This is a genomic window from Armatimonadota bacterium (genome assembly GCA_039679645.1).
GTDB lineage: Bacteria > Armatimonadota > UBA5829 > UBA5829 > UBA5829 > UBA5829.
Window position 1 is genome coordinate 1 of the sequence record JBDKUO010000014.1, and the last position, 57,671, is coordinate 57,671.

The 57,671-nt window shown below is 51.4% G+C and carries 53 protein-coding genes, 3 tRNA genes and 1 riboswitch (1 of these 57 running past the window's edge); of the genes, 20 read left to right on the forward strand and 36 right to left on the reverse strand.

All coding sequences use genetic code 11. The annotated features are described in order from the left end of the window. The 7 genes from ABFD83_02915 to def all read right to left on the reverse strand — a co-directional run. Positions 1 to 103 (reverse strand): GTP-binding protein (locus ABFD83_02915; GenBank protein MEN6356019.1); only part of this gene is annotated, 103 nt, incomplete at its 3' end. A 170-nt stretch (positions 104 to 273) separates the two neighbouring features. Continuing rightward, positions 274 to 348: transfer RNA gene (locus tag ABFD83_02920), tRNA-Thr, on the reverse strand. A gap of 58 nt (positions 349 to 406) precedes the next feature. Next, positions 407 to 491: transfer RNA gene (locus tag ABFD83_02925), tRNA-Tyr, on the reverse strand. Between the two features lie 45 nt (positions 492 to 536). Further along, positions 537 to 612 (reverse strand) — tRNA-Thr (locus ABFD83_02930). Beyond that, complete coding sequence (gene sigH, locus ABFD83_02935) at positions 613 to 1,260, reverse strand: RNA polymerase sporulation sigma factor SigH (GenBank protein MEN6356020.1); 648 nt, start codon at positions 1,258 to 1,260, stop codon at positions 613 to 615. It lies immediately after the preceding tRNA gene. A gap of 181 nt (positions 1,261 to 1,441) precedes the next feature. Further along, positions 1,442 to 2,398: a methionyl-tRNA formyltransferase gene (gene fmt / locus ABFD83_02940; GenBank protein MEN6356021.1), complete on the reverse strand. Its 957-nt coding sequence runs from the start codon at positions 2,396 to 2,398 to the stop codon at positions 1,442 to 1,444. A 75-nt stretch (positions 2,399 to 2,473) separates the two neighbouring features. Further along, positions 2,474 to 2,965 carry a peptide deformylase gene (gene def, locus ABFD83_02945; GenBank protein MEN6356022.1) on the reverse strand — a complete coding sequence of 164 codons (492 nt, stop codon included), beginning with the start codon at positions 2,963 to 2,965 and terminating at the stop codon, positions 2,474 to 2,476. A 219-nt stretch (positions 2,966 to 3,184) separates the two neighbouring features. On the opposite strand from def, the gene ABFD83_02950 reads away from it, so the two are divergent. After that, entirely contained in the window at positions 3,185 to 3,949 is a 765-nt protein-coding gene (locus ABFD83_02950; GenBank protein ID MEN6356023.1) for a PEP-CTERM sorting domain-containing protein, read from the forward strand. Positions 3,950 to 4,022: 73 nt separating this feature from the next. On the opposite strand, the gene ABFD83_02955 is transcribed toward ABFD83_02950, so the two are convergent. Beyond that, positions 4,023 to 5,072 carry a Gfo/Idh/MocA family oxidoreductase gene (locus ABFD83_02955; protein ID MEN6356024.1) on the reverse strand — a complete coding sequence of 350 codons (1,050 nt, stop codon included), beginning with the start codon at positions 5,070 to 5,072 and terminating at the stop codon, positions 4,023 to 4,025. 310 nt (positions 5,073 to 5,382) lie between these two features. Here ABFD83_02955 and ABFD83_02960 point away from each other — a divergent pair, with 310 nt between their 5' ends. Then, positions 5,383 to 7,530 (forward strand): 3'-5' exonuclease, encoded by a 2,148-nt coding sequence (locus tag ABFD83_02960; GenBank protein ID MEN6356025.1) that lies wholly within the window; start codon positions 5,383 to 5,385, stop codon positions 7,528 to 7,530. A 121-nt stretch (positions 7,531 to 7,651) separates the two neighbouring features. Here the strand turns inward: ABFD83_02960 and ABFD83_02965 are convergent, their stop codons facing one another. Continuing rightward, a complete protein-coding gene (locus tag ABFD83_02965; GenBank protein MEN6356026.1) occupies positions 7,652 to 7,978 on the reverse strand; it encodes a hypothetical protein in 327 nt (108 codons plus the stop codon). Between the two features lie 197 nt (positions 7,979 to 8,175). Between ABFD83_02965 and hpnJ the strand changes: the two genes are divergently transcribed. The 3 genes from hpnJ to ABFD83_02980 are packed head-to-tail and all read left to right on the forward strand — an operon-like array spanning position 8,176 to position 11,453. Continuing rightward, entirely contained in the window at positions 8,176 to 10,662 is a 2,487-nt protein-coding gene (hpnJ, locus tag ABFD83_02970) for a hopanoid biosynthesis associated radical SAM protein HpnJ (GenBank protein MEN6356027.1), read from the forward strand. Beyond that, the gene (locus tag ABFD83_02975) at positions 10,644 to 11,078 is read left to right on the forward strand and encodes an EamA family transporter (GenBank protein MEN6356028.1); all 435 of its coding nucleotides are present in this window, start codon (positions 10,644 to 10,646) and stop codon (positions 11,076 to 11,078) included. The genes hpnJ and ABFD83_02975 overlap by 19 nt, the downstream gene beginning before the upstream one ends. After that, positions 11,079 to 11,453 (forward strand): EamA family transporter, encoded by a 375-nt coding sequence (locus ABFD83_02980; protein MEN6356029.1) that lies wholly within the window; start codon positions 11,079 to 11,081, stop codon positions 11,451 to 11,453. It abuts the gene before it with no gap. 38 nt (positions 11,454 to 11,491) lie between these two features. Here ABFD83_02980 and ABFD83_02985 read toward each other — a convergent pair whose 3' ends face one another. The 6 genes from ABFD83_02985 to ABFD83_03010 all read right to left on the reverse strand — a co-directional run bounded on the left by ABFD83_02985 (position 11,492) and on the right by ABFD83_03010 (position 16,824). Next, positions 11,492 to 12,355 (reverse strand): DNA glycosylase, encoded by an 864-nt coding sequence (locus tag ABFD83_02985; protein ID MEN6356030.1) that lies wholly within the window; start codon positions 12,353 to 12,355, stop codon positions 11,492 to 11,494. Positions 12,356 to 12,385: 30 nt separating this feature from the next. After that, the gene (locus tag ABFD83_02990) at positions 12,386 to 12,790 is read right to left on the reverse strand and encodes a type II toxin-antitoxin system HicB family antitoxin (GenBank protein ID MEN6356031.1); all 405 of its coding nucleotides are present in this window, start codon (positions 12,788 to 12,790) and stop codon (positions 12,386 to 12,388) included. A gap of 33 nt (positions 12,791 to 12,823) precedes the next feature. Continuing rightward, complete coding sequence (locus ABFD83_02995; protein ID MEN6356032.1) at positions 12,824 to 13,018, reverse strand: type II toxin-antitoxin system HicA family toxin; 195 nt, start codon at positions 13,016 to 13,018, stop codon at positions 12,824 to 12,826. 144 nt (positions 13,019 to 13,162) lie between these two features. Next, positions 13,163 to 14,473 (reverse strand): TldD/PmbA family protein, encoded by a 1,311-nt coding sequence (locus ABFD83_03000; protein MEN6356033.1) that lies wholly within the window; start codon positions 14,471 to 14,473, stop codon positions 13,163 to 13,165. Next, positions 14,470 to 15,930, reverse strand: coding sequence for a TldD/PmbA family protein (locus tag ABFD83_03005; GenBank protein ID MEN6356034.1), 1,461 nt, complete (start codon positions 15,928 to 15,930; stop codon positions 14,470 to 14,472). Before ABFD83_03005 ends, ABFD83_03000 begins: the two co-directional genes overlap by 4 nt. Positions 15,931 to 16,065: 135 nt before the next feature. After that, complete coding sequence (locus tag ABFD83_03010) at positions 16,066 to 16,824, reverse strand: MBL fold metallo-hydrolase (protein MEN6356035.1); 759 nt, start codon at positions 16,822 to 16,824, stop codon at positions 16,066 to 16,068. Positions 16,825 to 16,924: 100 nt separating this feature from the next. Then, positions 16,925 to 17,033, forward strand: a riboswitch (TPP riboswitch). A 60-nt stretch (positions 17,034 to 17,093) separates the two neighbouring features. Here ABFD83_03010 and thiE point away from each other — a divergent pair. From thiE to tsaB, 8 genes are all read left to right on the forward strand, one after another. Continuing rightward, a complete protein-coding gene (gene thiE, locus ABFD83_03015; protein ID MEN6356036.1) occupies positions 17,094 to 17,732 on the forward strand; it encodes a thiamine phosphate synthase in 639 nt (212 codons plus the stop codon). A gap of 100 nt (positions 17,733 to 17,832) precedes the next feature. Next, positions 17,833 to 19,119, forward strand: a complete 1,287-nt coding sequence (thiC, locus tag ABFD83_03020; protein MEN6356037.1) for a phosphomethylpyrimidine synthase ThiC — start codon at positions 17,833 to 17,835, stop codon at positions 19,117 to 19,119. Between the two features lie 330 nt (positions 19,120 to 19,449). After that, entirely contained in the window at positions 19,450 to 19,662 is a 213-nt protein-coding gene (locus ABFD83_03025; protein ID MEN6356038.1) for a hypothetical protein, read from the forward strand. A 17-nt stretch (positions 19,663 to 19,679) separates the two neighbouring features. After that, positions 19,680 to 20,519 (forward strand): hypothetical protein, encoded by an 840-nt coding sequence (locus ABFD83_03030; GenBank protein MEN6356039.1) that lies wholly within the window; start codon positions 19,680 to 19,682, stop codon positions 20,517 to 20,519. A gap of 178 nt (positions 20,520 to 20,697) precedes the next feature. Then, on the forward strand, positions 20,698 to 21,696 hold the full coding sequence (gene thiL, locus ABFD83_03035; protein ID MEN6356040.1) for a thiamine-phosphate kinase: 999 nt from the start codon (positions 20,698 to 20,700) through the stop codon (positions 21,694 to 21,696). A 64-nt stretch (positions 21,697 to 21,760) separates the two neighbouring features. Beyond that, positions 21,761 to 22,645, forward strand: coding sequence for a glycoside hydrolase family 43 protein (locus ABFD83_03040; GenBank protein MEN6356041.1), 885 nt, complete (start codon positions 21,761 to 21,763; stop codon positions 22,643 to 22,645). Between the two features lie 17 nt (positions 22,646 to 22,662). Further along, a complete protein-coding gene (gene tsaE / locus ABFD83_03045) occupies positions 22,663 to 23,127 on the forward strand; it encodes a tRNA (adenosine(37)-N6)-threonylcarbamoyltransferase complex ATPase subunit type 1 TsaE (GenBank protein MEN6356042.1) in 465 nt (154 codons plus the stop codon). Next, complete coding sequence (gene tsaB, locus ABFD83_03050) at positions 23,121 to 23,828, forward strand: tRNA (adenosine(37)-N6)-threonylcarbamoyltransferase complex dimerization subunit type 1 TsaB (GenBank protein MEN6356043.1); 708 nt, start codon at positions 23,121 to 23,123, stop codon at positions 23,826 to 23,828. Before tsaE ends, tsaB begins: the two co-directional genes overlap by 7 nt. Before the next feature lie 188 nt (positions 23,829 to 24,016). Here tsaB and ftsZ read toward each other — a convergent pair whose 3' ends face one another. The 20 genes from ftsZ to ABFD83_03150 all read right to left on the reverse strand — a co-directional run bounded on the left by ftsZ (position 24,017) and on the right by ABFD83_03150 (position 47,668). Next, a complete protein-coding gene (gene ftsZ, locus ABFD83_03055; GenBank protein MEN6356044.1) occupies positions 24,017 to 25,108 on the reverse strand; it encodes a cell division protein FtsZ in 1,092 nt (363 codons plus the stop codon). A 71-nt stretch (positions 25,109 to 25,179) separates the two neighbouring features. Continuing rightward, positions 25,180 to 26,415: a cell division protein FtsA gene (gene ftsA / locus ABFD83_03060; protein ID MEN6356045.1), complete on the reverse strand. Its 1,236-nt coding sequence runs from the start codon at positions 26,413 to 26,415 to the stop codon at positions 25,180 to 25,182. 77 nt (positions 26,416 to 26,492) lie between these two features. Continuing rightward, complete coding sequence (locus ABFD83_03065; protein MEN6356046.1) at positions 26,493 to 26,849, reverse strand: small basic family protein; 357 nt, start codon at positions 26,847 to 26,849, stop codon at positions 26,493 to 26,495. Beyond that, complete coding sequence (locus ABFD83_03070) at positions 26,846 to 27,613, reverse strand: DUF881 domain-containing protein (protein ID MEN6356047.1); 768 nt, start codon at positions 27,611 to 27,613, stop codon at positions 26,846 to 26,848. Before ABFD83_03070 ends, ABFD83_03065 begins: the two co-directional genes overlap by 4 nt. Before the next feature lie 24 nt (positions 27,614 to 27,637). Continuing rightward, the gene (locus ABFD83_03075) at positions 27,638 to 28,441 is read right to left on the reverse strand and encodes an FtsQ-type POTRA domain-containing protein (GenBank protein MEN6356048.1); all 804 of its coding nucleotides are present in this window, start codon (positions 28,439 to 28,441) and stop codon (positions 27,638 to 27,640) included. Positions 28,442 to 28,531: 90 nt separating this feature from the next. Further along, on the reverse strand, positions 28,532 to 29,590 hold the full coding sequence (locus ABFD83_03080) for a D-alanine--D-alanine ligase (GenBank protein MEN6356049.1): 1,059 nt from the start codon (positions 29,588 to 29,590) through the stop codon (positions 28,532 to 28,534). Continuing rightward, a complete protein-coding gene (gene murB, locus ABFD83_03085) occupies positions 29,584 to 30,486 on the reverse strand; it encodes a UDP-N-acetylmuramate dehydrogenase (GenBank protein MEN6356050.1) in 903 nt (300 codons plus the stop codon). Before murB ends, ABFD83_03080 begins: the two co-directional genes overlap by 7 nt. Continuing rightward, a complete protein-coding gene (murC, locus tag ABFD83_03090; protein MEN6356051.1) occupies positions 30,483 to 31,865 on the reverse strand; it encodes a UDP-N-acetylmuramate--L-alanine ligase in 1,383 nt (460 codons plus the stop codon). Before murC ends, murB begins: the two co-directional genes overlap by 4 nt. A 283-nt stretch (positions 31,866 to 32,148) precedes the next feature. Next, a complete protein-coding gene (murG, locus tag ABFD83_03095; protein ID MEN6356052.1) occupies positions 32,149 to 33,222 on the reverse strand; it encodes an undecaprenyldiphospho-muramoylpentapeptide beta-N-acetylglucosaminyltransferase in 1,074 nt (357 codons plus the stop codon). Further along, on the reverse strand, positions 33,110 to 34,354 hold the full coding sequence (gene ftsW, locus ABFD83_03100; protein MEN6356053.1) for a putative lipid II flippase FtsW: 1,245 nt from the start codon (positions 34,352 to 34,354) through the stop codon (positions 33,110 to 33,112). The genes murG and ftsW overlap by 113 nt, the downstream gene beginning before the upstream one ends. 290 nt (positions 34,355 to 34,644) lie before the next feature. Continuing rightward, a complete protein-coding gene (murD, locus tag ABFD83_03105; protein ID MEN6356054.1) occupies positions 34,645 to 36,030 on the reverse strand; it encodes a UDP-N-acetylmuramoyl-L-alanine--D-glutamate ligase in 1,386 nt (461 codons plus the stop codon). A 92-nt stretch (positions 36,031 to 36,122) separates the two neighbouring features. Further along, positions 36,123 to 37,082, reverse strand: coding sequence for a phospho-N-acetylmuramoyl-pentapeptide-transferase (gene mraY / locus ABFD83_03110; GenBank protein ID MEN6356055.1), 960 nt, complete (start codon positions 37,080 to 37,082; stop codon positions 36,123 to 36,125). Beyond that, positions 37,075 to 38,445: a UDP-N-acetylmuramoyl-tripeptide--D-alanyl-D-alanine ligase gene (gene murF / locus ABFD83_03115; protein MEN6356056.1), complete on the reverse strand. Its 1,371-nt coding sequence runs from the start codon at positions 38,443 to 38,445 to the stop codon at positions 37,075 to 37,077. Before murF ends, mraY begins: the two co-directional genes overlap by 8 nt. A 392-nt stretch (positions 38,446 to 38,837) precedes the next feature. After that, the gene (locus tag ABFD83_03120) at positions 38,838 to 40,331 is read right to left on the reverse strand and encodes a UDP-N-acetylmuramoyl-L-alanyl-D-glutamate--2,6-diaminopimelate ligase (GenBank protein ID MEN6356057.1); all 1,494 of its coding nucleotides are present in this window, start codon (positions 40,329 to 40,331) and stop codon (positions 38,838 to 38,840) included. Between the two features lie 515 nt (positions 40,332 to 40,846). Continuing rightward, positions 40,847 to 42,652 carry a penicillin-binding protein 2 gene (locus ABFD83_03125; GenBank protein MEN6356058.1) on the reverse strand — a complete coding sequence of 602 codons (1,806 nt, stop codon included), beginning with the start codon at positions 42,650 to 42,652 and terminating at the stop codon, positions 40,847 to 40,849. Positions 42,653 to 42,728: 76 nt separating this feature from the next. After that, the gene (locus ABFD83_03130; GenBank protein ID MEN6356059.1) at positions 42,729 to 43,103 is read right to left on the reverse strand and encodes a hypothetical protein; all 375 of its coding nucleotides are present in this window, start codon (positions 43,101 to 43,103) and stop codon (positions 42,729 to 42,731) included. A 47-nt stretch (positions 43,104 to 43,150) separates the two neighbouring features. Beyond that, positions 43,151 to 44,095 carry a 16S rRNA (cytosine(1402)-N(4))-methyltransferase RsmH gene (gene rsmH / locus ABFD83_03135; GenBank protein MEN6356060.1) on the reverse strand — a complete coding sequence of 315 codons (945 nt, stop codon included), beginning with the start codon at positions 44,093 to 44,095 and terminating at the stop codon, positions 43,151 to 43,153. Then, entirely contained in the window at positions 44,064 to 44,564 is a 501-nt protein-coding gene (locus ABFD83_03140) for a division/cell wall cluster transcriptional repressor MraZ (GenBank protein ID MEN6356061.1), read from the reverse strand. The genes rsmH and ABFD83_03140 overlap by 32 nt, the downstream gene beginning before the upstream one ends. A 656-nt stretch (positions 44,565 to 45,220) precedes the next feature. Next, a complete protein-coding gene (locus ABFD83_03145; protein MEN6356062.1) occupies positions 45,221 to 46,423 on the reverse strand; it encodes a glycoside hydrolase family 172 protein in 1,203 nt (400 codons plus the stop codon). A 30-nt stretch (positions 46,424 to 46,453) separates the two neighbouring features. Then, a complete protein-coding gene (locus ABFD83_03150) occupies positions 46,454 to 47,668 on the reverse strand; it encodes a glycoside hydrolase family 172 protein (protein ID MEN6356063.1) in 1,215 nt (404 codons plus the stop codon). 300 nt (positions 47,669 to 47,968) lie between these two features. Between ABFD83_03150 and ABFD83_03155 the strand changes: the two genes are divergently transcribed. Further along, positions 47,969 to 48,181, forward strand: a complete 213-nt coding sequence (locus tag ABFD83_03155) for a hypothetical protein (protein MEN6356064.1) — start codon at positions 47,969 to 47,971, stop codon at positions 48,179 to 48,181. A gap of 342 nt (positions 48,182 to 48,523) precedes the next feature. On the opposite strand, the gene ABFD83_03160 is transcribed toward ABFD83_03155, so the two are convergent. Next, on the reverse strand, positions 48,524 to 51,325 hold the full coding sequence (locus tag ABFD83_03160) for a UPF0182 family protein (GenBank protein ID MEN6356065.1): 2,802 nt from the start codon (positions 51,323 to 51,325) through the stop codon (positions 48,524 to 48,526). A 170-nt stretch (positions 51,326 to 51,495) separates the two neighbouring features. On the opposite strand from ABFD83_03160, the gene ABFD83_03165 reads away from it, so the two are divergent. From ABFD83_03165 to ABFD83_03190, 6 genes are all read left to right on the forward strand, one after another. Continuing rightward, on the forward strand, positions 51,496 to 52,980 hold the full coding sequence (locus ABFD83_03165) for a sodium/solute symporter (GenBank protein MEN6356066.1): 1,485 nt from the start codon (positions 51,496 to 51,498) through the stop codon (positions 52,978 to 52,980). Between the two features lie 237 nt (positions 52,981 to 53,217). After that, on the forward strand, positions 53,218 to 53,553 hold the full coding sequence (locus tag ABFD83_03170) for an STAS domain-containing protein (GenBank protein ID MEN6356067.1): 336 nt from the start codon (positions 53,218 to 53,220) through the stop codon (positions 53,551 to 53,553). 92 nt (positions 53,554 to 53,645) lie between these two features. Further along, the gene (locus ABFD83_03175) at positions 53,646 to 54,401 is read left to right on the forward strand and encodes a methyltransferase domain-containing protein (GenBank protein ID MEN6356068.1); all 756 of its coding nucleotides are present in this window, start codon (positions 53,646 to 53,648) and stop codon (positions 54,399 to 54,401) included. 97 nt (positions 54,402 to 54,498) lie between these two features. Then, positions 54,499 to 54,786 (forward strand): MTH1187 family thiamine-binding protein, encoded by a 288-nt coding sequence (locus ABFD83_03180; GenBank protein MEN6356069.1) that lies wholly within the window; start codon positions 54,499 to 54,501, stop codon positions 54,784 to 54,786. 4 nt (positions 54,787 to 54,790) lie between these two features. After that, entirely contained in the window at positions 54,791 to 55,741 is a 951-nt protein-coding gene (locus tag ABFD83_03185; protein MEN6356070.1) for a hypothetical protein, read from the forward strand. A gap of 342 nt (positions 55,742 to 56,083) precedes the next feature. Beyond that, positions 56,084 to 57,671: the 5' portion of a chloride channel protein gene (locus ABFD83_03190; GenBank protein ID MEN6356071.1), read on the forward strand. Its footprint extends 563 nt past the window's final position; only the first 1,588 of its 2,151 coding nucleotides appear in the window; its start codon is at positions 56,084 to 56,086; its stop codon lies beyond the right edge, outside the window.

Sequence of the window (57,671 nt, forward strand, 5' to 3'; positions counted from 1 at the left end):
CCGCAGTGATCGCGGCAGTCAACGTTGTCTTGCCATGGTCCACGTGACCTATCGTTCCAATGTTCACGTGCGGCTTCGTCCTCTCAAACCGCTGCTTTGCCATATTATTTGCCTCCAAGAATAAGCTGATATACTAAATTACTATTTTGGTGTTTCGAGAACTTGTTCCCGAAACTTTACATCGTATCGGGAATAAATTCCCGATACACCGATTGCAGATTATCAGCAACCATCAACCGACAACCGTTAACTGATAACCGTTTTTCTAATTTATGGAGCCCACAATGGGATTCGGACCCATGACCTCCTCTTTACCAAAGAGGTGCGCTACCCCTGCGCCATGTGGGCACACGACACTAAAAATCCGGCTGCCAAGCCCTAGCTTGAAGCCGGACGCTCAAAACTATGGTGGGGGGAATTGGATTCGAACCAATGTAGGCATCGCCAACAGATTTACAGTCTGCCCCCTTTAGCCACTCGGGCATCCCCCCAATTTTTATTTTATATTTTAGATTTTGTATGTAATATTTTTTGATTGGAGCCGACGATGGGACTCGAACCCGCAACCTGAGGTTTACAAAACCCCTGCTCTGCCAATTGAGCTACGTCGGCTCAGTTTAGCTCCATCAGAGCGCGCCCGACTTTCCTCTTTGCCCGCTGCAGTGCGTTATCAACGACTTTTGGCGACTTTCGGAGCGCACAAGCCATCTGTTGATAGCTCCTGCCACCCATATATCCCTGCAACACACCGCGTTCCAGGTCGCTAAGGTTCCGAGATGCATGAGCGCACACAAACTTTATCGTCTGCCGCTGCATCAAAACACGCTCAGGATCGGCAACTCCGTCATCAGCCACTACATCGAGCAGACATCCGCCATCCTCACCACCAATGCCATGCGCGTCCAGCGAGACACAATTATTAAGCACACCATGCTTAAACCTTGTCGCAGACTTTACAGCCGTGATAATTTGCCGGGTCACGCACAACTCAACAAACGAACAGAACCGCACCCGCTTATCAGCCTGAAAGTCGCGAATGGCCTTGAAGAGGCCGATCATGCCCTCCTGGACCACGTCTTCCGCTTCGGCTCCAGTAAGGAAATAAGACCGTGCTTTACCCTCTACAAAGCCTTTATACTTCTTCAGCAGATATTCAGTCGCACGGGAGTCCCCCTCTCGCGCAAACTCAACTATCTGCTCGTCGCCCAGCCGCGAAAGCCGCGACGAAAATTTTGATTCCAAGAGCTCCGTGGGAGCCATATTCTCCTCCGTTTCTTATCACAGAAACGGAACAGACCGGCTGCTGCCGGGATTCGCGCTCACCCCCGCGCAAGCTCAGACTCGATATATTATATTGGCATGCGCACAACCTGTCAATACCCTAAACAACCTAAAGAATAATTGCCGGTAAAAACAGTGGTCACTAACTGGCTTTGACAAGTTACTTTTCCATTACAACTCGCTCGTCGAAACGGCCGCCCGGTTTCAATGACATCCCACGAGCAAAATCTGGAGCGGACATCCGCTGTCTCGATTCCGCCTGGACCTCGCGCAATACCACAGCGCCGCTCTGCGCCGCGACCTTGATACCTTCCCGATTCACATCAATTATTTCACCAGGTTCTCCAGTCGCGCATTCACCACCGACGACAGCAGCACTCCAGACCTTTATAATTGTCCCGTTGAGCCGTGTAAATGCGCCTGGTTTGGGCGTGCAGCCTCTGATCAGGTTCACTACATCACTTGCAGAATGCCGCCAGTCTATGGCGCCTGCATCCCGTGAAAGCGAACGAGCAAGGCTTGCAAGTTCATCATCCTGAGCGACAGAGCTGATTTTTCCGGATTCAAGATCATCCAGGGTATCGATCAAAAGACCGGCTCCAAGTAGAGACAACCGCACGGAAAGCTCTCCCGCAGTCTCATCCGGCAGGATATCGAGAGTTTTTTGAAGCAGGATATCGCCTGTGTCCCAGCCCTCATCCATCAGCATGGTCGTAACGCCTGTCTCGCGCTCGCCTGAGATTATGGCATGCTGAATTGGCGCAGCACCTCTATATTTCGGAAGAATGGAACCGTGAACATTCACAACACCGTGTTCGGGCCAATTAAGCAGGTCCGGTGTTATCTTCTGGCCGTATGCAACAACCACCATAGCCCCGATCGGACCATAGCTTTTGATGGATGCAAACGAGTCCGGATCACTGATCTTCTCGGGCTGCAAAACAGGAATTCCATGGGCCAGGGCTACTTCCTTTATGGGACTAATGAGCATCTGCCGCCCACGCCCTCTTGGTTTGTCGGGCTGAGTGATCACTGCCGACACCTCATGCGCAGAAGCAATCAGCTTCTCCAGCGACGGCACGGCAAATGCGCTTGTCCCTGCAAATATTGTCTTCAACCCAACACCCCACCCTATTTAGTATTTTATATTTTGTATTGATTATTTACTGTGTATTGCATATGCGTGTTCGAGTTAGTCTTCTTCATACTCATCATCATCATTGACCGGCACTGTCTCTAGTGTATCGGGATCCGCGCGGTCAATAAACATCGTCCCATCCAGATGGTCCATTTCATGCTGAAAGACCCGCGCTAACAGATCGTTAGCCTTCATCTTGACCTTTCTGCCATCTTCATTTATACCGGTTACGACAACATGCGTCGCCCGCAGCACCTCTCCCTGCAAACCCGGTATGCTCAAACAACCCTCGACACCCCACTCCTCGCCGCTGGAACTGAGCATCACGGGGTTGACAAGAGCATGCAGCCCCTCACCAATATCATATACAAACAGACGAAGAGATCTGCCCACTTGAGGCCCGGCCAGACCATAACCATGGCTTACGGCCAGGACATTACACATCATCTCGATCAATGACCTGATATCGTCATTGAACTCCTCGATTTCATCTGCGTGCCTGCGAAGAATCTCATCGCCATACTTGACAATCTTGCTAGATTCCATATTCCAAATAATACTCCCCCGAACTCCGGTCAGCTACACATCGCCGCACCTATTAAATTTAATCACCCAATGGCCTAAAAAGTCAATCTATACCCAGGACACATAAATATAAAACTACCAACCAGCAAAATTAGTTTTGGCACGTTTCTTGCAATCAATATACTTGAATGAAAGGACCGGGTGCGCTGCGCCTTATATCACAAGTGGAGATATGCCAAATTGAAAAGAACAAAGACAATAGTCATAGCTCTTATCTTAACGCTGTCGGCAGCGGTGTTGGGCACAGCCGCGGTTGCAGCAACCAGGACTGATCCCGGCTCATTCCTGGTATATAAAGCAGACAGCGTTGATTCGTTCGTCAAGCAGATATTATCCAATAAACGGGTTGCAGCGCGGTATGCCAGGCACTACGGTATTTCTCCCGACAAGTTGGGCAAATATTTCTTTGAAAACATCAGTATAAAAACACTGGACAAACCTTATGTGACTACCGTCTATTTCATATCCAACGGCAATGTCATAAAGCAAAAGCAGCGAGTTCTAAAAACCGGAAGCAAAGTATTTGTCGGGCCCAACGGACGTCCGCTGCTTGAGTGGCGCTGCGGTAACCCACTGGGGACCAAACTGCCGCCTGCTCCAAAACCTGTTGCGAAAAATACAGGTTCACCAGCGCCGGACTGGGCTGTGGCTCCGGCTCCAACCCTCGAAGTAGCTGCAGCAGCGGCTGAAGCGCTTCCGCAGGCTGTCCCGATTGCCGCGGCTCCGACACTTGCATTGCAAAATGCAATAGTTCCGGCAGCGGGAGGGTTCGCTTTCTCACAACCGCTTATGCTGCTCGGAGGAGCTCTCCCTATGCTTATCGGTGGTGTGGCTGTAAGAAATAATAATAGTACCACCCCGCCGGTCCCTGAACCGGCAAGCATTGTGACACTTCTTGTCGGAGCATCCGGCATTATATTGCGCGCAAAACGCAAGAAATATTAGATTTAGTATTTTATATTTAGGATTGAAATTTGGGAGCCTGTTGCAAAGTGTATTGCAGCAGGCTCTTATTGTTTTAGTTGCGGTATTGTGTGGCGGCTTTCACGTCGGAAATGACTTTTATCACGCTCAAAGCCTCATCCATTGTAATCGGGAAAGGCGCGCCTTCGCGGACGGAGGAGTATAGGTAGTCCCAGATTGAAGTCATATCGACCTTGAGCTGCGGCTCGACGGGAATAGTCTGCTCTACCCATTCGAGCTTTTCGGGCAGACAGTAATCGCCTATATCCGGAGTGCCGGGGTTCGCGGACTTGTTTGAAAGCTCCTGGTTAGCGTCTATATAACGCAGTTTTATAGTCTCTTCATCACTTGAAAGAGCCCCGCGCGTGCCCCATACCATATACACATCCTGGCCTAAAGCGGCGCCGAAGCATATCTCCATATCCACCATCCGACCGTTCTCACCCATAAACACAATCTTGATATGGTCCTCCGCATTGCCGATGGTTGCAATGCTCTTGAGATCACTGAACATCGACTTAACAGGAGATTCCAGCAGGCGCAGGGCATGGTCAATGATGTGAGGGCCCCAGTTAAGCAGCATCCCCCCACCGCACTCGATGATTGTCTGCCAATCGCCGCGGCGTATATACTGCGCGCGCTGCAGCTTGATCTGATATACGTCTCCAAGAATTCCCGATGCAATGATCTCTCGAATATGCGTAAATGCAGGCTCGAAACGTCTGTTGTGGCGAATATAGAGCCTGTTTCCTGTCGATTCGGCTATCTTGGCCAGAGCAAGTGCGTCTTTATAAGTAGTACACATGGGCTTTTCGAGAAACACATATTTGCCGGCTTCCAAAGCCAGCTTTGCATGCGCAAAGTGATCAAGAGAGCGAGTTGCTATGTCCACCATCTCAACCTTGGGATCGGCTATGAGGTCCTCTACGCGCTCGTAAGCGGAGCAGCCGTAACGCTCGGCCATCATGTTACGCCGCTCCTGAATTATGTCGCATGCTGCGGCAATCCTGAACTTGGATTCCCTGCCCTCAAGCTCTTTCAAATGCATCGATTGTGTCGCCCGTCCGATGCCGACTATCCCCAGGTTGATTGGTCTGCTATTCATTGCCTGTATCAAAACCCCACTATTCAACAATACTTGGACACAACAAACACCGCATTACCGAGCATCCTTCAATACAGCTAAAGTAATTCTCCACATTGTATGAGCGACAGCATTTGCCCACTAATGCCATTTTGCATTGTAATCTCAAACGCAAATGCTTCGCCCGAACCCATTTACCACGGGTGAAACATTTGCGACAAGATTTTAGAAGCTAACCAAACTTGATTGGCAAATGCTTCACCCCTACAGGTCTGTGACACGCGCCCCAGGATGCTCGGATGTGTGTTGCTGATGGTATAATATTTGAGTTATGGAAAACGTTGAAAAAATCCTTTTCGGCAGTGATCCGACAGAAGGAATAGTCGCAGTGGAGGTCGGAGTGGAGACCGCCGTCATATATCGACGCGTGGAAGGCGCGATGGTCACCCAGGAAGCGCCGTTCAAACGCTGGATCCTCACGACCGAAAAGCATCAGGTAGCAGACGCGCAGTGGACCGAGCTTGAGGGCAACGGCTATAGATTCCTCGCCGAGTTCGACAGCAGCAGCGCATATAATGCCGCACGATATTGGCTGCGTGACGCACACGCTCTGCACATCGCCATTCCCAACTCCGCAAAGCAGTATTTGACCAGGACCGGCCAGACGCTCTTTAAGGGTATGGCATTTGATGATGCCGTGCGAATACAGCTCGACATAGAGACGCTTGCTCTGACACCGGACAAACCTGAGAATGAGATATTCATGATCTCGATCCGGGACAACCGAGGCTTCGAGACCCTGATTACCGGAGATGAAACGCAAATATTGAGAGATACGGTCTCATGTGTGCGTGAACGCGACCCGGACATAATAGAGGGCCACAATATATACGACTTCGATCTTGCTTACCTTGCGGCTCGCGCAAAGTATAGAGGCGTCAGGCTGGCATTCGGACGCGACGGCACTGAGGTCACCTTCAGCCAAAAGCAGCAGTGCGCGATAGGCTACTACTCCAGACCGTTCACACCGGCTCATATCCATGGCAGGCACATAATCGATACACTTCTGGCCGTGCAGAGGTGGGACGTATCCCGCGCGAGTCTGTCAAGTTATTCGCTCAAGGCCGCTGCGAAGGCTCTCGGCATTGCGGAAGATGACAGAGAGATTATCCCTCACGACCGGATAGCGCAGGAATGGCTGGATAATCCTGAACGAGTGAAGAAATACACGCTGCAGGATGTCAGGGAGACCGATCTGCTGGCGGGTATAGTCTGCCCATATGAGTTTTATCTGACTCAGATGGTGCCGGACACATATGGCCACGCCGCAACATCCGGCACCGGCGAAAAGATCAATTCGATCTTCATTCGCCATTACCTCAGCAAAGGCCGTGCGATCCCGGAGCAGACTGAACAAAAAACGCTGCCGGGCGGTTATACCGAGGTGCGCACGACAGGCGTAATTGAGCGAATCGTAAAGTGCGACGTGGAGAGCCTGTACCCGAGCATTATGCTCACACATAAGATCAAGCCGAAAAACGACACGCTCGATATATTTCTGCCCGCTCTCGCGAACCTGGTGCAGAGGAGACTGGCCGCAAAGCGAAAGGCCAAAGAAACTCAAGGCCGTGAGCATGAATACTGGGATGGACTGCAGAGCGCGTTCAAAATCCTGATCAATTCATTCTACGGCTACCTGGCCGGACCTTTCAACTTCAACGACTATGAGGCCGCGGCGAAAGTCACAACTACAGGCCAGAGGCTGGTCAAGCAGATAGTAGAAGAACTGGAAAAAGCTGGAAGCTTGGTGGTGGAAGTGGACACCGATGGAGTCTATTTCAGCCCGCCCGGCGAGATCGATTCCGAAGAAAAAGAGATTGACTATATAGAACGTATAGGCTCGGCGCTGCCTGTAGGCATAAGGTTGGCGCACGACGGGCGCTATAAAGCCATGATTTCAGTCAAGATCAAAAACTATGTGCTGGAGTCTTATGACGGCAGGAAGACGTTCAGAGGTTCGGCGCTGAGGTCGCGCGCGGATGAGCCGTTTGGATTGGACTTCATATCAAGCGCTGCTGAATATCTGCTGCGCGGTGAGAAAGAAAAAGCGGGCGAACTCTACAAATCGCTCTCCGAACAGATCAACAATGGTCAACTGGGAATAGATAAATTCGCCCGGCGCGAGAGGATCACTGAGAAGACTTTCCACTCCACCGGCAAGAGGCGGATCGCACAAGCCGCAAAGGGGACAAAGGTCGGACAATACGTGAGTATTTACCAGAAAAATGACGGCTCAATCGGGCTTGCGGGTGACTACTCGGGCGACGAGGACAGGCAATATTTGCTGGAAAAACTCTATAAGTTCGCAAGCCGCCTCAGGGAAGCATTTGGTGAAGACTTTGATGTGCTGTTCCCCAAACCATCAGCAAAGAAGCAAGCGGAGGCTGCAGGACAACAGACATTGGGCCTGTTCGACTGAATCAACATTCAGGCAAAGTCGCAAGGCATTGAGGGGTAATAAGTAAATGTGGACTCCACGTCCACCACAAACAAAAAAATGCGGCCCTTTGATCAGCGTCCCCTCACTGGTTGAAGGGTCATTAAACTGCTTCGGGGGGAACTTCAGGCGCAGGCAACATTCTACAACCTGTAGCTGCAAAATACAGTTGAATGCCTCTGCTTGCAACCTGAGAGCCCGCTATGGCCATTACGATAAGCAGGCAGATCCTGCCCATAAGCAATACTACTGACTCCCCCAAGCGGTTGGTGGTGGTCTGCGTCGCTGAGACAGGCACTGTAGGTTTGAGAATTATAGCATTTGAGTTGAAATACCGATATGCCGCAATAAACACAAAAACCAGTATAGCCACCCCGGCAAGAAAAACAAGCATACCTATTATGCGACCAGTCAAATCGCCCTTATGCATCCAGAGCCTCCAAATCGGCCAAAATCACTGACGGCTCGGATGATCACTTGCCGAGCACTATTTCCTTATACCCCGCAGCAGCAAAATCCTTCGAGATTTGAATTAATCTAAACTCGATTTCAAACTAAACACCTCCGAGCATATGTCAACTACCTACCTGTTTAGAGCCGATCTGCGAGGGGCAAATATGAAGCAGTATGAAAACACTCTTTCTCAATCCTCCATCTTTTCAAGGTTTCGACGGCGGCGCCGGTTCAAGATATCAGGCAAAAAGAGAAATAAAATCATTCTGGTATCCCACATGGCTCGCTCAGGCGGCTGCGCTTGTCGAATACGGAAGAGTTATTGATGCGCCGGCGGATGATTTGACTGTCGAGCAGGTCCTGAATATTTGCGCTGACTATGACCTTATTATTATCTACACAAGCACACCGTCATTTGCCAATGACTCTCGTCTGGCTGATAAAATAAAGCAATGCTACCCCGATGCTGTGATTGGGTTTGTTGGCCCGCATGTAAGTGTGCTGGCTGAGGAATCTTTGAGCTCGGCTAAGGCGGTTGACTTCGTGGTCAGGCGCGAGTTCGAGATTGCTGTCCAGCAGATATCGCAAGGACAGCCGCTCAGGGCGATAAATGGGATCAGTTGGCGAGATGGGACCGATATCCGCCATAACAGTGATTCAGAGCTTATTAGAGATCTGGACGCGCTGCCCTCCGTTATAGATATCTACAAGCGCGACCTTACTGTAGAAAACTACTATATCGGGTATCTGATGCACCCATATCTATCGATATACACGGGCAGAGGCTGCCCCGGGCGATGCACTTATTGTCTGTGGCCGCAGACTATATCGGGCCATGAATATCGGGTTCGCAGTCCACGATCAGTGTGTAAGGAACTGGCCAGAGCAAAAGACATGTTTCCGCAGGTAAAGGAGTTTTTCATAGACGATGACACTTTTACCGCCAATACCGGGAGAGCGGAAGAGACTGCAAAGCTGCTCGGTTCGCTTGGGATCATGTGGTCGACAAGCAGCCGAGCTAATGTGCCTTACGATACACTAAAAGCGCTTAAGGAATCCGGGTTGCGGCTGCTGATGGTGGGGTATGAATCAGGCAGCGATGATATTCTCAAAAACGTTCGCAAGGGAATAAGCACCGACATGGCTCGCAGGTTCACTAAAGACTGCAAGTCCCTTGATATCGCTATTCACGGAACGTTTTGTCTGGGACTGCCGGGTGAGACGAAGCAGACAATCGAGCAGACTATTCGCTATGCATGCGAGCTTGGCCCCGACACAATACAGGTCTCTATTGCGGCACCCTACCCCGGTACAGAGTTTTACGATCAAGCGGTATCCAATGGCTGGCTTGCGCCTTCTGAGCTGGTTTCGCAGGACGGGACGCAGGTCTGCCCGATGCATTATGAAAACATATCAGCCGATGAAATCAGTGAAGGCGTTGACCGGCTCTACAAGCGGTTTTATTTCAGGCCGAAGGTGATGGCTCGAATAGCGCTGCAGATGGCTAAAGACAGTGAGGTCAGAAAGAGAAGACTGCGCGAGGGAAAAGAGTTTCTTGGGTTCCTGAAACAGCATCGCAACAGTGCGCAAAAAAACGAGTCTACATTCAAACAGGTAATGAAAAACGGCGGACCGGGATTCTGCCAGTTCGCAATTACGGATGCCTGCAACGCGGCATGCAAATTCTGCAACTTCAGAGTCGATATGAGCATGAAACGCACATATGTCTCGCTGGAAAACGCCGTGGCGGCGCAAAATATATTGGCTCGAAACGGCATAAGATATATCGCCTACATTGGCGGTGAGCCTACAATCCACCCCAGCCTTGCCGATATGATCACGCACGCGAAATCACATGGTATGAAAACAATCATCTGCACCAATGGCTCGGTGCTATCGGGGGACAGGATAAGTGAATATGTCGAAGCGGGTCTGGACAGTGCGATCATATCGGTGGACGCGCCGTCTGTCGAAGCGCATGAACAAAATAGAGGCATTGATGGGCTCTGCTCTCGAATCGCATATGCAAATATCATTTTGCATGATGCAGGCGTAGAGACCACTGCATCGGTGACGCTGAGCAAATTGCTCGGAGACCTCTCCAGGCTGCCTGACTTTCTGGAATCGCTCAACTTTCGCCAGGTGACATTCTCATATCCGCTAAAAAGTCTTGGATCGAGCTTTCGCAGCTACTCGGACTCCGATCTGTTAGATTATACGGACGATGAGCTTGTGGACGCATTCGAGAACGTAATTAAGATGAAGCGGAGATTTCGAGTGGTGAACCCGACTGCCTCGCTAAGAGAAATGCAGAGGTTTATCAGAGGTGAAAAGCAACGCTTTCCTTGCCTTGCAGGATTGAAATATTTCTATCTGGACTGGAACCTGGATATGTATCGGTGTCACGCATGGCCGGAGCGTATGTGCTCGATATTCGACTTTGATTCATCAAAACTTGTACGTGACGGCTGCACGCGGTGCATGATCGACTGTTACAGAGATGCAAGCGTGCTCCATGAAGTCGGCATGGCTATTTTCGACGCCAAATGCAGTCTTTTTCATGGCTGTCCGGGCAAGGCTGCTGCGCGTCTTTTCAACACAAACACATTTGAGGCGGCTAAGTCCGTTCTGGAGGATATGAGTTGGATCAAAAAACTCTAGAGAAAGCCGCGCCACAAAGAGATAAGATGCGTATATCAAGGCTCAGCAGAAACAAAATAAAGGTGCTCATCGCGATGTTCTTCGCTGTTATATTCGGAGCATTCGGAGATATATCCATTCGCTACGGAATGCGCGCTGTGGAGGCGACAAAACATGCTTGCATATACAGTCATTTTGTCTGCGCGGCTACCAATCCGTTTGTATGGATCGGAGTGCTGCTGCTGGTGCTGTTTTTTATACTCTATCTTACATCACTCTCGTGGGAAGAACTCAGTTATGTGCTGCCGCTGACTGCTGCTGACTATGTGCTTGTAACAATCTTGGCGTTTTTCCTGCTTGGCGAGGATGTCTCGCCTATGCGCTGGGCGGGGAGCCTGCTTGTGGCAACGGGAATTGCGCTTGTGGTGAGGACTTAAATGCTTAGAGTTGGAATTGCTCTCGGGCTGGCAATACTGTTCGGCGCAATCGGCGACATCCTTATGAGTAAAGGCATGCAGGAAAATGGCGCTGTAAGCATCCGCCACATCAAGGACTTGCCGAAAGTAGCCAAACTCGTCTTTTCGCGGCCTCTGGTGATCCTTGGAGTAGTATCAATGGCGATTTACTTCGGGTCATACGTGGCGGCGCTCGGATGGATAGACGTCAGTGTGGCAAACCCACTTACGGCTCTGAGCTACCTCATCGCCAGCGCATATGCGGCTTTTGTTATGAAAGAGAAGCTTGGTATAGTGCGTGCCGTGGGAATATTGCTGATAGTTCTAGGGGCAATTTTGGTAGGGTTGAGTTCATGAGAATTATTACTTAGTATTGAGTATTGAGTATTTGGCGGTTATTTGGTCAGGTCTTCGTAGAATAAAAACTGCTGCGCCCAGCCTGCATATTTGCCGTATCGGCTGCCGAATGTGCAGGATATGCATTTGTACACATTATCTGTGATGGTCTTGGCCTTCAACTCGGGCAGAAACAGCTTGTGGGCAAGTTGACGAACGTGCGTATCGACAGGCACAGCCTCGTCCTTATCCAAAGAAAACAGGCAGACACAATCAGCTATCTTTGGGCCTACCCCTGGCAGATCCAGCAAAGCACGCTTGTCATCGGGATAATGCATATCTCGAAGTGAGGAGAGCCAGCCGTCACCCCGCTTGATTATCTCCAGAGCCACATTCCTGACAAGGCGACCTCTGAAGCCGAGAGCTTTGTTATTATGAAGCACTGCTGGATCAGCATTTGCAATCGTCTCAGGGGTCGGAAACGCATAATAGCACGAGCCTCCGACTTCGCAGACCAGATCGCCGTATGTAACTGCAAGAGTCTCCACGGCGTTCATAATCCTCGGGATGTTATTGGCGGCAGAACAGACAAATGAGAAAAGAGCCTCTGTCGGGTCCTGACGAAAGAGACGTAGACCCCGGAACTTATTCGTAAGTTCAGCCAGATGAGGGTCCGACTTGCCCAAAGCAGCATAGATGGCGTTTACATCATCATTGAGGCGGAGATAGTCCTCAACCAGAGGCTTGTCGGAATGCGGATGAGTCCTCCATAGCAAACAACCATCCTTCACCTCAAGCTCGACCAGCTTATCTCTGACTACACCTGCCCAAACGCCACCGCGTTTGCGCCATCGAAATGCCTGCCCGCAGGTCATTGTCAGATCGAGGTCTAAAGGCTGCCCCTGAAGGTCTATCTTTTCCATCCGAGCCTCCCCTGCTGTCGGTAGTCCAGATTAAGGAGTTCCCAGCTTTTCTCTCAACGCTTCCTGGAGGAGTTGGGAAAAGTTAATTCCTTTTTCAGACGCTTTCTTGTTCAGCCATTCCGGTATGGTAAGTGTCTTCTTGACATATACAGGCTTAATCCGCCTGCGTATCAGCTCCATATCCACATCTATCAGAACCGCACGCTGATCTGATCCAAGCTCGACATCCATAAGTTTTGTTGGTTCGGGTATCGGGGTGCCATCCTGCAAATCGGCATAGAGTCTGGATCCCAATGCATCCCGCGCCATTCGCATTGCGTCAAAATCCGTATCAGCTTCTGATATACAGCCGGGCAGATCGGGAAAAGTAATCGTAATGCCGTCATCCGAATAATCGAAAACAGCCGGATAAACATAGTGATCATTTCTTTTCACAGCGTGCTCTCCATGCAGACAAGCTGGATATTGTTAATCCAGCAGCCCTGCTTGTTTGAGAATGCTTGCCAATGTCTTAGGTTTCAAGTCGTTGTTATGGAAAGGCACGGTAATCTTGTTCGGATAATTGGAGTGCTCGAACTGTCTGTGACCTCCAACAGCCGGGATTTCGTGCCACCCATTCTTCTTCAGCAGCCTGATGACTTGCCTTGGAGTCATCAATTTCATTGTCCGGCTTCCTCATTCTACATATGGATTATACCACAAAGTCAACACGTGTCAACACGTATTATAGACGGGTCGGAGGCAGGTATACCCCCGACCATCATGGCAGTAACTCATAACGCACAACTCGGAACTCGCAACATTGTTTTAGAACGCAGTCCCGCTGAGGAACGTGAACTTGCCCGTCTTGATTGCCGGAGCAAGAATACCGTCGTCGAGGATGAGGTCTTTGCCCACCATCTCGACTTTGGCCAGAGCCTCGACAATACTCTGATTGAACCTCAAATTTTTGACCGGCGCGACTATCTTGCCGTCCTCAATCAAAAATGTACCATCACGTGTCATACCCGAAACGGCAGCAGTCATCAGATGGGTTATATTTGCATAGTGGAAGCGCGTCATCATGATTCCGCGTTTGGTGGATGCGATCATCTCAGGAATGGTTGCATCACCAGGACCCATTATCAGATTGATACCGCCGGAATGACCTGTCGACTTCTTGCCTTCGCGATGAGCTGTATATGAACCGTAGAGCACTCCGCTTGCCACACCGTTTCTGATGATGTCTACATGCTGCTTTGCAACGCCTTCGCTATCAAACGGCGCTGCTATTGTTCGCGGATCACGACCATCATCCCAAATGCTTATTTTGTCGCTGACAATCTTTTGACCCATCTTGCCACACATGAAGGAATGGCCTTCCTGATATGACATAGCGCCCATGCCTGCATAACGAAAATCATAAAGCATATCGCAGACCGCGTAAGGCAGCATAATACACTCATAATCGCCCGGAGGAACATCCACCGGATTACGACTCTCGTAGGCTCTCGCTGAAGCTTCTGCACCTATCGCTCCCGGTTGAATCTTTGAACTGTCCATGAAATGACCCTGTGCATAACCGAAACCGCCGTCGGGACCGGTCACAACACACGTGAGCCGCGCATCAGTGCCTTGATAATATGAATCGACACCAAGGCTGTTCATAACGCCGTGCTCAGATGCGCTCACATTGTATGAACCGGCTGCAGTCCCACCAATGCGGTCGGATTCGATTACAATCTGACGAACAGCATTAGCTCTATCCTCGGGCGTCATATCTGCAGTGCTCCGGAAGTATGACTCGACCTCGGGAATACGTTCCACAGGCTCGGGAAGAGAGACAAAATCAGGGTTCTCGTCCTGATGATGAACCATTGCGATGGCTTTATCCACAAGGTCACGAATCCCCTGCTCGCTGATATCATTTCCGCTGCAGGAGGCTACCTTCTTGCCGAAGACCGCGCGTACCCCGATGCCGACATTCTCAAAGCCCATATTCTGGTGGATCGTGGAGTTTGCAAAACGAGTCAGAGCTGACGTTCCTGTGCGGATGCTGACCTCTGTCTGGTCCGCGCTAGAATGGCTCAATGCGATCTGCATCAACGATCTTAATTTATCCTGACCAAGTAATTTCATTTCGCACCTCCCATTCTTACGTCGGTAAACCTTGACGGAGCAGCTCCATTTCCAACATGAGCGAGCTGCGCAGGTTCGCCCTTACCGCAATTGGGCACTCCATACAGATGCCAGTCGTCCTGGCCGCAGATCGCATCACACGAGCCCCAGAACTCCGGGGTCATACCAGAATATATCGGGTTCTTGAGGATCCGCCCGAGCGAGCCGTCCTTGATCTCCCACGCGATCTCAGTGCCGAACAGGAAGTTCAGGCGCTTGTCGTCGATGCTCCAGCTCTTGACGTCGGCGGCGTAGATGCCGTCGGGAGTGTCGGCTATCAGTTCATCGAAAGACCAGTCACCCGGCATCAGACTGACATTCGTCATCCTGATGATGGGCATATAGTTCCAATTGACTGAGCGCATAGCGCCTGTGCTTCGCTGACCGAGCTGGATAGCAGTCTCTCTGGAACTAAGATATCCTTTGAAGATACCGTCCTCAACTACATTGAAACACTGGCCCGGAACTCCCTCGTCGTCAAAGCTGAAAGAACCGAGACCGCCGGGTATTGTAGCATCGGCGGTCATATTGACCAGATCGGAACCATAGCGGAAGCAATTGAGCTTTTCAGGTGTAAGAAAGCTTGTTCCGGCAAATGACGATTCCATTCCGAATACACGATCAAGCTCCACCGGGTGGCCGCATGATTCATGCACCTGGAGCGCAAGGATCGAACCCTGAAGTATCAACGACTTAGGTCCTGCGGGGCATACAGGAGCATCGAGCAGCGCCACAGCCTCACTTCTTACTTCCTGGGCATGTTCGAGCATTTCAAGCGACTGCACGAACTCATAGCCCTCTGCGGCGTAATCGCCTCCGAATGCGCCCGGATAAGACCTGGTCTGTACTTCGGAGTTCTCTATCGCCGTAGCGGAGATTCCCGCGCCGCTCTCGATCCTTGTCTGCTCAATATATGCGCCTTCAGTGCTCGCGAAGACCTGATCGAACTTAAAAAACTCCATAAAACTATCAGTTACCTTAACCTTGGGATCCTGCCTGAGAACCTCATCGGCATCCTTAAGGTAAGCTATCTTCTCATCAAGCGAAACGTCAAACGGGTTAATCTTCCAATCGGTCTTAAACGATCCTTCGTGAACCTCCACGGGCGCAAGCTTTACATCTTTTATCTTCACCCGCGCAGACGCACGAGCGATACGCACCGCTTCTTCAGCGATCCTTCCGCCTGCCTCATCGGTCACGATGGGACTGGATGCAAATCCCCACGCTCCATCGAGCAGAACCCGCACATTGAACCCGTAGCTCGATGACTGGTTTAAGCCTTCAACTTTGCCTGTTCTCAGGCTTATCGACTCATTGTCACGACGGACAATGCGCATATCGGCATAGTCCGCTCCCAGCTTCTTTGCCTGACTGAGAACCTTCTCGCAAAACTGCCTGCAGTCAACTGAATCTTCCATATTTCCTCCAAGCCGCCTGCCCAAATCAATCAATGGACATATATTTCCGTGTGCGGCAATCTTTGCCTGTCATCTCTGGACATATTATAGAATCAAACCTCGGACTCCTGCAAATCAGAAGTAAGAGGTAAGAAGTTAGATTTCTATCTTCAGCCCGTCATAGGCTAACTGCACATCGGGTGGGAGTGCACGGTTGGTTTGGTCGTGCTCCAGACGATGAGCTATGTGAGTGAAAAATGCCCGGCGGGGTTTGAGTTTGCATATAATGGAGAGCGCTTCGCTTACGCAAAAATGTGTCTCGTGCGGCTCATGACGGATAACGCCCAGCACGAGCGTATCCAGACCTCTCAGCAGTTCTTCCGAGGATGCGGGGATGCGGCTGCAGTCTGTTATGTAGCCGAAGTCACCTATTCGATAGCCGTAAATCGACAACTCACCGTGAAAGATCGGAACGGGCGTTACGCCTACCCCCATATCGTCAAAAGGACCGTCGAGTTCGACCAGATCGAGTTGAGGTTTGCCGCCGCCAATTTGGGTCGGCACAAACACATATTGAAAGGCTCTGCGCACACACTCCAGCGTCCTGCCTGAGCCAAAGCAGGGCATGGGTTTGCCTGAGATATCATTGAAGCGGCGTATGTCATCCAGACCGAAGATGTGATCTGCATGAGCGTGAGTGAGGAGAACCGCATCTACACGGCGGATGTTCTCTCTCAAAACCTGCGCACGCATGTCGGGACCTGTGTCGATCAGAATATTGACTCCATCGGACTCCACAAACACGGACGAGCGAGTCCGCTTATTATGCGGATTAGCCGACGTGCAGACGGGGCAATCACAGCCGATCATGGGGACTCCGTGCGAAGTACCTGTGCCCAGAAACGTTACTCTCATTTCATTTGCTCCGTAATCATGCTAGCCCGGGCATGCGGATGTGTCAAATGGTTTGACAGGGCATTTATCGAGTGGTAAACTTGATTTGACCGCTAGAGCGGAGAGCCGCTGGGGGTGCCTTAATTTTTGAGGCTGAGAAGCTCATATGGGCTAACCCTTGGAACCTGAGATCGGGTAATGCCGACGAAGGGAAGCGGAGATGGAACCTTTGCAGCCGCGAGTCCCGTCTCCCGGGATTGGCGGCTTTTCGTGTTTTTGAGGACTTAGTATTGGTTGGACAATTATCAGGACTCTACGTTATAACAGATTCGCAGCTCCAACCCGGACGCACGCATGCACAGATCGCCCGGGCAGCAGTCGAAGGTGGAGCCAGATTTATTCAGATCAGGGATAAGCACGCCTCGGACCGTGAGTTTTATGAAGCCGCGCTTGAGGTCAGAGATATCACGGAGGCGGCAGGCGTGATGTTTTTCGTCAACGACAGGCTCGATGTCGCCGCGGCGGTAGGTGCAGACGGCGTGAACATCGGCCAGAATGATCTGCCGGTGGATATTGCGCGGGGACTGCTTGGCGAAAAAGTGATCATCGGCGTATCGGCGGACAGCATTGAACAGGCGAAACAGGCGCAGGAAGACGGCGCGGATTACGTAGGGTTCGGTCCGATCTTTACGACTACAACCAAGCTCGACGCTGGACCCGTTTCAGGCCTTGAGACGCTCCGAAAAGTTTGTCATGAAGTATCGATCCCGGTGATCGCAATTGGCGGGATATCTCTCGAAAATATCGGTTCGGTTGCGGCAAATGGGGCGGCATGCGCGGCAGTAGTGTCGGCTGTCGTCTGCGCGGACGATATGGTCGCTGCAACATCTGACTTAGCTAAAGAATTTACAAAATTTGTAGGATGGTAAAGATGCAAGGTAACAGGTAATAGGGAACAGGCAACAGACCGAGCTAACCTCTTTCTGTTACCTGTTGCCCGTGATCTGTTGCTTCAGTTGAGGTAGAATATTGACACAATTGGAAGCAGCCCGAAAGGGCAAGATAACCCCTGAGATGGAACTGGTGGCAAGGGATGAGCGGATTAATATAGACTTGCTTGTTCGGCGCATCGCGGAGGGGAAAATTTGTATTCCAAAGAATGCAAGACGTGATTTTGCGTCACCAAGGGGCGTAGGGCTGGGCCTAAGGACCAAAGTGAACGCCAATATCGGAACATCCGCAGCGTATCCTGACCTTAAGGATGAACTGATCAAGCTCAACGTGGCGATAGAAGCAGGGGCTGATGCTGTGATGGACCTCTCCACAGGCGGAGACCTGACCGGCATCCGCAAAGTTATACTGGACAAATGTCCTGTTCCGGTTGGGACGGTCCCTATCTATGAGGCGGCTGTCAATATCGCGAAAGAGCGCGGAGCCATAACTCGTATCACAGGGGACGATCTGCTTGATGTAATAGAGCGGCAGGCAAAGCAGGGTGTGGACTTTATGACAGTCCACTGCGGGATCACAAAAGAGTCTATAAAAAGGCTGCGCGATCAGGGGCGTGTGACGGATGTCGTGAGCCGCGGCGGGGCATTTTTGGTAAAGTGGATCATCGCGAACGACAAAGAAAACCCGCTATATGAGAGATATGACGATCTGCTTGCGATTGCGCGGGACTACGACATTACCCTCAGCTTGGGAGACGGGTTCAGGCCGGGATGCACCGCCGACGCAACGGACAGAGCGCAGATTCAGGAGCTTATTATCCTGGGTGAGCTGGTCAAGCGCGCCAGGGAGGCCGGCGTCCAGACTATGGTCGAGGGGCCGGGGCATGTGCCGCTGGATCAGATTGCTGCGAATATGGCCATTCAGAAGCGGCTTTGCGAAGGCGCACCGTTTTATGTGCTTGGTCCTCTGGTAACCGACATTGCACCGGGTTATGATCACATAACATCGGCAATTGGCGGAGCTATCGCGGCAACAAACGGCGCAGATTTCCTTTGCTACGTCACTCCATCCGAACACCTGGGCTTGCCGACTGCGAAGGATGTGAAGGACGGCGTTATAGCCTCTCGAATCGCAGGACATGCTGCGGATTTGGTTAAGGGCATACCAGGCGCTAAGGAGTGGGATCTTGCGATGAGTAAGGCGCGCAAGGCTCGTGACTGGAACAAGCAGATAGAGCTTGCAATCGACCCGGTGCGCGCGAAGGAACTGCGTGACCAGCGCTCCGGCGGATCGGAAGACGTCTGCTCTATGTGCGGCGAGTTGTGCGCGATGAAGGTCGTAGAGGAATACTTGAAGAAATCTTAGATTTGGGATTTTATATTGAGTATTGACTGTTATGCTTCGGGAACAACGCTGATGCATACCAACACAATTTATATGTAGCGTGAGTTCCCGAAGCTTGCAATGCGTTATAAGGTTGGTGAAGCTGCGGGAATTGATGTTATGTTTGATTTATAAGGCTGCGAGTCAGCGGCATTTCCGCAGCATAGCGGTGGGGACGACCGTCAGAAACGCTGAAGATTACGATGGCGCAAGGTTTCAGCGATTCAGTTATTCAGCGTCTCAGCGGTTTATAGCAGATTCCTCGTTCCTCGGAATGACATGATCTATAAGCTGAGCTATGGAGCAATAAGCATGACTAATGATGAACTCAAAGCAAAAGCAAAGATGTGCCTGGAGTGTCCGATCTGCAGGAGTGGACGCAAGAACCAGCGAGGGCTTGCATATCTATTCGTAAAGCTCGTAGACCGTAAAGTCTGCCCTGCGTGCAAGGCGTTTGAAGAGGTCACTGGGCAGAAGGCTTTTGAGCCTATTACTCAGGATGCTATTGATAAAATCACGGGATAAACCCCAGGAATAGTTCGATGAAGCTAACCTACCACATTGCACCATCAGGCTGGACTGCAGACTCTCCCAACCCATTCTCACAAGACGGCAGCTACAATGGCTGGAGCTGCTTTCAGATCGAAAATGACCTCGACCGAGAGTTTGTGCATGGCAAGGCCAAGAGCGGCCTTTTTCATATGCGGTTCGGACCAAATGTGGATAGAATAGAGGCCAGGCTTGCGGATTTTCTGCGCTACGAACCTCAGCACGGCAGGCAAGTGATTATGGCTTGCCCGGATAATATTGACGTAGATTCTCTCGTCGAGCGCGTCTTGGCTGAACATCCTGAGGGAAGCTTCATCACACACGAAGAATCAAGATGGCTTGTGCATTCAACCGATCTGCAGGCTTGGGAAAGCATTAAGAAATGCGGCGAGCTGCGGTCGCTGGCACGATTGAACAGAGAAGGTGGGAATGTGCTCGCACTCGGAATGATGGAACTTGGAGAACCGAGTGACTATGCTGAGTACGTTATGCTCGGTGTGCCGGGTTATATCGGGCCCGAGAATGTGGTGGCGTCAAGAAAAGTCGGCAGGATATTCACGGAAGAGGATACACCATATACGCCGGGTGCACGTCTATATTTCGATGGGCATCGTATAATAGAAGACGGCCTGGCTGCATATGATGGCGTGCATCCGATTAAGGTGCACGATCATCTGCCGCTTGAGCCATATCTTGTTCTTGCAGTTACGGCTGCAACTGTTGATCCTGAATCGACTGTTAGCGAATGGACACCGAGACAGTTTCTTGATGCTGCAGATGCTCATTTTTTCAATTTTGCCAATTACACACAATGTCATTCCGAACGAATGTGAGGAATCTGCTTTTCAAGCGTTTCAACAGCAGATTTCTCGCTACGCTCCTAAGAAAACGTCTATGTGCTGACGACAAACAAAGGGTTCGCATCCAAACGTTTTTCTAATCGAAACAAGTGGGCAACCCCCACTGGGGGCTCGAAATGACTCCACGACAGGATAATTTTACTGACCGCTGATGAAAATATCTCAACTGGGCGGCGAGGCCGCCCTTATTAATTTAATAAGAGACAAATTCGGCGCGGTGACCGATGCCAACCTCGCTCTGGCAATAGGTGACGACGCGGCGTTAATTCGATGCGGCGAGTCGTATATGATCGTCACAACTGATCTGCTGGTCGAAAAGACTCACTTTCGGATGGATATTAACGAGGCGTATCTGCTGGGTTGGAAGAGCGTGGCTGTCAATATCAGCGATGTGGCGGCGATGGGCGGGAATCCTACTTACTCTTTCGTCTCTATAGGTCTGCCGGATGTGGATGTAGCGCTGGTCGAGAAGATCTATGAGGGTATGTATGACGTCTCCAATGCATTCGGAAGCGTGATCGCGGGCGGGGACACTGTCGGAAGCGAATGCGGGATTGTCATCAACGTCACGCAGCTTGGGACTGTCGAGCAAGACAAAGCTGCCAGAAGAAGCGGCGCTAAGGTTGGTGACTCGATTATCGTTACCAATACTCTCGGCGACTCTCTGGCAGGGTTGCAGTTGCTTCTCAAGTATGGCATGGACGAAGCCAGACGGATAAGCGAGTTTCTGGTCGAAAGACATCTCAAACCAGAGCCCAGGGTATATGAGGCTCGCGCAGCTGTCGAGACGAGTGTGGTCCGCTCAATGATGGACCTGAGCGACGGGCTGTCATCAGACCTTGCGAAGCTGTGCGAGGCGTCCGGTATTGGGGCTAAAGTCTTTGCCGAAAAGCTCCCCACCTCTGAAATGCTGCATATTGCGGCTGCTCGGTTGGATACTGACCCTGGCACTCTGGCCGCAAGCGGCGGCGAGGACTATGAACTGCTCCTCACCTGCGCATCCATGGACGCCGATACGGTAATCAACGCGATCAAATCTGCAGGATCGAGCGCGGCTGTGATAGGCGAAGTGGTTGACGAAAGCGGGGTTGCACTGGTATCCTCAAGTGGAGACAGGCAGCCTATGCCTCATGGCTGGAGCCATTTCTGATTTTATATTTAGTATTTTATATTTAGTATTTTATTTTTGGTTTGATGTTGGGGTGTGTTCTGAAGTGAAAGAGACAGTCGCATCATCTGAGTTTCAAGTCAGGGACCCGTTCGTGTTGCCCGTGCCTGAAGAACGCAGATATTACCTATATGGCACCATGCTGACCAAAGAAGAGCGAACTATTGGGGCATACTTCAGCATAGAATTAAAGCACTGGACAGGGCCGGTTGTCATCTTCAGGACAGACGGCAAGTTCTGGGCAGATAAAGACTACTGGGCGCCTGAAGTCCATAAGTATCAGGGCAAATATTATATGTTTGCCAGTTTCAAGTCTGATAACCACTGCCGTGCTACGCAGATTTTGGTATCAGAGAAGCCGCTCGGCCCGTTCAAGCCTTTGACCGACAAGCCGATCACTCCGCAGGAATGGGAATGCCTTGACGGCACGTTTTTCGTTGATGATGCTGGGAAGCCATGGATCGTCTTCTGCCATGAGTGGCTTCAGGTAAGCGACGGTGAAATATGGGCACTGCCACTTACTGAGGACCTAAAAGAGGCGGCTGGCAGACCTGTGCTGCTGTTTAAGGCATCTGACGCGCTATGGACAAAAAGTGTCTCGGGATCGGATTCCCACACCAAGGATATGGTCACTGATGGCCCATTTGTATACCGTACGGCTGATGGCACTCTGCTGATGATCTGGTCGAGCTTTGGAAAAAACGGGTATGCGATGGGAATTGCGCAGTCCGAATCCGGAAAAATACAAGGTCCTTGGAAGCAGTTGGCGAAGCCATTGTTTGAAGCAGACGGCGGCCACGGTATGCTCTTTCGTGATTTTGATGGAAGGCTGATCTGCGCGCTGCACAAACCTAATGTGTCGCCAAACGAACGGCTTAATCTGATACCAATATCCGAGTCCGGCAGCAAATTAATCCTGCCGAATGAATGACCGGGCAAATAGAGAATATGCGTAAAACAATACAAACAAACAGCGCCGAGGAGACGATGGCTCTCGGCGAAAGATTGGGAAAGATACTGTGTCCGGGTGCTGTCCTGGCGCTTTTCGGTGACTTGGGCGCGGGCAAGACCACTTTCACAAAGGGAATAGCTAGAGGCCTCGGGCTGGCTGACGATGTACACAGCCCTACCTTTACTCTTATTCACGAGCACATAGGCCCAACCCCTCTCTATCATGTCGATCTATACCGGCTGGAAAGTGAAGCTGAGGTGGATTCTCTCGGTATCGAAGAATATATCTACAGCGAGGGAATAACAATCATAGAATGGGCAGACAGAATGAGATCGATGCTGCCGCCGGAGAGGCTGGATATTGAGCTGAAAATGAAGGGCGATAATGATCGAGAAATGATTTTCGAGACCACCTCGCCCAGGCTGCAGGCCATCGTCGAGGAGATAAGTAAGAAATGCTGACAGTTGCAATCGATTCATCACAGGATATGTGCACGCTCGCGCTCGGGCGCAAAACACAACTCCTGTCTGAATATCATTTTCACCACAAAATGAGCCTGCTGCGTAGACTTGTGCCCAATATCGAGATGATGCTCTCTGATGCCGGCCATAAGCCTCAAGATTTGGACGCAGTGTTCGTATCTCTGGGACCCGGTTCGTTCACGGGCCTCAGGATAGGAATAACGACCGCTAAAACGCTGGCATGGACACTTGGAAAGCCTATAATAGGCGTGCCTACGCTCGACGCAATCGCAATGGGCGCGGCGGATACTGCCGTCGAGATAATATGCCCCATGATCTTTGCGCGGGCAAATGAAGTCTACTGGACGCTGATGGACTCGACTGCTGAAGTAAGACTGGCTGAATATGAGGTTTCGCCTGTATCCGACGTGCTTCTCGGGGTTGAGAAAAGAGGCTTGAAAGCCTGTTTTTGCGGCACTGGAGCCACTCGCAATGCAGAAAAGATAAGGCACAAGTTCGGCAACGAGGCTGTTGTGACCAAACCCTGGACAGACTTCGCAAGAGGCGCGGCTCTGCTCGATCTGGGTAACAAGCGATTGAGTGAGGGGCACATTGATGATGCTATCACACTCACCCCGATGTATATACGCAAACCAACGCCTGTTGTGAAGTTGGAAGCAGGCGAACTGGATATTAAATAATGACAGATGTTTCGCTTTTCTCGAAGCGGCTGTCTGCAGAGTGGTAAAGTGCTCCCACCCCGGCTTTCTTACCAGAAGAGGTAGGCAGCATCAATATTAGCTCTATATCTTCACCAGCTTCATATTAGCAGCAAAACGGCCCGGGATTCAAACCCCGGGCCATCATTGTAATTGATTGGACTGCAGTCTTATCTTCTGCGAAGGAATGCGGGAATGTCCAGCTCGCCTTCGGGAAGCAGAGTTGGCTCCACACCAAGAGTTGCCGACGGAGTTGGAGGCATACCCTCGCCGACAGCGGCCATTGCCTTTGCTTCAGCCATCTGATGGCGTTCCTGACCGTCAAATCCCGTCGCTAAAACAGTTATGCGAACCTCATTGTGCATAGACTCGTCTATGACCGTGCCGAAGATGATGTTGACATCGTCTGTATCGCAGGCCTTGTAGACTATGTCGGCGGCGTCATAGACCTCGGAAAGAGTCAGATCGGGTCCGCCGGTGATATTGATGAGCACGCCGCGCGCGCCGTCGATTGTCGTCTCCAGAAGAGGACTTGCGCAGGCTATCTGAGCTGCATGGGCTGCTTTCTGCTCGCCGCTTCCAAAGCCGATACCCATAAGAGCCGTACCCTGGTCCTGCATGATCGCCTTCACATCGGCAAAGTCCACGTTGATCATACCCGGAATTGTGATAATATCGGATATGCCCTGCACGCCCTGCCTCACCACATCGTCAGCGACTTTGAACGCATCCGTAAGGGTAGCTTTCTTGTCTACGACATCCAGCAGGCGATCATTGGGAATGGTTATAAGCGTGTCAACCCGCTCTCGAAGTCCCTTGACGCCTCCGTCGGCTACTCTTGCCCGGCGAGGACCCTCGAACCCGAACGGTCTGGTCACGACTGCGACCGTCAGCGCGCCCATCTCCTTGCTCATCTCGGCGATAACAGGAGCAGCGCCGGTCCCCGTGCCGCCGCCCATACCAGCCGTTATAAATACCATGTCGGCTCCCTCAAGAAGCCTCCTTATCTCGGGCTTGCTTTCCTCAGCGGACTCCCGGCCCATCTCAGGATTGCCTCCGGCACCCAAGCCCCTGGTTAGATTTGCGCCGAGTTGGAGCTTGCTTTTGGCGGCAGAGAGTTCAAGCACCTGAGTGTCGGTATTCATTGCTAAAAAGTCAACACCGGTAAGGCCGGCATCTATCATTCGGCCAACAGCGTTCATACCGCCGCCGCCGACCCCGATCACTTTGATTTTTGCATAACTGTCGCCAGTATTACTCATATTGGGACCCCAGCTCCTCTCGCCTATAAAAATATGAATTTTATGAACCGCCATCCGGGCGGTCTACTGCTTCAACGTCTTGCCTTGCGAAGCCTGAACATATCAAGCAGGCTCTGTTTAAGTGTAACGCTTTTTTCTTCCTCACGCAAGTCCGAATGCTGCTTTGCAGCAAATAAAACCAGACCAACAGCGGTGGTATATATAGGGCTTTGCACCGTATCGCTCAGGCCGCCTACATTGCGCGGCAGGCCGAGCCTAATAGGCATCCCAAGTGTATTTTCGGCAAGCTCGACTGTGCCGGGCATCTGGCAGCCGCCGCCGGTCAGCACAGCGCCCGCAGGGAGCAGATCGATATAACCGGATTTGATCAGTTCCTCGCGGACCATCTGGAAGATTTCCTGCATCCTCGGCTCGATTATCTTGGCCAATATTTCACGAGGCAGTTCCGTAGGCGACTCCTCGCCGAGGCTAACTATCTCAAAAGAGTCTTCAGGCTCGATCATGCTTGCAGTCGCCGTGCCGTATTTGATCTTCGCCTTCTCGGCTTCTTCCTGCGCCGCGCGGAGACCGACTGCAATGTCTTTGGTCACATGGTTGCCGCCGACCGGAAGCACCGCTGTATAAAAGATTTCGCCGTTGACGAAGACTGCGACATCCGTTGTGCCGCCGCCTATATCGACCAGAGCTACACCAAGGTCTTTCTCAGCCGGAATAATCGCAGAATGGCTCGTCGCTATAGGTTCGAGGACGGTCATATCGATCTCAAGACCGGCGCGCTGCACGCATTTGGCTATATTGTCCAAAAATGAAGTAGAGCCGGTGACGATGTGAGTCTCGACTTCGAGCCTGCTGCCGGACATACCTACAGGGTCTTTCACGCCGTCCTGGCCGTCGAGAGTGAAATCGCGCGGAATTGAATGGATTATCTCGCGCTCAGGAGGCAATACGATGACCTTGGACGCATCGACTACGCGCTCGACATCAGACGGCGTAACCTCTCTGTCGGAACTCGATATCGCAATGACACCGCGGCTATTAAGAGATGATATGTGCTCGCCGGTCACGCCGACTACAACCGACTTGATGGAGACCGTGCCACCCATCTTCTGGGCCTTATCCGTGGCGGAGAGTATTGCCTCAGTGGTGGAGTCGAGATCGACTACAACACCCTTGCGCAGTCCGCTGGACGGTGTCAGACCAACGCCGATAATGTCGGCGCTCTGAGCGTCGAGATCAACGTCGGCCAGTACGCAGCAGGTCTTTGTGGTTCCTATATCCAGACCCGCGATGAATTCTTTTCGGCTCAATGTGTTCTCCCAAAGATGTTGGGTGACAGGTGATAAAAACGGGCGTCCAACACCTAACACCCATCACCAATCGCCTGTTAAGATTCTTTTTTTCTGTTCATACTGGTCTGAGTCAGCCAATAGCGGCGGATGAGAGAAAGGTTCAGGAACACTCTCCATCCCAAAACAACAACCGCTGCCATGTAAATGTCCACACCAATCTGGTCACCAAGATAGGCCAGTCCGGCAGCCAGCAGTGTGTTCATGACGAAACCTGATATGAAAATGTCGTCGTGAAACTTGCCCTCTATACCGGCTCGAATGCCGCCGAAGACGGAATCCAACCCGGCGAGTGTTGCCAGCGACAAATATGGCGCAAAATCAGAAGGCACCCTGATCGGCGCCCAATAAACCATAAAACCCAACGCTAAACCAACTACGGGCAGCCAAATCATCTTTCTCTCCGAATAACTTTTGCTTTTTCTTTTGAAGCAGCGACCGGCTGCGCTACGTTAAAGCGCGTGCTGCCTGCATACGCCGGGATCAGTATGTCCTGCTGCTTCCTGACTTCGACCATATCAAGCAAAAACAGCGCATCTGCCACACCGCCCGGTAATGTCAGCGCCTTGTCCAGCACGCTCTGCTTGCCGATTGCCCTTATAACATACGGCGGCGCAACCTGGACTGAGTTGACAAGCACAACAGGTCCTACACATCTCACTGACGAGTTAGCGATGAGCCGTTGATCGTTAATCGAGATAGCCTCCGCCCCTGAAGCAAAGAGCTCATCGACTATCGCACGAATGTCCGTATCATGAACGACATAGTTCTCTATGACATCCGCACGGGTCTCGGTCGGGTCGAGCTTGGGACTGTCATGCAGAGTGACCACTATCCCCGCACCGCGCACGGCAACCGTGCCCGCAAGCATCTTTGACTCGTTCAGGGTCCGCTCAAGACTCTTTGCGCCTGTCAGACCGGCCGCCTGCTGTCTTGCCAGGTCTTCATTGCGCTGCTTATAATCAGCCAGTTCTTTGCGCAGTTGCAAATTTTCCTGCTTAGTGGCGCTGAATGCCGCACGCAAAGCAGGCAGACGGTTGGGCACGCCTTCGTTGGCTGCCTGACGCTGTGTTTTTAGTGACAGCGCAAGCAGCATACCGAGGACTATGCAGAGCGCGGTGACTTGAAAGACCCACGTTTTGCCCCTATAGGATGACATTAGGATTGACATTTTAATTAATTGTTATGATGCGTTCTGCGCGACGACCTTCGGCTTCCACACGGGAGCGCTGGGACAGCTCAGGTCTATGTATATCGCTTCCCTGGCAATAGACGGACGGTATTCGAGTGCGCGCCGCAGCAGTGACATTTTCCTTGCTATATCATCAGGCTGACCAAGCTTGACGTAAAAACCACTGACCATATTTAAGCATATATCACCGTCATGGTCAATGGAAATTTTGCCGACCCTCAGTTTCTTTTCATTGGCCGATCTAACAATCTCAAGCGCGCCGCGCACCTGTTCCGAGCTTGCAATCCTGCCCGGCTGCAACTCTTGAGAATCCGAAATTTCTATGAGCGGAATGCCGTTGACCGGAGCGCCGGTCTTGTGAAATATCAAACCATCGCACTGAATAAGGCAGTTGGATTGACCATCGGTTACCACAGCATCGGCTTTGCGCTCGGTCACCCGGACCCACATCTTATCCGGAAAGGCTCTGCCGATCTTTACTGACTCGACCTCATTCAACGCCAATATAGCTGAACGCACCGGTCCTTTTCGGACGCAGAGAATATTCTGACCCTTCATCGAACCGGCATATTTATTGACCAGGTGCTTGTCACACAGGCTGGTACCCTTTATGCTGACGCTCTTCACACCCAGATTGGGCGTTCGGAAAGCATATGTGATCGAGCCCGACAAAATAGCCGACATAAGCAGGCAGGAAAACAGCAGCTTGTAGTTCGGTCTTTTTCGATTGCGGGATGATTTCTTTACCGCACGTGAACTGCGCCGAGCGCTAGTCCTGGTTGTGGTTTTCCTCACCTTCGAGTTCCCTCCCTGAAAATAGCTGAGAGCCGAGGACGATACGCCCTGAAACATCGGCTCAGTTGTCAGCGATCTTTGTCGCTGCTGCTATTCGTAATCTTCCAGTGCATACTCGATCAGCATATCAAGCAACTTGCCAAACGGTATACCTGCAGCCGCTGCCGCCTGCGGAAGCAGACTGGTGGGCGTCATACCAGGAATCGTGTTTACTTCTAGCGCATACATGCCGTCCGCACCGATGATGATGTCGGTTCTGGATACGCCCCGGCATCCAAGAGACTTATGAGCCATAAGCGCAAGTTCCTGCGCTCTTGCAGTGGCATCGTCGCTGATCTTTGCAGGCACAATCTCCTCTGTGGCGCCCGGAGTATATTTGGCCTCGTAATCATAGAAGCCCTTGGCCGGGACTATCTCAACAACCGGAAGCGCAAACGGCTTGTCATTGCCCAGCACACCGACTGTGAACTCCCTGCCCTCGATAAACTTCTCAATGACTATGCTGGTATCATATCCGGCTGCCCGGCTAATTGCATTATTCAACTCATCCGGCGATATTACCTTCGTCATTCCGATAGTCGATCCCTGGCGGCTCGGCTTTACCATGACCGGGTAACCCATCTTTTCGACTTCTGAAGCTACACCGGCTTCATCCCACTTGCCGTTAATACAGCAGAAATCGACTGACGGAGGCACGGGAACACCGTCTCCGGAGAGCACCTTCTTAGCCATCGACTTATCCATAGCGAGAGCGCTGGCAAGCACACCAGAGCCGGTATATGGAACGCCCAGCAGATCAAGAAAGCCTTGAACCGTGCCGTCTTCTCCGAACCTGCCGTGCAGCGCCAAAAACACCACATCCGGACGCAGGCCGGACTTCTCGCTTGCTATCTCCTGCATGGAGGTCAACTTGTTGGCGCCACAAAGCGCTGCTCCGGCATCAGCTACGGCCTTGACCTCTGTCGATGCGCCCTGCAGGCACTGCCGCCTGGTGCCGGGTATAAGAGCGGCGTCGACACCGACTGTTTCGTATTTGTTTGCATCGAGCGCCTCAAGTATTTGCTTGCCTGTGGATAACGAGACGCCGCGTTCTGAGGATAACCCGCCCATCATTACGGCGACTCTGATCTTTGATTTTCGTTCTACCATTGCCCTACTCGTCTGACCTCATATTCCAAATCTATTCCTTGTATATCTTTGACTAACTTTCTGACCTTTTCCGCTAACGTATACAAATCGGAAGCGGTTGCGTTGTGTGCATTCATGATAAAGTTTGAGTGGATTTCTGATACAACGGCTCCGCCCTCACGCATGCCTTTGCAGCCCGCGCCATCTATCAATTTACCGGCGCTAAGACCCGTGGGATTCTTGAAAAAGCACCCTGCGCTCTTGCCCTGCGGCTGAGTCTCGGCACGGTGCTTTCGCACTGCCTCCAGATTGGCTGCGATTGCTGTGCCGTCTCCGGGTTTCATCTTAAACACGGCATACGTGATAATAAGCGACTTATCATATTGAAAGCGGCTGTTTCGATATGTAAAGCCGCACTTGTCCCTGGACAGCGCAATCTTTTCACCCGTGCTAGTAACCGCTCGAACGCCCTCGGTAACTTCATCTATATAGCCCCGGTGAGTCCCGGCGTTCATCACGATGGCTCCACCGACACTGCCGGGGACTGTGCCGACACCCTCAAGGCCGCTCAGATTATTCTTTGCAGCCATATCGGCGACTTTCGATATACGTGCCGCTGATCCAGCGACGATCCGTCTGCCCTGGACTGTAATGCTTGTAAACTCACCAACGAGCTTAATTACAACTCCTCGAATGCCTTTATCCGAAACCAGCAGGTTGGCTCCGTCGCCTATCACCATCCAGGGTATCTCATGTTCAGACATGTATAGCATTAAGTCTGAAAGTTCATCTTCATTTGGAGCTTCAACAAAATAATCCGCCGGTCCGCCGACGCCGAGAGTGGTGTAAGGGGCCATCGGCTCGTTTTCGATTACTCGCCCGGTTACGATGCGCTTCAGATCATCAATAGTGCTCATGACGCACTCCTTGAACGAAGATACTCTGCCAGGCTCTCGCCCACTGTTCGTACATCCCCCGCACCAAGAACGATTACCATATCTCCGTTTGTAATAGTGCTCGCAAGTTTGCCTGCGATGGTGTCTTTATCGGGGGAATAGCTTACATCTGTATAGCCGTTTGCGCGCATTTGATTGACGATGTTTTCGGCGCTCACACCCTCTATAGGCAGCTCGCGTGCCGCGTAGATCGATGCAATTATCACATGGTCGGCATGCGAAAGGGCTTCCGCAAACTCTACGCAAAAGTCGCGCGTCCTGGAATAAAGGTGCGGTTGGAAGACTGCAGTGATTCGTTTGTCGGGATATGCTTTGCGCGCGCCTGAGAGAGTCGCTTTAATCTCAGTCGGATGGTGAGCGTAGTCATCGACTACCATTATCCCGGCATCATTATAAAGGACCTCGAACCGGCGGCCTGTCCCTCTGAACTGGGCAAGCCCGCCTCGGATCGAATCAAAATCCACACCAATCTCAAAGGCGACGCCTGCAGCGGCAAGTGAATCGAGCACATTTTGTATGCCCGGAACGCCGATAGTTATCTTGCCGAGTGTCTGCCCACCGCGAACCAGTGTATATGTCGGCTCGGGCTTGGAAATGTCAACATCCGCTGCAAGCAGATCGGGTGAACCTGTAGTGCCGTACCAGACAATTCTTTTCTTGCAGCCGTCCAATACTTTACGCACACAAGCTTCGTCCGAGCAAGCAACCACCAGGCCGTTATCGTCGGAACCGTCTACAAACTTGCGAAAAGCCTTCTCGACATTATCGATCGTCTTATAATGATCAAGATGATCGGCCTCTATATTGGTGATTACCGATATTGAAGGCTTCAGGTGAAGAAATGAGCCGAATGCCTCGCATGCCTCGGTCACTATAACCGATCCGTCACCGATACGGACATTGCCTCCTGCTGATTTCATATCGCTGCCGAAGAGGACTGTGGCATCTATCGCTGCTTGATCCAGAATAGCACCTATCATAGACGTGGTGGTGGTCTTGCCGTGTGTGCCTGCGACCCCGACACGGTGTTTATACGGCTCCATTATATGTCCAAGAGCAACCGGGCGCACCAGAGTCGGAATGCCGCGTTTGATAGCCTCGGCAAGCTCAGGATTACTCGGTTTGATTGCGGCATTATAGACCACAACGTCCGCTCCATCGATATTTTCAGGGCAATGGCCGATACTGACCTTGATGCCGGACTCGCGCAGGCGCAGTGTGTTCCCGCTCTCCTGACGGTCCGAGCCGGTAACGATATTGCCCTGTTCGTGTAGAATTTTGGCGATGGCGCTCATACTCACACCGCCTATTGCTATAAAATGGTAATGCTTTCTATCCAAAATAGGTCCTCAAAATTTTTTTGCTTCGGCCAAAGCCGAGTTCGAAAAACTTGCCACCTTTGGTGGCGGCTCCGGCCGCTTCGCAACCGAAGCAACAAAAAACGGGATTGAATCCCGGAGATTCTTAACGGGTGCGATCGGATATCGCACCCGAACATAGAAGCAACGAATCAGTTGCGCCCTCACCCTATCCCTCTCCCCCAGGAGAGGGAACAGCAGATTCCTCACATTCGTTCGGAATGACTGAGCTTGAAATAATCAATATAAAATATGAATTACAAAATCATGTGGTGCCGATTGCTGTCTGCGCTACGCTTTTTGCTGCATCTATCTTCGCAAGAGATGCGCTGGCATCAGCCATTTTCTGCAGTTTGTCCGGTGATGACCGAATATCGGATACGAAACCGGCAAGTATGTCGGATGTCAATGAAAACTCATCACATACGATCCCCGCATTGTGATCAGCAAGATACTCGGCGTTGTGCCTCTGCTCATCCGAGACCGCATGCGGATACGGGACCAGTATACTCGGCAAACCGGCTGCTGTGATCTCAGCAATCGTGGATGCCCCGCTTCTGCATATCACCAGATCAGCAGCGGCGACAGACTGCGGCATATCCAGATAAGCCCTTACATGATAGTCATCAGACTCAGCCGATTTACTCTCTTCATAGTTGCGCTGACCCACCTGATGCAATATCTGAGTGTTTCCGTCATTGATTTTCGGCCACATATCGAATACGAGTTCGTTGAGCCTTTTCGCGCCCTGACTCCCGCCGACTACCAGAATTGTGAATGCATCTTGCTTTAGACTTAGCATCTTCCTTGCTTCGTTCTTGCCGGGCAGAGACCCAAACTCAGTGCGGATCGGCAGACCCGTTAGAATCACCTTCTCCTTAGGAAAAAAGCTCGATGATGAGTCAAAAGAAATGCAGACCTTATCGGCAATATGCGAAAGCCATCGGTTTGTTCTGCCTGGAATGGTGTTTTGCTCGTGAATGACTATCTTTAGCGCGAGAGTACGCGCCGCGACCAGCACCGAAGCAGTCGTATATCCGCCCGTACCGATCACAACGTCCGGCCCAAAGTCTTTGAGTATCCGTCTTGCCCGGAAGACACCGGCAAGCAGTTTGCCAAAGGAGGACATGTTTTTGAGCGACACTGACTTCGTAAGAGGCGCACTCGGCACCGCCTGAAACGGGATGCCTGACTCCCTGGCAATAGAGCCCTCAGGTCCATGCGAACTACCGACGAATAGTAGTTCTATACCCGGATCGATTTCGCGAAGAGCCTGACCCACGCTTATTGCGGGATATATGTGACCGCCTGTGCCCCCGCCCGTCAATACTATTTTCATATAGTTCTCGTTCTTCCAGTTCTACGTTTACCTGCCGCGAAACCGAGAGCAGCAGCCCTGCAGCAACCAGCATCGATATCAGTGATGACCCGCCATAGCTGATGAACGGCATCGGCACGCCTGTCGCCGGGATCGACGCGCTCACAACCGCAATATTTATAACCGCCTGCATCCCTATTATGGAACTCAGCCCCACGGCGAGCAGGTTGCCGTATGTGCTCTTGGACCTGCGCGCCACATCCAGGCCGCGATAGGTCAAAAACAAAAATGCACCCAGCAGCAGCACGCATCCTATCAAACCAGCCTCCTCGCCAAGAGTGGCAATAATGAAGTCGGTCGAAGCTGCAGGTATATAAAGCTTCTCGCGCCCCTCGCACAGCCCGACACCAGTCAAGCCGCCCGTACCCAGCGCAAGCAGAGAATGGATCACCTGATAACCGTCGCCGTAAGGATCCTTCCAAGGGTTGAGCCAGACCCATATTCGCTGCAGTCGATATGGCTCAAACAATACTGCCAGACCCGCGAGGCCACAGCCAGCAGTCGCTAATGCCAGCAGATGACGCTTCTTTGCACCTGCTGCATATAACATTATAAAACATGTGGCGATGATTGTGATCGCTGTGCCCAGGTCAGGCTCAATAAAAATCAACCCGGCCATTACGGCAACTACCATTCCCGGTGCGGCCCAATTGCCACTGATCCGCCTTACGAGCATTTTTCGCTTGGCAAATATCCCTGCCAGATACATCACAATCGCGACTTTTGCTATCTCGGAGGGCTGCAAGTTGAGCGGACCAAGCGGAATCCACCGGCAGGCACCGTTGACCTTGCGTCCGATACCTGGAACCATAACTGCAACAAGCAGCGCAATCGAGATCAGCAAGAGCGGCGCGGTCCATTTGATGAAGCTGGAGAAACGCAACCGCATTGCCCAGAACATCAGGCCGAGACCGGCAGCCGCAAAGATAAGCTGGCGCTTGACCATATACCAGATGTCAAAATGAGCCCACTTTGCATCGCCCATCTTCGCATAGCTTGCATCGAAGACGAGCAGCATCCCGGCAATAAGCAGCACAATAACTGCACCCAAAACGCCGATATCCGGCACACCGAGCTTGGCTTCCTTTCTCATCCTGCTTCTCCCCTTCTCAACCTTATCGAGTAATGTCCCGGCGGTTAAAACCGCGGCAACAACCACACAAAGTCGGCCTGCGCCGACTTACCTCTCCCCTGGCCCCTCTCCGACGCGGAGAGGGAAACATGTGTGCAAAAGCATCACGCTCATGGGGGATAAATATCCCCCATACCCCGGTCCGGGATTCAAATCCCGGACCATCAGAAATCCCGGACCATCAGTGCTCAGGCCTCCAGGTAAGATACCTGGAGGCATATCAACCATCAACATCTTTCGACGTTATGACGTTATGACGTTGTGACGCTATGACTTTTCGACTCAACAATCTCTTTGAACACCTGTCCACGGTGCTCGAATGAGTCGAACATATCGAAACTGGCGCAGGCAGGAGTAAGAACTATAACATCGCCCGGCTCGGCAAGTCTCTGCGCCTTATCGACTGCATCCTGCATGGAATCCGCCCGTGAGACCGCAGTGTAGCCGACTTTCTCGGCAGCGGACTCGATCAAACCCGCGTCAGCACCTATCAATACGACATGTTTTGCCTTGCGCTTGAACGCCTCGGCCAAAGGAGTATAATCGAAGCCCTTGTCTTTGCCTCCGGCGATCACTATCTGAGGCTCGTCTATAGCCTCGACGGAACGCACTGCGGCGTCTACATTCGTGCACATCGAGTTGTTTATATACTCCACGCCGTCTATCACAGCGACAGGCTCCAAGCGGTGCTCGACAGGTTTGAAATCCCTGACGGCCTTAAGAATACTCTCAGTTTTTGCGCCCATAGCAAGCGCCGCACAGGATGCAGCAAGGACATTCTCTACATTGTGCTCACCCCGAAGCGGTATATCCGAGCGTTTGCAGACGACATGCTCTACACCATCGAGCCTTACGATCAGATCATCACCGCGCACAAACCCACCCTCGGCTACATCGGATTGACGAGCAAACCTGATCACATGGCCATTAAGGCTTTGGGCAAGGGATACAGTGAATTTGTTCTCCGCATTTATGACCGCATAGTCACTTTCTGACTGATTCTCGAATATGCGCGCTTTAAGAGAGGCATATTCCTCAACGCTGGAGTGGCGGTCCAGGTGGTCGGCAGACACATTGAGCAGCATAGCTACTTTTGGCTTGAATGAGCTTATCCACTCAAGCTGAAACGTGCTTATCTCGGCAACTATCACGCTATCCTCGCTCGCCTGATAAGCAGCAGTTATCAATGGAAGCCTGATATCCCCTGCAACAACGTTACCTGCGATATATGTCTCGCGGCCATCGGCCATCATGATCTTGCCGGTGAGGACCGTGGTTGTCGTCTTGCCGTTTGTGCCGGTTATTGCAATGATCGGGGCCTTAGAGAGACGATATGCCAGCTCGATCTCAGCGATAACCTCTATTCCGCGACTTGCGGCTTCCGCAAAGACGGGCATATTTTTCGGCACACCAGGGCTGGTGATCAGCTGATCGATGCCGTTAAGATCGACCGAATCTGTACCTGCCCTGACCACTGCGCCGATTTTTGATGCGAAGTCAATCGCATCTGAAAGCTCGGACGGGTCCTTTTTATCATATATAACAACGCGCGCGCCAAGCTGCCGCATAACTTCTGCGACCGCAAGGCCAGTCCGCGCCATACCTATTATTGCTATCGATTTATCTTTGTAGTTCAAAATATCAGCTCTCATAGTAGGGATTAGAGATCCCGGGATTCTGTTTCGGGTGCAATCGGATATCGCACCCGATCAAAGACTGATCAAGACCTTCATTGCATCAAAAAAGCCAGAGCAGCACACACGACTCCTGCAATCCAAAACCGAACAACAATTGTCTGCTCATGCCAGCCCATCATCTCAAAATGGTGATGCACGGGACTCTTCAAAAATACGCGCCTGCCTGTGCCCGTTGTAATGCGCGTAAATTTGAATACCGCCCATTGAAGCGCAGACGACAGACCATCCAGTATAAAGACCAAACCGGCAATGATCAAGACTATCTCCGAGTGACTGATCAATGCCACTGCAGGCAGAACAGACCCAATAGCAAGTGAGCCTGTATCCCCCATGAAGACCTTGGCAGGATTCGCATTGAACCACAAAAAGCCCAGACATCCTCCAAACAATGCCAACAGCAGAGGTGAAAAGCCATAAGCTCCCATGCAACAAAGAAGTGGAAGACACACCAATCCGGTCAGACCGGCGACCAATCCGTCCAGACCATCCGTGATATTCACAAAATTAGCCATACCGGCAATAAACAGAACCGCAAATGCCTGATACCAGATGCCTGATAGAATAGTATGGCCAAACGCCGTGAGAATCATGTCATGACCTGTCACAGTCATCCAATAGACGAACCCAGCAGCAAAGATGAACTGCATGGCTGCTTTTGGCTTGCTCGATATTCCACGTATACCCTTTATAGGGCGCACTGTAAGATAATCGTCGACAAACCCCAGCGCGCAATAGGCAAGCATTAAAACGACCACTGCTGCAAGGTTAGAGTGGTCTTGTTTAGGCTCCAAACTTGGCGCCAATCCTGCCAACACACCAAGGACTATAATCAGACCGCCCATTGTGGGAGTTCCAGCCTTTGCCTGGTGTGACTGCGGGCCGTCTTCACTAATCTTCTGACCCATCTTTACTCGCGCCAGTATTTTTATAATATAAGGCCCGGCGACGATTGAGACAATAAACGCCAGCGGGAAAGCATACAACTCAGGCACCTGTCAGACCCTCCACAACCCGTTCCATCCTCATTGCGCGTGAGCCTTTGACCAGCACCACATCGCCGTCTTTGACCTTGGACCCAAGCTCGCGCGCGGCAAGGGAACTCTCATCGAACTCGCTGACCACATTTACCGGCATACCGGCGTCTATCGCGCCTCTTGCTATAAGCTTGGCAAGCTGGCCGACAACTACGAGCATATCTACACCATTCTCTTTAACCGCTTTGCCTATCTCCATATGAGCATTTACGGCATGGTCGCCTAGTTCGAGCATATCTCCCAAAACTGCAATCTTGCGGCCGCCCTCCATCATCGCGAGCGTCTTGAGTGCGCTGTGAACAGATGCCGGGCTGGCATTGTATGTGTCGTCGATCACTACAGCGCCGCGGCGAGTTGGGATCACATTCGATCTCTTCTCGGGAGCTTTATAACTCGCGAGCGCATTTTGCATATAATCGTGCGGAATATTCAGAACCTCACCCACGGCAATGGCTGCAAGCGCATCCTTTATATTGTGTTCACCCGGCACGGGAATGCGCACGTTAAACGACCCGCTTGGGGTGCGAACCTCAAATGCGCAGCATCCCTTTGAATCCAGACCGGCTGAGGCGGCGTTTACGTCGGCTTGGGGGTTCTCACCAAATGAGACGACTCTGCACTTCGCGCGTTTTGCCAGATATTCATAATAGGCGTCGTCCGCATTGAGGATCGCTGCGCCATCGGTCGGTAAATAATCCAAAATTTCGCCTTTTGCATTGGCGATGGCGTCCATACTTCCCAAAAGCTCGATATGTGACATGTGAATATTAGTGATCACACCTATAGACGGCTTGGCGATCTTGGCAAGATATGTGATCTGACCGGCGCCGCGCATAGCCATCTCGACCACTGCGGTTTTGTGCTTAGCTGAAAGCTCGAAAAGTGTTAACGGCAGGCCGATCTCATTATTGAAATTGCCCGCACTCTTGAGGACGGGGCCGTTGGCTGCTGTTACTGCGGCAATCATCTCTTTGGTGGTGGTCTTGCCTACGCTGCCTGTGACGCCGATCATAGTCGGGGTGAACTTGGTGCGATAATAGGCTGCAAGATTGCCTAGGGCAGTCAGAGTATCATCTACCCGTATAGCCAGGCATCTTGCCTCGACCTTGCGCGAGACGACCACACCCGATGCGCCCTTACTCAGCGCATCTGCAAGGAACTTGTGTCCCTCGGAGCTTTCGCCTGTGAGAGCAAAGAACAGGTCGCCGGGTTTGATGGTGCGGGTATCGGTGCTGACGCCCGTGATCTTGGTATCAGGACCGCCTGAGAGCAGTTCACCTTTCACCGCCTGCACTACTTCTTCAGCTTTTATTGTTTGCATATTTGCCCGCCTAAAGGATCTATCACGAAAACACGAAAGGGAGAAAACACGGAAAGATTCTATAATTTCGCGCTTTTGCAATTAAATCGATCAGAAATCTGTCATTGTAACGTATGGCTCACAGCAGATTCCTCGTCATTCTTCCTCGGAATGACAAAATCTGAAAGCCCTCTGTTTTGTAATCAGTTATCGCAATCCGAAATTGCGAGATTCTATTTCGGTCGCGATCGGATATCGCGCCCGAACGATAAACCGCAGCTTGATCGCATAAATAATCAATGTAAAATACTCATTACTAAATCAGAAGATTCCTCGTCATTCTTCCTCGGAATGACTGTAGGTGAGCGCATCGGCTGCCATGCTCACACTTTGCTCAGCCCATAACTCTCAACTCATAACCCACAACACTTAACTCTTAACTCGAGGGCGTGAGATGCCTGCTCCCTATCGTCAAAGTGGATCGTTCGGTTAGCAAAAATTTGATAGTCTTCGTGACCTTTACCGGCTATCACAACCAGATCGCCGGTCTCGGCCATATTTATAGCCTCACAAATGGCCTGGGCACGGTCCGGCTCCACTGTGACATTTGATTTTTTATCCTCGGGAATGCCGGCTAGAATATCTTTGATTATGGCATCCGGGTCCTCTTTGCGAGGATTATCGGACGTGATTACGACCAGGTCCGCCAAATCCACACCGATCTTGCCCATAATCGGGCGCTTGCCTTTGTCTCTGTTGCCGCCGCAGCCGAAGACTGCGATAAGGCGTTTATCCGTAAGAGTCCTGGCGGTCTGAAGGACGTTTTCCAGCTCGTCCGGAGTGTGGGCATAGTCCACGATCACTCCAAAATCTTGCCCGCATTCGACCGATTCAAACCTGCCGGGCACACTTGTCGCCTTTGCCAGCCCCTTGCTGATCGTGTCCAAGTCCAGACCTAAAGCGATGCCGACAGATGCAGCAGAAAGGGCGTTATACACGTTAAACGCCCCGCCGATTGACATACGGACCGGGACAGACTTGCCCCTGCCGGTCATATTGAACGAAACTGACTTCTCGGTGACTTTCGCGTCGCTTGCAACTACATCTGCCTTGGGGTCCATACCGAATGTGATTACGCTGCCGTCGGAGGCGGCTATGACTTTGTCGGCCTTGGAATCATCCAGGTTGATTGCAGCATAGAAGCTCTTGCCGGACGTCTTGGGAAGGTCACGGAAGAGAATTATCTTTGCGTCGAGATAGGCTTCTTCTGTAATGTGAAAGTCGAGGTGATCGCGTGCAATGTTCGTAAAGACTCCGCAATCGAACTCGCAGCCTATCGTGCGGCCCTCATACAGGCCGTGCGAGCTGACCTCCATCGCCACCACCTGAGCGCCCATATCGACCATTTGAGCAAGTATCCGCTGGACATCGAGGCTCTCGGGAGTGGTGTGCTCGGTCTCTATGAACTCGCCGTCGATCTTCGCGCCGAGTGTGCCGATAAGACCGGATTTCATACCGGCGGTCTGGAAAATTGATTGGATAAGATGAGTGACGGTCGTCTTGCCGCTTGTGCCTGTGACACCGATCAGTTTTATCTTTCTGGAGGGGTAATCATAGAACGGAGCAGCTATCTCTCCCATAGCTATCCTGCCGTTATCGGCAACGACATACGGCACGCCCCTATCCAATGCCTCCTGTACCTCACGCTCGGCAACTATCGCGACTGCGCCGGAATCCAGCGCGCTCGTAATGAACTGATGGCCGTCGAACGAGCCGCCCTGCATGGCAACAAATATATACCCGGGCTTTACCTTGCGGCTGTCATACGCTATGCCTGTCACTTCGACATCGTTTGCATTGACGACCCGGCAGCCCGTTATTGATTTAGTAAGCTCTGTAAATCTCATACCTTATATTATAACGCCCCCAGAGGATTTAGTATTGAGTATTTTGTATTGAGTATTTTTGATTTTTGATTTTGGTGCGCGATTGCTCACTTTGGCATAAAGCAGATCCCTCGCCAGGCTCGGAATGACATACTCATCAATACTAACAGCAAGCCTGCCACTCCTGCCCAAATATAAAATCTCAAATACGCAATAATAAATAAAAATGGGGTTGCGTGAGGTCCCACAAGAATTATGTATTCATCTTGTCTGGCCTTACACAACCCCTCACGAGCGAATGGTCATAATTCGGCTGACCAGCCGCCTGCTCCTCGCAAATCGCCCAGACACGAGGAGTCTAAACTTGATCCGTTTAGTTTCGGGAATGAATTCCCGAAACACCCGCAACACCAATAATTGTATGGGACCGCGGAGGAAGAGTTGGGCTCGCCCAAGATCCCTTCCGCTCCCTGGTTTCCGCTGTCCCAAAATTTACGTCATAACGTCATAACGTCACAACGTCATGCGTCATCGCGTCATAAGGTCGCAACGTCATAATGTCTATATCTGCTGTATGCTACACGCTTAGGGTCGTCGTCGCGCTTGGGTCTGGTCTCGTTACCGCCGGGAGCATCCGACGGGACTTTGAGATACCAAAGCGACTTCTCGCCTATCTCCTGAAAGACCGGGCTGGCCACAGTTGCGCCCCAGTGTGAACCCTTTGGTGATTTGGCGACAACCGCAATCACCAGCCTGGGCTTCGTCGCCGGGGCAAAACCCATGAAAGATGCAATAAACGATCCAGGCTCATATCCTCGGCCATTGGCTCTGGCGACCTGCGCGCTGCCTGTCTTGCCTGCGACTGTGCGACCATCGATGCGTGCAGTCTTGCCGGTGCCGTTTTCTACGCAGCTTCTAAGCAGCTTTGTCGCCATAAGCGCAGCATCTTTAGATATCACACGAGTCTTCTTACCAGGCTTGAATGCCGTATATATCGAACCATCCGAGTTGCGTATCTCACGGATTATTTTCGGCTCGACACGCACACCGCCATTGGCGATGGTCGCATAAACACTCGTCATCTGAAGCGGAGTGACCGCCAGACCCTGGCCAAAGCCGATATTGGCAAGTCTGATAGGCCGCCAGTCATCAGGAGGCTCTATAGAACCTACAGCCTCACAGCCGAAACCGGCATCGGGTCTATCCAAAAGGCCAAAAGCCTTTTCATACTTATATAGCTTCTCTGAGCCCAGCCTTAACGCCAGATGCGCCGCGGCAATGTTGCACGACTGCTCGATCATTCTGAACATATTTGTGCTGCCATGACCGTTTAGGTACGGTCTGTGAAGCACGCATCGTATACGTCCGCCGGCCATTTTTTCACGGCCAGTGCAGTATGCAATTGCGGCATTCGGACTGATACCCTCATTTAATGCGGCGGAGGCTGTGACCGTCTTTAGAGTACTGCCCGGCTCGTAAAGATCGGCAACAGCACGATTACGCCAGAGCGAAGGATTAGACTTGCGAGCCTTGTTCGGATCATACGTCGGATAGTTGGCAAGCGCGAGAATCTCACCGGTCGCCGGATCCATCACTACTGCGCATGCGCTTTTGGGATGGTATTTTTCAGCCATATTAGAAAGCGCCTGCTCGGCTATGTGCTGGATAGTCATATCTATTGTCAGATAGACATTCTTGCCGTCTTCGGGCTGACATTCGATATGGCGGGTCTCCGGGATTACTCTGCGCGCACCATCAAGCTCGGCTCGATACTTGCCGTCGGTCCCTTTCAGAATGCTGTTGCCGACATGTTCGATACCTTCGGCACCTGTATTGTCAAGGTTCGTAAAACCTATTATCTGCGCAGCCAGCGGACCGGTTGGATATACTCGCTTCACATCACGCTGGACACCGATACCCGGCAGCTTTGTGCGATTCTTCCAAACCGCATCGCCTATCCTCGCATCGATCTGACGCCCGAGCCAGACAAAATGATGTGTGCCGTTGAGTTTGGCTTCGATGCTTCCTGGTTCGGTATCAAGCAGCGATGCAACCTGAACTGCTGTCTTGGAAGGATCGGGCATTTCTCTAAGATTTGCAAAGATCGAAGCTGTCTCTATATTGACCGCGAGAGGATTGCCGTTGCGGTCACAGATTGATCCCCTCGAAGCCGGAATTGCAATTTCTCTGAAACGTATTGCAGTGGCCCTATCTTTGAAATGGTCGTGGCGCATGACTTGCAGGAAAAACAGCCTCCCCGCAATCGCTGCATAAAGCAGCGAAAACACGAGGAATAGCCAGGTCGTTCTTTTTCTTACAAATCCTCGATGCTTCGGGGCCATTTGTTCCCACGCTCTCTTGCAATTTCTGCTTTTGCCTCCAGTAAGATACCTGGAGGCATACAAATCGTCCACGCACTCAGCGACTTGCTACGGTTTGTGGCTGGTTGACATAATCGTAATTGGTCGCATAGACCATTCCCGCTCTTTCTGCGGCGGCTGTTACAATATGTGGACTTGAAAGACGGGAGTACTCTACTTTGAGCCTCTCGTTCTTGAGCTTTTCAGCGCGGCACTCTGATGTGAGCCTGCTGCGATTGTAGCCGGTGATAGTCACATTGGCATAGACAGCAACCCACCCGAAGAGCATAGCAACCCCGATCACAGGCATAAGCATCCGTACGACGCGCCTAAAACGCGCGTAACGAAGCCGTCTGGTTCGAGCACGCATTGCTCTCGGGCTGCGGCAAACAGTGGTGCCGGTATCTACTTTTTGTCTAAGCGCAACTGCCATCCCAGTCCCTCATTTTGTGATATGACAACAGGCCAAATAGCATGCTGTCATATCGCGATTCGCTCCCCCACCCGCAATCTTGAGCTGCGGCTGCGTGGGTTCTCCTTTATCTCGTCGGCGCTCGGAGTTATCGGTTTTCTTGTAATGACCTTAAGAATCTCTTTTGCGCCGCATACACATCCCGGAAGTCTCGGAGGGCAAGTGCAATGCCCGGAGTAACGCCGGAAGGTGTTCTTAACAATCCTATCTTCAAGGCTGTGGAACGATATAACGCCCACACGCCCACCAATTTTCAAAGCCTCTATCGCTGCAGGAACACCCTGCTCTACAGACTCCAGCTCGTGATTGACGACTATCCTGATCGCCTGAAACGTGCGGGTCGCCGGATGTATGTCCTGCTGCCATCTGTATTTTGCAGGAATCGCCGCGGTCACTATATCCGCAAGCTCGGCGGTCCTGATGATCGGTTCCTTTTGGCGCCTGGCAACTATAGCCTTTGCTATACGCCTTGAATACCGCTCCTCGCCATATCGCCAGATCAGATCGGCAAGATTGACCTCGTTATAAGAGTTGACAATGTCAGCCGCGGTTGGAGTATCCTCCAGCTTGGACATTCTCATGTCCAACTCTTCATCTCTGGAAAACGTAAAGCCCCTCTGCGAATCAAGCTGATGCGAGGAGACTCCCAGGTCGAAAAGCGCGCCGTCCAACTCTCGAATTCCCAGTGAATCGAGAATGGAGCCGATATCGCGAAAATTACCGCGCACCAGCTTGACGCTTTCGCCATAGTCTTTGAGGCGCTCACCGGAATACTCAAGTGCTTCCGGGTCGCGGTCGATCCCTACTAGAGTGCCTGTCCTGCCAATCTTTTCAAGGATCGCCGCCGAGTGGCCGCCTCCACCCAGAGTCGCATCAAGAAAAACGCCGCCCTCCCGTGGGTCGAGCAGCGATATGATCTCATTAACCAGGACCGGTTTGTGATACTCCGGCATCCTGCGCTCCTGCCCCCATATTGCCGGTCGCTCCTAAAAGCGCCGCGCCGGAGGATATCAAATCAGCTACGCTGTCGTTTTCATTCTGATATTTCTCAAGTTCCTGTGGAGACCATAGCTCTACGCATTTCCCTCGGCCATAGACAACCACATCATCAGTGATGCCCGCATAACGGCGGTGCTCAGGTGTAAGCTGGACCCTGAACTGGCTGTCCGCACCGGCTGTGACCATCTCACCAAAGAAATGGCGATGTAGCCGGGTGACATGCGGGTTCAGGAGCAGTTCGAGAGGCCCGCCGAAGCTGTTAAGCTGCTCTTCAAGCTGAGTCTTCCACTCAAGCGGAAAAACGCACAGGCACCCCAAACCTTTCGTTATGATGAACTCTTCGCCGAGCTCATAACGAAACTTCTTGGGCATTACGAACCTGCCCGCCGTGTCCAGAGAGTGAGTATATGACCCACCGAACATGCTTAGTCTCCAATGCGACTCTAGCTGGTTTCCAACAAATCACCAATCAATAACCAGAATCCGCACATTAAAAGGTTGTATGCCCCATCAATATTCCATGAAGTTGCCAACCGATCAGATAGTGAGAGTTTACCAGCAGACATGATGTTTGTCAAGGGCTTGTAAGAAAATTGTTGGACATTTTTTCGCAAAAGGACCTTGGTAAGCCCAAATGATGTGTAGATGCGTACCGAACAGATGTTCGTTTGAAGAAATTGCGACAGAAGAGCGGAGCGAGGACACGTAAACCACCCGAGGAATAAGAAAACGTGGAGATTCAGGGCAAGAATGGCCATAAAAATGCGTCCGAGGCAGGAATCCCTCGGACGATCAGGATATCAATAAACGAGATAAAGCGTCAGATACTTGGAGACCCTAACATGATCGTAGAGTAGAAAGCACAAGATTCCGGCAGGTGTGTCCATGATATTTGCGTCCGGTGCAGGAGATCAGGACTGTAGCTTGAGTCCCCGTAGGGGGACTTTGTGTAGTTGTGGCAGCGGTTTCAACCGCCCTGCGACTGAAGTCACGGCTGCAACAACACAAAGTCGGCCTTCGCCGACTAAGAAGTGTGCTGTTCACACTCAGTCAAATTCGCATTAGGCGTAAATACGGAGTTATTTGGAATCCGATATCAGCCCGACTATCCGCTTCTCATAAGGCTCTACGGCAGGAATGTCATCTACCGGGCTGTTCAGATAAAAATAGGCGGTCGCACACCAATCGTCGCTGCGCTCAAAGGTGCCGTTTTCCTGGCCGGCTTTCACGATCTCCGGGGTCAATTTGGTCTTGCCGTCTCCGGTCGCGAGCAGCGTGACATCCGGATGGGTTGCCAGATGCCCGATCATCCTTTCCTTATAATAGTAGCCTATCTGCTGGATTGTCACACGGATATCCTTATCGAAATAGATCGGGTCGGGGCCGTGCATTCTATAGAACGCATACTGGCTCTTGCCGAGGTCTGATATAGTGCAGCCGTGCCAGAGGTGAGAGTATACCCCCATACCATATCCGCTGGAGGCATAGTCCTCCGTTCCGGTGCCGCACAGTGTGGGATTATCGGTATCGCCATCTATATATGCCTTGAACTCTCCTTCGCCCCACCACGCCCATGCGTTGTCTTTTCTGTTGACATTCACGCCTATGCAGGAACCAAGGAAACGTCCCTTTCCGGTCACTTTCGGTAGAATCTCAAAATCTCGACGCAATGTGGTGGGATTCTCATGATTAAAGTGTGCGTGAAAATAGCCAGTATCGCCACCGTGCTTGTCACCGATGGTATAATCGACATCGTAATAGAAATCCCCCGCCGGTTTATTCGATTCGTTGGCTACGGTTATCTTGAAACCCTTTTTGAAAGGCATCGGGATGCGGCAATTGAACGAGCGGCCTTCGGGACTATCGAACCAGGCGTTTTCAAACGCTACCGGCTGACCGAGCGGCTGACAGAAAAAGTCACCCAAAGGAGCTTCTACTGCGGGTTTTTCGGCTCCATCCCAATACATACGGATGACAAGCCCCCTTAACTGCTCGGGGTTTCGATCACTTATAGTGATCCATATCCGGCGCACAGTACCGCTTGAATTTTCGGCATGCGCGAGCACTCGGCTCCACCCCGGCAGAAAGCCGCAGCACGCCATACCTTTGCGACCGAACTTTTCTCTGCCGCCCTCACCCTTATTGCCGTCCTGGTTCTCCATACTCGCCCATCGTGTCCGGACACCTGTGGGCAATTTATACATCGGCTCTTCATCCTGAGCAGTACAAGCTGACGAAAGCGCCAACACTCCCAATAAAATGACTGCAGCGATTCTGTTCATTAACTCTGCCTCCACGATTTCATTGATGGTCTACTTGGAATCTGAGACCAGCCCTGCTATTCGCTTCTCATAAGGCTCTATGGCGGGGAGATTGTCTGTCGGGCTGTTCAGGTAGAAGTATGCGGTCGCGCACCAATCGTCAACACGCTCGAATGCAGCAAAATCAGGGCCTGCTAATGCATTTTCAGGAGTAAGTTTGGTCTTGCCGTCTCCGGTCGCAAGGAAATTGACATCCGGATGGGTTTCCAAATGCCCGATCATATCCGCCTTACTGTAGCAGCCTATCTGCTGCATGGTCGCGCGAAAATCCTTGTCGAAGTAGATAGGATCTGGGCCGTGCAATCGATAAAACGCATACTTGCCTTTATCGAAATCGGCTATTGTGCAGCCGTGCCAGAGGTGAGAATACAGCCCCATGCCATATCCGGTCGAAATATAATCCTCGGTGCCGGTGCCGCACAGAGTAGGATTATCCGTATCGCCATCGATATACGCTTTGAACTCACCTTCGCCCCACCACATTTCGCCATTGTCTTTCGTGTTCACATTCACCCCTACGCAGCAGCCGAGGAAACGACCCTTGCCGGTCACTTTAGGCAGAATCTCAAAGTCTTTGCGTTGCGTGGTAGGGTTCTCGTGACTAAAGTGCGCATGGAAATAGCCCGTGTCGGAGCCGTGCTTGTCACCGAGGGTGTAATCGACATCATAGAAGAAGTCTCCGGGCACTCTAATCGATTCATTGGTTACGGTTATTTTGAAGCCCTTCTTGAAAGGCATCGGAATGCGGCAGTTGAACGAACGTCCCTCGGGATTATCGAACCAGGCATTTTCAAATACCACCGGCTGGCCGAGCGGCTGGCAGAAGAAATCACCCAGAGGAACTTCCACAGCGGGTTTGCTCTCCCCATCCCAGTACATGCGAAGCACAAGGCCTCTCAGCCGTTCGGGGCTTCTTTCGGTCATTGTGATCCATATCCGGCGCACCGTGCCGCTTGTATTTTGGGCATGAGCCATAACTACAGTCTGATTCGGCTCGATCCCGATACATGCATAGCCCTTGCGTCCGAATTTGGTCTTGCCGCCCTCGCCCTTCTTGCCGTCGGGGTTCTCCATACTCGCCCATCGTGTCTGCACGCCTTTGGGCAGCTTATACATCGGTCCTTCGTCCTGGGCAATACTCACCGATGATATAGCAAACACACCCAACGCAGCTATGGCTGCAATCAGAATACTTAACCTCTTCATCAATTAAGCCCCCAACCATGTTCTGATTGAATTTATAGCTCAGCTTAGCATTTATGTGCATAATGGTCAATCATGTAAAGTGGGGAGCGCGAGGTCGAGTTAGATGTTGTTCTAGAATGAATGTGAACGAAACGATTCAATCAATAGGAAATAGGGGTGGGATTCGAAAATCCCACCCCAGAAATGATCACTCAACACTGACAGAGGGTTTCTAAAAGTGCATGCATAACAATACAATGACCACATATGCAATTATCATAATACGGGTGCCACTAAGTCTAAAATGAAAGGAGAATAACTATGGCCGCATTAAATTGGGAAGACCTTGAATCTAATGGAGTTGCCTTTTGTGCTGACACAGTAGCGAGAGCTAAGGTACCAGGTGGGTGGCTGGTTGCATTTCACACATCTGGAACTGGGATTATTGATGATAGCTATGGTTATGGTGGCCTAACATTTTACCCAGACCCCAACCATGAGTGGGACGGCAACTCTCTTTTATCACCCTCATAAGTATTGCCTCCAGGTAAGATACCTGGAGGCATAAAGAACGGCAGTCAGTTTCCGCAATCTGAAATTGCGGGATTCTTTTTCGGTCGCGATCGGATATCGCGCCCGAACAAAGACGTCATCTGATTCCACAGCTTGCAGCTTTATCTGGGGAAACTGGAATTAATAAACACTTCCGGGAATCCCACGGACGATCAAGACTGAGATTGAAACACCATTCAAATAATCAATATAAAATATCAATTACTAAATCAGTTGCGCCCTCACCCCAACCCTCTCCCCCAGGAGAGGGAGAAGGCCTATCTCAACTCACAACCCAACACTCATAACTCGCAACTTATACTATTATTTCGACTTAGCCTTCAGCTCGTTAAGAGTCTTCTCCAGAGCTTTGACCTGATTGCCATATTCGCTCCAGTCTCCACGTCTCTGTGCATCCTGGGCAGCGCCGTACTGCGAGACGGCCTGATCGATCAGGCGCTTCACCTCTTCATTTGCGGCTGCTCCCGGAACCTGTGGCGAAGGCTTACCCGCTGCATGTTTGCCTGTCGATATCGGCTTTGCGGCAGGTGTAGGCTGGGTGATCTGCTCGCCGACTATGTCCGTCAGTGCTTCGGCAAGAGTCGGCTGCATGGAGACTCTGTTGCCGAGAGCGACTATCACCCGCTTAAGCTCAGGTATCTTTGTTGTGGTGGATTCTAAATACACCGGCATCACATACATCAGCGACGTCTCGATAGGCACTACGAGCATGTTTCCACTGCTGACCTGTGAGCCTTCGCGGTTCCACAGGCTGATCTGTTGCGATATCACGGTATCCTGGCGCGCACGAGCTGCCACCTGCTGCGGGCCGTATACGTTCTTGTCCCTCGGGAACTGATAGAGCACAAGACGGCCATAATCCTCGGCGTCGCATTTGGCACACATCCATGCGACCATGTTGAATTTGCCCGCTCGGATGAACGGAGTCATCAATATAAACTCCTCGCTCTTGCCGTTCGGAAGCTTCATTATTACATAATAAGGCTCCATCGGACTGGATTCATTATCACTGGTGCCGGTAAGATCGGCCTGACTGGCAATCTCCCAGGAATCGCTGTTATTGTAAAAGACTGTCGGGTCAGTCTGATGATAGCGCTCATAGACATCCGTCTGAATGCGGAAGAGGTCCTCTGGGTAACGAATATGCTCGCGCAGCTCGGCAGGCATCTTCGAGATCGGCTTGAACGCGGACGGGAACATCGCGCGATAGGTCTTGATGATCGGGTCGTCAAGCGGCTTATCGATTACATATGCATTAACTCTACCCGTGTATGCGTCCACGACCACCTTCACAGAGTTTCTGATATAATTGAAGTCCATCGTGTCCGAAGGTGAGTGTTGAGAGTACGGATAGGCGTCGGTAGTCGTATAGCCGTCCCACATCCAGTATAGTCTGCCCTTTACAGTCACCAGGTATGGGTCTCCATCAAACTGCAGGAACGAATATATCGAACTGACGCGGTCTTTGACATCCCTCTTGAACAGGATTTTGCTATCCGACTTCAAGTTCTGGTTAAGCAGGATGTTCAAGTCCTGGAAACGCAGCGCAAAAAGAATCTTACGGAAGAAACCTCCTATGCCGACTCCGCCATCACCCTCGTAGGAAACCTCTTTGGTTCCGGCGCCTTTGGGATAATCGAACTCCTTTGCGCTGGTGTCCACAAAGACGTAATTGTTGGTCATTTCACCAAAATACACACCGACCTTATCCAACGGAATGTCGACAGTGGTCTTGGGCGGAATGTCGTAGACAAAGAAATTCGGCAAGCCCTCGCTGCTGACTTCGTTGACCGGGCTCATACAAAAGCCGTAGCCGTGAGTATATTGCAGGTGCAAATTGATCCATGTCTGAGAGTTGACCGGCAGCGTGTCCTGATCGAGTTCTCTCGCGGAGAGCCATACCTGCCTATAGCGTTTCTGGCCCGTATTCTTATCGGTAAGCCAGTAGCGGTCCACATCGACATCCTGGAAATGATAATACTGCTGAAGAGTCTGGATCTGATTATATGCGCTCTGGAGATGGTCCTGGTCCCAGAGACGGATGTTCTGAATTGTGGTATCGTTGGCCTCGATCTGCGCCGCCGTAAGAGAAGTGTCCGCCGCAAACGGCCTTGCTGCGATTTGGTCAAGTCCATAAGCGACCTGCGTTGCCTTGATCGCGCGCTCGATATATGGCATTTCTTTTTCGAGCTGATTCGGCTTCACGACCAGCCGTTCCAGCACTTCAGGATATATGCTGCCGACAAGTAACGAAACGCCGATAACCAGCCCGAAACCGATCGCGGCGAACCCCAGACCACGCTTGCGAATATTATACAAAACCAGCAGCCCGCCTATTATCGCGGTGACCAGCAATATCCACAGCGCAGGAATCCTTGCGTGCACATCGGCATATCCGGCGCCGTCATAAATGCTTCCCCTGCCGAGAACAAGCTGATACATGCCCAATCGGTAGCCCCAAGCCTTTAAGAAGAACATCAGCGCGATCAATACTCCGATATGCGCCTTAACGCCGGGCGAGAACTGCACACCGTTGCCGACAACCTCGATGGCTTCATCGGCATAATGCAGCGCTATGGCGGCTATTGTGGATATGACAAGCGCAACGAAGAGCCAGTTATATATATAATTGTAGAAAGGCAGCTTGAAGACATAGAAACCGATATCCAAACTAAACTGAGGGTCATTGACGCCGAATGGGCTCGCATGGATGTATTTGAGCCACTGCTCCCAGTGCGTGGCGGCCTCAAGCCCAACCAGCACCGATAAAACAATGCTCCCAAGAAAGATCACCAGCCCGATACCGCGGCGGGCAAGTCTACCCAATCTTTCCATAAGCTGCTGCTCCAGACCCATAGGTGACGGCGGCGGCGCTATACGACGGGCATACCAGAGGTTGCCATATATTATGGTAAAGAAGAGCAGACCCATCACGACACCAAGCAAGGCTTTGGTGCCTAATATCTTGGTGAATACATCACCGAACCCCAGGTCTTTGAACCAGAGCCAATCCGTATACATACCGACCAGCGCTCCTCCGAATATAAGGAGAAGCATTACGATAACAATTACAATCGGCCAGAAGTATGCTTTCAGTCTACTCATTTTACAAATCCTCCAAGTCTTTGGGCTGCCGACGGCAGCAGACCAGCCGCCGGGATTATACCATTTACCCAAACATAGAGCAAGAAAGCAAAATGTTGCACCAGCTCTGCAGTTGTGATATTCTGAGTGAAAACTGTGCAATGCGTTGCATATTGCGAGGAGGCAAGAGAGTGGGTCATATCGGAATTGCTATTGTTGTAATATATGTTCTCGTCATGCTCGGCATCGGTTTCTGGGCAATGCGCAAGACAAAAAGCGTAGGTGACTTCTTCCTGGGCGGAAGGTCGATCGGACCATGGATGTCGGCCTTCGCTTACGGAACGTCATATTTCTCAGCCGTGCTCTTTATCGGTTATGCGGGGAGCCTCGGATGGGGTTTCGGCATCCACACAATGTGGATTGTGATCGGAAACTCGATAATCGGCAGTCTGCTTGCATGGTGGATACTGGCTTCCAAAACACGAACGATGACTGCCCGGCTAAACTCCATGACCATGCCCGACTTTCTGTCGGCAAGGTTCGCTTGCCCGGCGCTGAAGGTCATTGCCGCTTTGATTATATTCCTATTCCTGGTGCCGTATTCGGCATCGGTCTACACCGGGCTGAGTTATCTCTTCGAGAAAGTACTGCATATACCATATGAATACGCGCTGGGCTTCCTGGCCGCGCTCACCGGCGTTTATCTGATTATGGGCGGGTATTTTGCGCTCACCGTCACCGATCTCATCAGAGGAATTGTCGAACTCTTTGGTGTCATCATAATGGTATACTTCCTGGCATCACAGGTCGGAGGGTTCGGAAGCGCAACCCATCAACTGCTTAGGCCGGAAAACTCACCCGCGCTGCTGCCCAGGTCTACAGGGTTTCCAGGATGGCTAACGCTGCTCTCGCTGGTTATAGTGACCAGTTTCGGACCATGGGGAATGCCTCAGATGGTGCAGAAGTTCTACTCGATCAAGAGCAAAGAATATATAAAGAGCGCGATGATCGTATGCACGATCTTTTCTATTTTGATGTCGTTTGGAGCTTATTACACCGGCGCGTTGACTCACCTGTTTGTCGGACACGACAGCGAGATGGCACAGATCGTAGCGAGCAAGCAGCTCGATCAGTTGATTCCGGCGTTTATGATAAATCACACTCCCCCATCGATCTTTCTTGTGATTTTGGTGCTTGTGTTTTCAGCTTCGATGTCGTCGCTTTCATCTCTGGTGCTGGTATCCAGCTCAGCAATAGCAATGGACATCTACAGTGGAATCATTAACCCGAGTGCTTCAAAGCGCGCTGTCATGACATGGATGCGAGTATTGTGCGGAGTGTTTGTGGCAGCCTCGCTGTTTATCGCGCTCAAAAAACCGACCACTATCGTCAATTTGATGGTAATCTCGTGGGGTGTGCTGGCAGGTTCGTTCGCCGCTCCTTATGTTTATGGTTTGTACTGGAGGAAAACAACACGAGCCGGAGCATTCAGTGGTCTGATAGCAGGGTTTGCAATATCGGTCGGGTTGTATGTAATCAAGGGCAAGGACTTCGTGCCGATGGCAGGCGCGCTGGCGATCATACTCCCATTTATTATTGTGCCAATTGTAAGCGCATTTACAAAGCCACTTCCCAAAGAAGTCGTTGCTCAGGCATTTCTCGACAGCAAAGAATAGCATAAAACTCTTCACTAGCGCTAAATATTCAATTATTTACGGAATTTACTATATTAAAGGGGTTGACAAATAGCAATTATCGGGATATCATAACCAACACCTTGCATTTTCGGGTTTGCTGTTATTTAGTCTCGATATTTTATGCGTCCGGGGAATGATTCTCCGGACGCACTAAACAAGCAGTAGAGCAATAGTAAGTCGGCAATAAACTCAACGCATCAACGAAGGGTCGTGAGCATGGACGCCATAAAGGGACTTACATTGTGGAATGCGCACGAAGGTGATCAGGTTGTCATCTATGCGCAAGGTGAATTGGATTTCGCTACAACTCCTCACCTTATACAGACCATTAGAAATCTGAAGGATGAGGCAATCGATAAATATATAATTGATTGTGAAGAAGTGACATTTATTGACAGCGAAACTCTGAAATATGTCCTGGGCCTCAGAAGAGACTTCGCGCAATGCGGCAGAAGGCTGTGGTTTCGCAAATGCAGCCCGCAGGTCAGGAGAATACTTGATCTACTGGGACTGAGCGATCAGCTTGTTATCAGCGACACCCCCGATTCCTGAACTTCCACTTCCATGCTTTATTTGAGAGGATATTGGCGGAACAAAATGGAATATAATAACGTCAATAGCGAGGGAGTGAGAGTATCCTCTAAATGAGCCAAGAAGTCACATACGAAGAAATTGCCAAAGATATCGCCTCATATGTAGGAGAACTGGGCGGTGATGTTCAACGCGATATCGTCGCGCCCGCGATGCTTGACGCCATCGGGCCGGCCAACGGCAAACAGATATTGGACCTGTTTTGCGGTGCGGGTTACCTTTCAAGGAGACTGGCATCGCTTGGAGCGGATGTGACCGCTGTTGACAGCTCCGAAAGACTCATCGGAATAGCAGGTGAGATCAACGACCGCGAAGATGATGAGATAAGATACGCGGTAGCGGAACCGACTGATCTGTCCGTTATCGAAGACAGCACATTTGACGATGTGGTCTGCAATATGGGCCTGATGATGACTCACGACCTTGCCGGAACAGTGGCGGAGCTTGCCAGACTGGTCAAGCTGGGAGGCAGGTTCATATTTTCAGTGCTGCACCCGTGCTTCAATATGCCCGACGCGTGCTGGATCAATGACCCGGACGGCAGGCAGCTTTATGAAGCCGTAGATAATTATTATACCGAGACCTGGTGGCCGTCCGAACTGGCAGCTAGCCTCAGGAGCGGCCAGAAAAAAGTTAAGCATCGCACCCTTTCACGCTATGTAAACGCTCTGGGAGCGCGCGGATTTACTGTGCGCAGAATAATTGAACCCAGACCCACTCCGGAAACTCTGGCAATAAAACCCCATCTTGAAGTCTACAACCGTGTACCTGCCGCAATAATTGTTGAAGCGGTATTCCCCTATCTCTGATCCCGTTTTGTATTTCGCGCTATCAGGGTACGCTAACAGGGGCGGAGGTTAAAGCACCTCTGCCGGTAGCAATTACCTATTTTGGGAGGCTGGTATAATGGTAGTCGCCGAGTTCAGCATTACACCATTGGGCGAGGATGAATTGAAGCCGTTTATAGATGCGGCAGTGCGAGAAGTGGAGAAGTCGGGTCTTAAGTATGAAGTCGACGCAATGGCCACGACAGTCGAAGGGGATTTGGAGGATATACTGAACGTTATCAAGAATGCCCATACAGCAGTCAAGGCCATGGGCGTGGAACGAGCACTGCTGGAGATCCGTATAGATGACAGCTCGGAAGGCGTCACAATAGAAGAAGAAGTAGCCGATTACAGGGCGGCGGTTTAGCTAGATGGCAGGAAAAGGCGTCAGCGCGCGGTTAATATCGCAGATATGGAAAGCGTTCAAGCAGCTTAACCCGGGAAATGTGGGCAGGGAGGCCGGCATTGCAGTAAAGCTGGGGATCATCTGCTCACAAAGCGTGGTTCAGGATGCAGCCGCATATCTGCTTAAAGATGATATGGCAGCTTATGACAGAGCAGGTGATGCGCTGCTGCTGATTCCAGAGCCGAGCGACCCGGCGGCAAATGATTTACTGCAGAAGTGCGATATAGTCCTTAAATGGATTGGCAGCCCAGAGGCATTTCCTGCGATCAAACAGGAAAGAATATTCGAGTTTGCCAATGGAAGCGATCTTGAACCTGTAATAATGGATATACTGCGCGCGCCCTATCTCAAATATGCTCACCTGCCCCTTGCAAGAGCATTCCCCGCATTTCGGCCTGAGGTAAGTGTGCAGGTGATACAAAATGTGAGCGTGGAAAACGCAATATTCGTCATATCCACTTCCTTGGGAAATGTGATTCCAAATCCTCTGCAGCCGCTGGCGTCTGTCGCCGAGTCGGTGGGTGATCTGGCTGTCCTGACGGCCAATCAGTTCCGAATGGTCTTCAGGCTGGCGGCTGCGTACGACAAAAAGCTGGGCTATAAAGAGCAGATGCCTGAACTGATGACCGTGTTGGGCGCTGCTTTCGGATGGAGGTCCATTGCACGGGAGCTTGTCGGAATGATCCCTCTGGGTGGGGGGATTGTCCCGAAAGCGGCCATTGCCTTTGCCGGGACATGGGCAATTGGCGACGCTGCGGCTTATTATTACAGGACTGGCCGGAAGCTCACTAATGAAGAGATAAGGCAGCGCTTTGAAGCAGCCATGACCAAAGGCAGAGCAAGCGCTGAGGACATTCTGGGCAAAATGAAGCAGACATATGGTGAGCAGGTAGGGCGGTTCATTAAGAAAGGCTGATTGCCGGAAGGGTTCCGGCAGACGTGGGACCGGGGAAAGATTCTCCGGTCCAACATATTCCACCATTCTACTATTCCACCCAGGGCAAACGCATCAAAATGCTATTCACCTTGTTTTGGCCTCTGCGGTTAAAACCGCGGCTAAGAAAAACACGAAGTGTCCCTTCGGACACTAAGATTTCAGTCGGCGGAGGCCGACTTTGTGAGTTTACAGCAGTGACTTTAGTCGCAAAGGCACCATTTTGCCAAACACAAAATTAAGATGCGTTTGCCCTGCTATTCCACCCTTGACCTTCCAAGACACAAAAGTCTATACTGAAAATGGTATACAGGCGACAAGCCGATGCATATTATCCCGATCACAAACCTCACGGGGCTGTATGTGTCCCAGACGCCTGAAGGGTTCCACCCTGCCAAATATCACCCAGAAAGCAAATTCTTTATGAAATTGAATCAGCAATCCAATGGAGAAGAAATCCAGAGCTCCCATTCGGAAAGCCCATACTCCATCACCGAGAAAATACGTGACTATTTCCAGATATCTCAAACCACAGGGCTGATAGCACTGGCGCTGCTGGTGGGAGCAGGCTCCGGATTGGGAGCAGTATTGTACGTCCATATGATCGAATGGTCAAAGCGGCTGTTCATGGGCGGGTCGCATAGCCTGATGCCTGCAGTCGGACCGCTATGGATCGTCATCTCCACAACACTCGGCGGAGCTGTCTGCGGACTGCTGGTACATTATTTTGCTGCCGGCAAAGGTGGAGACGGCCTGCCGGAAATTATGGCTGCGGTGGCCGAAAACGGCGGAAAGATCCGCGCGAGGTTTGCAGTCACTAAGATCGTTACGTCCGCAATTACTATAGGATCAGGCGGGTCTGCAGGCCGGGAAGGACCGATGGCGCAAATCGGAGCTTGCCTGGGTTCATCTATCGGACAAATACTCAGGCTGGACGACGATAAGATCAGGCTGCTGGTGGCATGCGGATCGGCAGGAGCAATAGCATCGGCATTTAATGCTCCGATTGGCGGCGCATTGTTTGCTCTGGAAATTATACTGCGCACGTTTAATACACGATCTTTTGGAGCAGTGGTGCTTGCAACAGTTGCCTCCGCGACGGTCTCGCATGCATTTCTCGGCAATAGCCCCGCGTTCATAGCACCCAAATATTCATTGAAAAGCGCTTGGGAGCTGCTGCTGTATGTTCTGATGGGAGTGTTGTGCGCTTTTGCAGCAGTGCTTTTCATAAAGATGTTTCATGGCGCTGAAGCTCTCTTCAAGAAGCTGCGCATATGGTGGCCGATAAAGCCCATGATCGGAGGAGCGCTGGTCGGCGTGATGGGAATATGGATGCCGAGAGTGCTGGCGGGCGGATATGACACAATGACCTGGGCGCTCGCGGGAAAAGCCTCCTTGATCGTTATGGCGGCACTAATCATCTGCAAGATGATCGCGACCTCGCTTACATTAGGCTCAGGCGGGTCGGGCGGGACATTTGCTCCATCGCTGTTCATTGGCTGCGCGATGGGCTATACATTCGGCCATATTGTAAACTCAATCTTTCCGCATATAACAGCCGGACCGGGAGCATATGCGCTTGTGGCGATGGGAGCGTTCTTTGCGGGAGCAGTGAGGGCGCCGATGACCGCGATCCTGATCATATTTGAAATGACTAACGACTACAATGTTATGCTGCCGCTTATGGCGGCGGTCGTCGTAAGCACCATCATATGCGAACGAGTTTGTAAAGGTGATATATACACACTCAAACTCCTGCAGCGCGGCATAGACCTGACTAAATCACGCGCAATGGACCGACTGGACAACATTACGGTTCGTCGGGCTATGACAAGTGACTTCGAGACAGTCGACGTCAACATGCCGCTAGGCGAGCTTATAAAGAAATTTGCCGACAGCGGCCATCATGGAT

What these genes read in the sequence shown, in the direction of transcription:
- murF (MEN6356056.1), bottom strand. Translation starts at nt 38,445, where the DNA reads ATGCAAACAATAAAAGCTGAAGAAGTAGTGCAGGCGGTGAAAGGTGAA.
- ABFD83_02995 (MEN6356032.1), bottom strand. Translation starts at nt 13,018, where the DNA reads ATGAAATTGATGACTCCAAGGCAAGTCATCAGGCTGCTGAAGAAGAAT.
- ABFD83_03065 (MEN6356046.1), bottom strand. Translation starts at nt 26,849, where the DNA reads ATGATTTGGCTGCCCGTAGTTGGTTTAGCGTTGGGTTTTATGGTTTAT.
- ABFD83_03175 (MEN6356068.1), top strand. Translation starts at nt 53,646, where the DNA reads ATGAGCCAAGAAGTCACATACGAAGAAATTGCCAAAGATATCGCCTCA.
- rsmH (MEN6356060.1), bottom strand. Translation starts at nt 44,095, where the DNA reads ATGCCGGAGTATCACAAACCGGTCCTGGTTAATGAGATCATATCGCTG.
- ABFD83_03030 (MEN6356039.1), top strand. Translation starts at nt 19,680, where the DNA reads ATGAAGCTAACCTACCACATTGCACCATCAGGCTGGACTGCAGACTCT.
- ABFD83_03120 (MEN6356057.1), bottom strand. Translation starts at nt 40,331, where the DNA reads ATGAGATTTACAGAGCTTACTAAATCAATAACGGGCTGCCGGGTCGTC.
- ABFD83_02965 (MEN6356026.1), bottom strand. Translation starts at nt 7,978, where the DNA reads ATGCATAAGGGCGATTTGACTGGTCGCATAATAGGTATGCTTGTTTTT.
- ABFD83_03130 (MEN6356059.1), bottom strand. Translation starts at nt 43,103, where the DNA reads ATGGCAGTTGCGCTTAGACAAAAAGTAGATACCGGCACCACTGTTTGC.
- ABFD83_03125 (MEN6356058.1), bottom strand. Translation starts at nt 42,652, where the DNA reads ATGGCCCCGAAGCATCGAGGATTTGTAAGAAAAAGAACGACCTGGCTA.
- ABFD83_03025 (MEN6356038.1), top strand. Translation starts at nt 19,450, where the DNA reads ATGACTAATGATGAACTCAAAGCAAAAGCAAAGATGTGCCTGGAGTGT.
- ABFD83_02980 (MEN6356029.1), top strand. Translation starts at nt 11,079, where the DNA reads ATGCTTAGAGTTGGAATTGCTCTCGGGCTGGCAATACTGTTCGGCGCA.
- def (MEN6356022.1), bottom strand. Translation starts at nt 2,965, where the DNA reads ATGGAATCTAGCAAGATTGTCAAGTATGGCGATGAGATTCTTCGCAGG.
- ABFD83_03140 (MEN6356061.1), bottom strand. Translation starts at nt 44,564, where the DNA reads ATGTTCGGTGGGTCATATACTCACTCTCTGGACACGGCGGGCAGGTTC.
- murG (MEN6356052.1), bottom strand. Translation starts at nt 33,222, where the DNA reads ATGAAAATAGTATTGACGGGCGGGGGCACAGGCGGTCACATATATCCC.
- thiL (MEN6356040.1), top strand. Translation starts at nt 20,698, where the DNA reads ATGAAAATATCTCAACTGGGCGGCGAGGCCGCCCTTATTAATTTAATA.
- ftsW (MEN6356053.1), bottom strand. Translation starts at nt 34,354, where the DNA reads ATGAGAAAGGAAGCCAAGCTCGGTGTGCCGGATATCGGCGTTTTGGGT.
- ABFD83_03180 (MEN6356069.1), top strand. Translation starts at nt 54,499, where the DNA reads ATGGTAGTCGCCGAGTTCAGCATTACACCATTGGGCGAGGATGAATTG.
- ABFD83_03155 (MEN6356064.1), top strand. Translation starts at nt 47,969, where the DNA reads ATGGCCGCATTAAATTGGGAAGACCTTGAATCTAATGGAGTTGCCTTT.
- ABFD83_02985 (MEN6356030.1), bottom strand. Translation starts at nt 12,355, where the DNA reads ATGGAAAAGATAGACCTTCAGGGGCAGCCTTTAGACCTCGATCTGACA.
- ABFD83_03170 (MEN6356067.1), top strand. Translation starts at nt 53,218, where the DNA reads ATGGACGCCATAAAGGGACTTACATTGTGGAATGCGCACGAAGGTGAT.
- ABFD83_03000 (MEN6356033.1), bottom strand. Translation starts at nt 14,473, where the DNA reads ATGAAATTACTTGGTCAGGATAAATTAAGATCGTTGATGCAGATCGCA.
- ABFD83_03070 (MEN6356047.1), bottom strand. Translation starts at nt 27,613, where the DNA reads ATGTCATCCTATAGGGGCAAAACGTGGGTCTTTCAAGTCACCGCGCTC.
- ABFD83_03185 (MEN6356070.1), top strand. Translation starts at nt 54,791, where the DNA reads ATGGCAGGAAAAGGCGTCAGCGCGCGGTTAATATCGCAGATATGGAAA.
- sigH (MEN6356020.1), bottom strand. Translation starts at nt 1,260, where the DNA reads ATGGCTCCCACGGAGCTCTTGGAATCAAAATTTTCGTCGCGGCTTTCG.
- murB (MEN6356050.1), bottom strand. Translation starts at nt 30,486, where the DNA reads ATGAGCACTATTGATGATCTGAAGCGCATCGTAACCGGGCGAGTAATC.
- ABFD83_02955 (MEN6356024.1), bottom strand. Translation starts at nt 5,072, where the DNA reads ATGAATAGCAGACCAATCAACCTGGGGATAGTCGGCATCGGACGGGCG.
- ABFD83_03150 (MEN6356063.1), bottom strand. Translation starts at nt 47,668, where the DNA reads ATGAAGAGGTTAAGTATTCTGATTGCAGCCATAGCTGCGTTGGGTGTG.
- ABFD83_03010 (MEN6356035.1), bottom strand. Translation starts at nt 16,824, where the DNA reads ATGAGAGTAACGTTTCTGGGCACAGGTACTTCGCACGGAGTCCCCATG.
- ABFD83_03160 (MEN6356065.1), bottom strand. Translation starts at nt 51,325, where the DNA reads ATGAGTAGACTGAAAGCATACTTCTGGCCGATTGTAATTGTTATCGTA.
- hpnJ (MEN6356027.1), top strand. Translation starts at nt 8,176, where the DNA reads ATGAAAACACTCTTTCTCAATCCTCCATCTTTTCAAGGTTTCGACGGC.
- ftsZ (MEN6356044.1), bottom strand. Translation starts at nt 25,108, where the DNA reads ATGAGTAATACTGGCGACAGTTATGCAAAAATCAAAGTGATCGGGGTC.
- tsaE (MEN6356042.1), top strand. Translation starts at nt 22,663, where the DNA reads ATGCGTAAAACAATACAAACAAACAGCGCCGAGGAGACGATGGCTCTC.
- ABFD83_03005 (MEN6356034.1), bottom strand. Translation starts at nt 15,930, where the DNA reads ATGGAAGATTCAGTTGACTGCAGGCAGTTTTGCGAGAAGGTTCTCAGT.
- tsaB (MEN6356043.1), top strand. Translation starts at nt 23,121, where the DNA reads ATGCTGACAGTTGCAATCGATTCATCACAGGATATGTGCACGCTCGCG.
- ABFD83_03080 (MEN6356049.1), bottom strand. Translation starts at nt 29,590, where the DNA reads ATGGTAGAACGAAAATCAAAGATCAGAGTCGCCGTAATGATGGGCGGG.
- ABFD83_03145 (MEN6356062.1), bottom strand. Translation starts at nt 46,423, where the DNA reads ATGAACAGAATCGCTGCAGTCATTTTATTGGGAGTGTTGGCGCTTTCG.
- ABFD83_02960 (MEN6356025.1), top strand. Translation starts at nt 5,383, where the DNA reads ATGGAAAACGTTGAAAAAATCCTTTTCGGCAGTGATCCGACAGAAGGA.